Source organism: Ningiella ruwaisensis (assembly GCF_004798935.1).
GTDB lineage: Bacteria > Pseudomonadota > Gammaproteobacteria > Enterobacterales > Alteromonadaceae > Glaciecola > Glaciecola ruwaisensis.
Map to the genome: position 1 here is coordinate 230,686 of NZ_RAHT01000006.1, position 57,671 is coordinate 288,356.

Annotated in this window: 51 protein-coding genes and 1 other annotated feature (2 of these 52 only partly in view); of the genes, 31 read left to right on the forward strand and 20 right to left on the reverse strand. The window is 43.5% G+C overall.

Annotation, left to right across the window (positions count from 1 at the left end; translation table 11 throughout):
• Positions 1–1,775, forward strand: the 3' portion of a protein-coding gene (locus D6V41_RS13645) for an alpha/beta hydrolase family protein (RefSeq protein WP_136252081.1). 226 nt of this gene lie to the left of the window's left edge; 1,775 of the gene's 2,001 nt are visible here — the last part of the coding sequence; its start codon lies off the left edge, out of view; the stop codon is at positions 1,773–1,775.
• A gap of 41 nt (positions 1,776–1,816) precedes the next feature.
• Here the strand turns inward: D6V41_RS13645 and D6V41_RS13650 are convergent, their stop codons facing one another.
• The 9 genes from D6V41_RS13650 to D6V41_RS13690 all read right to left on the reverse strand — a co-directional run bounded on the left by D6V41_RS13650 (position 1,817) and on the right by D6V41_RS13690 (position 10,803).
• Positions 1,817–3,013 (reverse strand): WD40 repeat domain-containing protein, encoded by a 1,197-nt coding sequence (locus D6V41_RS13650; protein ID WP_168711042.1) that lies wholly within the window; start codon positions 3,011–3,013, stop codon positions 1,817–1,819.
• Between the two features lie 268 nt (positions 3,014–3,281).
• Positions 3,282–3,641, reverse strand: a complete 360-nt coding sequence (gene rplS, locus D6V41_RS13655) for a 50S ribosomal protein L19 (RefSeq protein WP_136252083.1) — start codon at positions 3,639–3,641, stop codon at positions 3,282–3,284.
• 20 nt (positions 3,642–3,661) lie between these two features.
• On the reverse strand, positions 3,662–4,435 hold the full coding sequence (gene trmD, locus D6V41_RS13660; protein ID WP_136252084.1) for a tRNA (guanosine(37)-N1)-methyltransferase TrmD: 774 nt from the start codon (positions 4,433–4,435) through the stop codon (positions 3,662–3,664).
• Positions 4,435–4,974, reverse strand: a complete 540-nt coding sequence (gene rimM, locus D6V41_RS13665; RefSeq protein WP_136252085.1) for a ribosome maturation factor RimM — start codon at positions 4,972–4,974, stop codon at positions 4,435–4,437. Before rimM ends, trmD begins: the two co-directional genes overlap by 1 nt.
• Before the next feature lie 33 nt (positions 4,975–5,007).
• Positions 5,008–5,256: a 30S ribosomal protein S16 gene (rpsP, locus tag D6V41_RS13670; RefSeq protein WP_136252086.1), complete on the reverse strand. Its 249-nt coding sequence runs from the start codon at positions 5,254–5,256 to the stop codon at positions 5,008–5,010.
• A gap of 105 nt (positions 5,257–5,361) precedes the next feature.
• Positions 5,362–7,569, reverse strand: a complete 2,208-nt coding sequence (locus tag D6V41_RS13675) for a sulfatase (protein WP_136252087.1) — start codon at positions 7,567–7,569, stop codon at positions 5,362–5,364.
• A gap of 130 nt (positions 7,570–7,699) precedes the next feature.
• Positions 7,700–9,094 (reverse strand): MFS transporter, encoded by a 1,395-nt coding sequence (locus D6V41_RS13680; RefSeq protein ID WP_277750978.1) that lies wholly within the window; start codon positions 9,092–9,094, stop codon positions 7,700–7,702.
• The gene (locus D6V41_RS13685; RefSeq protein ID WP_136252088.1) at positions 9,088–9,762 is read right to left on the reverse strand and encodes an SDR family oxidoreductase; all 675 of its coding nucleotides are present in this window, start codon (positions 9,760–9,762) and stop codon (positions 9,088–9,090) included. Before D6V41_RS13685 ends, D6V41_RS13680 begins: the two co-directional genes overlap by 7 nt.
• 48 nt (positions 9,763–9,810) lie before the next feature.
• A complete protein-coding gene (locus D6V41_RS13690) occupies positions 9,811–10,803 on the reverse strand; it encodes a YncE family protein (protein ID WP_168711043.1) in 993 nt (330 codons plus the stop codon).
• A gap of 223 nt (positions 10,804–11,026) precedes the next feature.
• Here D6V41_RS13690 and D6V41_RS13695 point away from each other — a divergent pair, with 223 nt between their 5' ends.
• On the forward strand, positions 11,027–11,251 hold the full coding sequence (locus tag D6V41_RS13695) for a PGPGW domain-containing protein (RefSeq protein WP_136252090.1): 225 nt from the start codon (positions 11,027–11,029) through the stop codon (positions 11,249–11,251).
• A 33-nt stretch (positions 11,252–11,284) separates the two neighbouring features.
• Here the strand turns inward: D6V41_RS13695 and ffh are convergent, their stop codons facing one another.
• Positions 11,285–12,658 carry a signal recognition particle protein gene (gene ffh, locus D6V41_RS13700; RefSeq protein WP_136252091.1) on the reverse strand — a complete coding sequence of 458 codons (1,374 nt, stop codon included), beginning with the start codon at positions 12,656–12,658 and terminating at the stop codon, positions 11,285–11,287.
• A 141-nt stretch (positions 12,659–12,799) separates the two neighbouring features.
• On the opposite strand from ffh, the gene D6V41_RS13705 reads away from it, so the two are divergent.
• Together D6V41_RS13705 and D6V41_RS13710 are read left to right on the forward strand one after the other, a co-directional pair.
• Complete coding sequence (locus tag D6V41_RS13705) at positions 12,800–13,600, forward strand: cytochrome C assembly family protein (RefSeq protein ID WP_136252092.1); 801 nt, start codon at positions 12,800–12,802, stop codon at positions 13,598–13,600.
• 31 nt (positions 13,601–13,631) lie between these two features.
• On the forward strand, positions 13,632–14,939 hold the full coding sequence (locus tag D6V41_RS13710; protein WP_136252093.1) for an HlyC/CorC family transporter: 1,308 nt from the start codon (positions 13,632–13,634) through the stop codon (positions 14,937–14,939).
• Here D6V41_RS13710 and D6V41_RS18195 read toward each other — a convergent pair.
• Together D6V41_RS18195 and sixA are read right to left on the reverse strand one after the other, a co-directional pair.
• Positions 14,927–15,103, reverse strand: coding sequence for a hypothetical protein (locus tag D6V41_RS18195; protein WP_168711044.1), 177 nt, complete (start codon positions 15,101–15,103; stop codon positions 14,927–14,929). The two genes, D6V41_RS13710 and D6V41_RS18195, sit on opposite strands and share 13 nt — an antisense overlap.
• Positions 15,104–15,118: 15 nt before the next feature.
• A complete protein-coding gene (gene sixA, locus D6V41_RS13715; protein WP_136252094.1) occupies positions 15,119–15,631 on the reverse strand; it encodes a phosphohistidine phosphatase SixA in 513 nt (170 codons plus the stop codon).
• Between the two features lie 147 nt (positions 15,632–15,778).
• Here sixA and D6V41_RS13720 point away from each other — a divergent pair, with 147 nt between their 5' ends.
• Positions 15,779–18,595 (forward strand): insulinase family protein, encoded by a 2,817-nt coding sequence (locus D6V41_RS13720; protein WP_136252095.1) that lies wholly within the window; start codon positions 15,779–15,781, stop codon positions 18,593–18,595.
• A gap of 12 nt (positions 18,596–18,607) precedes the next feature.
• Here D6V41_RS13720 and D6V41_RS13725 read toward each other — a convergent pair whose 3' ends face one another.
• From D6V41_RS13725 to fadI, 3 genes are all read right to left on the reverse strand, one after another.
• Positions 18,608–18,811, reverse strand: coding sequence for a hypothetical protein (locus D6V41_RS13725; RefSeq protein ID WP_136252096.1), 204 nt, complete (start codon positions 18,809–18,811; stop codon positions 18,608–18,610).
• Positions 18,812–18,968: 157 nt separating this feature from the next.
• A complete protein-coding gene (gene fadJ / locus D6V41_RS13730) occupies positions 18,969–21,077 on the reverse strand; it encodes a fatty acid oxidation complex subunit alpha FadJ (RefSeq protein WP_136252097.1) in 2,109 nt (702 codons plus the stop codon).
• Complete coding sequence (gene fadI, locus D6V41_RS13735; protein ID WP_136252098.1) at positions 21,077–22,387, reverse strand: acetyl-CoA C-acyltransferase FadI; 1,311 nt, start codon at positions 22,385–22,387, stop codon at positions 21,077–21,079. The genes fadJ and fadI overlap by 1 nt, the downstream gene beginning before the upstream one ends.
• 621 nt (positions 22,388–23,008) lie before the next feature.
• Between fadI and D6V41_RS13740 the strand changes: the two genes are divergently transcribed.
• The 7 genes from D6V41_RS13740 to D6V41_RS13770 are packed head-to-tail and all read left to right on the forward strand — an operon-like array spanning position 23,009 to position 32,408.
• Complete coding sequence (locus D6V41_RS13740; RefSeq protein ID WP_136252099.1) at positions 23,009–23,977, forward strand: AAA family ATPase; 969 nt, start codon at positions 23,009–23,011, stop codon at positions 23,975–23,977.
• A 2-nt stretch (positions 23,978–23,979) separates the two neighbouring features.
• Positions 23,980–24,999 carry a DUF58 domain-containing protein gene (locus D6V41_RS13745; protein ID WP_136252100.1) on the forward strand — a complete coding sequence of 340 codons (1,020 nt, stop codon included), beginning with the start codon at positions 23,980–23,982 and terminating at the stop codon, positions 24,997–24,999.
• Positions 24,996–25,484, forward strand: a complete 489-nt coding sequence (locus D6V41_RS13750; RefSeq protein ID WP_136252101.1) for a DUF4381 domain-containing protein — start codon at positions 24,996–24,998, stop codon at positions 25,482–25,484. Before D6V41_RS13745 ends, D6V41_RS13750 begins: the two co-directional genes overlap by 4 nt.
• Positions 25,477–26,532 carry a vWA domain-containing protein gene (locus tag D6V41_RS13755; RefSeq protein WP_136252102.1) on the forward strand — a complete coding sequence of 352 codons (1,056 nt, stop codon included), beginning with the start codon at positions 25,477–25,479 and terminating at the stop codon, positions 26,530–26,532. Before D6V41_RS13750 ends, D6V41_RS13755 begins: the two co-directional genes overlap by 8 nt.
• Entirely contained in the window at positions 26,525–28,564 is a 2,040-nt protein-coding gene (locus D6V41_RS13760) for a VWA domain-containing protein (RefSeq protein WP_136252103.1), read from the forward strand. The genes D6V41_RS13755 and D6V41_RS13760 overlap by 8 nt, the downstream gene beginning before the upstream one ends.
• A gap of 42 nt (positions 28,565–28,606) precedes the next feature.
• Complete coding sequence (locus D6V41_RS13765) at positions 28,607–30,478, forward strand: BatD family protein (protein ID WP_136252104.1); 1,872 nt, start codon at positions 28,607–28,609, stop codon at positions 30,476–30,478.
• Positions 30,479–30,509: 31 nt separating this feature from the next.
• Positions 30,510–32,408, forward strand: a complete 1,899-nt coding sequence (locus D6V41_RS13770; protein ID WP_136252105.1) for a DUF885 domain-containing protein — start codon at positions 30,510–30,512, stop codon at positions 32,406–32,408.
• 107 nt (positions 32,409–32,515) lie between these two features.
• On the opposite strand, the gene D6V41_RS13775 is transcribed toward D6V41_RS13770, so the two are convergent.
• The gene (locus tag D6V41_RS13775; RefSeq protein WP_136252106.1) at positions 32,516–35,542 is read right to left on the reverse strand and encodes a right-handed parallel beta-helix repeat-containing protein; all 3,027 of its coding nucleotides are present in this window, start codon (positions 35,540–35,542) and stop codon (positions 32,516–32,518) included.
• 475 nt (positions 35,543–36,017) lie between these two features.
• Here D6V41_RS13775 and D6V41_RS13780 point away from each other — a divergent pair, with 475 nt between their 5' ends.
• The 9 genes from D6V41_RS13780 (at position 36,018) to D6V41_RS13820 (ending at position 46,138) form a co-directional block, all read left to right on the forward strand.
• Positions 36,018–36,572, forward strand: coding sequence for a sigma-70 family RNA polymerase sigma factor (locus D6V41_RS13780; RefSeq protein WP_136252107.1), 555 nt, complete (start codon positions 36,018–36,020; stop codon positions 36,570–36,572).
• Positions 36,565–37,266, forward strand: coding sequence for a DUF3379 family protein (locus D6V41_RS13785; RefSeq protein ID WP_136252108.1), 702 nt, complete (start codon positions 36,565–36,567; stop codon positions 37,264–37,266). The genes D6V41_RS13780 and D6V41_RS13785 overlap by 8 nt, the downstream gene beginning before the upstream one ends.
• Positions 37,267–37,486: 220 nt before the next feature.
• Positions 37,487–39,013, forward strand: coding sequence for a sodium/proline symporter PutP (gene putP / locus D6V41_RS13790; RefSeq protein WP_136252109.1), 1,527 nt, complete (start codon positions 37,487–37,489; stop codon positions 39,011–39,013).
• Positions 39,014–39,021: 8 nt separating this feature from the next.
• On the forward strand, positions 39,022–40,242 hold the full coding sequence (locus D6V41_RS13795; RefSeq protein WP_136252110.1) for an EAL and HDOD domain-containing protein: 1,221 nt from the start codon (positions 39,022–39,024) through the stop codon (positions 40,240–40,242).
• Positions 40,243–40,660: 418 nt separating this feature from the next.
• On the forward strand, positions 40,661–41,593 hold the full coding sequence (gene cysD / locus D6V41_RS13800; RefSeq protein WP_136252111.1) for a sulfate adenylyltransferase subunit CysD: 933 nt from the start codon (positions 40,661–40,663) through the stop codon (positions 41,591–41,593).
• On the forward strand, positions 41,593–42,192 hold the full coding sequence (cysC, locus tag D6V41_RS13805; protein ID WP_136252112.1) for an adenylyl-sulfate kinase: 600 nt from the start codon (positions 41,593–41,595) through the stop codon (positions 42,190–42,192). The genes cysD and cysC overlap by 1 nt, the downstream gene beginning before the upstream one ends.
• The gene (gene cysQ, locus D6V41_RS13810) at positions 42,189–42,986 is read left to right on the forward strand and encodes a 3'(2'),5'-bisphosphate nucleotidase CysQ (protein ID WP_136252113.1); all 798 of its coding nucleotides are present in this window, start codon (positions 42,189–42,191) and stop codon (positions 42,984–42,986) included. The genes cysC and cysQ overlap by 4 nt, the downstream gene beginning before the upstream one ends.
• Position 42,987: 1 nt before the next feature.
• Complete coding sequence (gene cysN / locus D6V41_RS13815; protein ID WP_136252114.1) at positions 42,988–44,394, forward strand: sulfate adenylyltransferase subunit CysN; 1,407 nt, start codon at positions 42,988–42,990, stop codon at positions 44,392–44,394.
• Between the two features lie 19 nt (positions 44,395–44,413).
• The gene (locus D6V41_RS13820) at positions 44,414–46,138 is read left to right on the forward strand and encodes an SLC13 family permease (protein WP_136252115.1); all 1,725 of its coding nucleotides are present in this window, start codon (positions 44,414–44,416) and stop codon (positions 46,136–46,138) included.
• Between the two features lie 11 nt (positions 46,139–46,149).
• On the opposite strand, the gene D6V41_RS13825 is transcribed toward D6V41_RS13820, so the two are convergent.
• Both D6V41_RS13825 and D6V41_RS13830 read right to left on the reverse strand, forming a co-directional pair.
• Positions 46,150–46,617, reverse strand: a complete 468-nt coding sequence (locus tag D6V41_RS13825) for a hypothetical protein (RefSeq protein ID WP_136252116.1) — start codon at positions 46,615–46,617, stop codon at positions 46,150–46,152.
• Between the two features lie 5 nt (positions 46,618–46,622).
• The gene (locus D6V41_RS13830) at positions 46,623–46,853 is read right to left on the reverse strand and encodes a hypothetical protein (RefSeq protein ID WP_136252117.1); all 231 of its coding nucleotides are present in this window, start codon (positions 46,851–46,853) and stop codon (positions 46,623–46,625) included.
• 407 nt (positions 46,854–47,260) lie between these two features.
• Positions 47,261–47,380 (forward strand) — a sequence feature (His leader region).
• 55 nt (positions 47,381–47,435) lie between these two features.
• Here D6V41_RS13830 and hisG point away from each other — a divergent pair.
• The 10 genes from hisG (at position 47,436) to D6V41_RS13880 (ending at position 56,484) form a co-directional block, all read left to right on the forward strand.
• Positions 47,436–48,335 (forward strand): ATP phosphoribosyltransferase, encoded by a 900-nt coding sequence (gene hisG / locus D6V41_RS13835; RefSeq protein WP_136252118.1) that lies wholly within the window; start codon positions 47,436–47,438, stop codon positions 48,333–48,335.
• Positions 48,336–48,354: 19 nt separating this feature from the next.
• Positions 48,355–49,680, forward strand: a complete 1,326-nt coding sequence (hisD, locus tag D6V41_RS13840) for a histidinol dehydrogenase (protein WP_421907811.1) — start codon at positions 48,355–48,357, stop codon at positions 49,678–49,680.
• The gene (hisC, locus tag D6V41_RS13845) at positions 49,673–50,818 is read left to right on the forward strand and encodes a histidinol-phosphate transaminase (RefSeq protein WP_136252120.1); all 1,146 of its coding nucleotides are present in this window, start codon (positions 49,673–49,675) and stop codon (positions 50,816–50,818) included. Before hisD ends, hisC begins: the two co-directional genes overlap by 8 nt.
• The gene (hisB, locus tag D6V41_RS13850; protein ID WP_136252121.1) at positions 50,815–51,885 is read left to right on the forward strand and encodes a bifunctional histidinol-phosphatase/imidazoleglycerol-phosphate dehydratase HisB; all 1,071 of its coding nucleotides are present in this window, start codon (positions 50,815–50,817) and stop codon (positions 51,883–51,885) included. Before hisC ends, hisB begins: the two co-directional genes overlap by 4 nt.
• Positions 51,886–51,904: 19 nt before the next feature.
• The gene (gene hisH / locus D6V41_RS13855) at positions 51,905–52,513 is read left to right on the forward strand and encodes an imidazole glycerol phosphate synthase subunit HisH (RefSeq protein ID WP_136252122.1); all 609 of its coding nucleotides are present in this window, start codon (positions 51,905–51,907) and stop codon (positions 52,511–52,513) included.
• Between the two features lie 45 nt (positions 52,514–52,558).
• A complete protein-coding gene (hisA, locus tag D6V41_RS13860; protein WP_136252123.1) occupies positions 52,559–53,296 on the forward strand; it encodes a 1-(5-phosphoribosyl)-5-[(5-phosphoribosylamino)methylideneamino]imidazole-4-carboxamide isomerase in 738 nt (245 codons plus the stop codon).
• Complete coding sequence (hisF, locus tag D6V41_RS13865; protein ID WP_136252124.1) at positions 53,278–54,051, forward strand: imidazole glycerol phosphate synthase subunit HisF; 774 nt, start codon at positions 53,278–53,280, stop codon at positions 54,049–54,051. The genes hisA and hisF overlap by 19 nt, the downstream gene beginning before the upstream one ends.
• A 59-nt stretch (positions 54,052–54,110) precedes the next feature.
• The gene (hisIE, locus tag D6V41_RS13870) at positions 54,111–54,731 is read left to right on the forward strand and encodes a bifunctional phosphoribosyl-AMP cyclohydrolase/phosphoribosyl-ATP diphosphatase HisIE (RefSeq protein WP_136252125.1); all 621 of its coding nucleotides are present in this window, start codon (positions 54,111–54,113) and stop codon (positions 54,729–54,731) included.
• A 191-nt stretch (positions 54,732–54,922) separates the two neighbouring features.
• A complete protein-coding gene (locus D6V41_RS13875) occupies positions 54,923–55,384 on the forward strand; it encodes an Hsp20 family protein (protein ID WP_136252179.1) in 462 nt (153 codons plus the stop codon).
• A 275-nt stretch (positions 55,385–55,659) separates the two neighbouring features.
• Complete coding sequence (locus tag D6V41_RS13880) at positions 55,660–56,484, forward strand: substrate-binding periplasmic protein (protein ID WP_136252126.1); 825 nt, start codon at positions 55,660–55,662, stop codon at positions 56,482–56,484.
• A 9-nt stretch (positions 56,485–56,493) separates the two neighbouring features.
• On the opposite strand, the gene D6V41_RS13885 is transcribed toward D6V41_RS13880, so the two are convergent.
• Together D6V41_RS13885 and D6V41_RS13890 are read right to left on the reverse strand one after the other, a co-directional pair.
• The gene (locus D6V41_RS13885) at positions 56,494–57,366 is read right to left on the reverse strand and encodes an MBL fold metallo-hydrolase (protein ID WP_136252127.1); all 873 of its coding nucleotides are present in this window, start codon (positions 57,364–57,366) and stop codon (positions 56,494–56,496) included.
• 17 nt (positions 57,367–57,383) lie between these two features.
• A protein-coding gene (locus D6V41_RS13890; RefSeq protein WP_136252128.1) for an ATP-binding cassette domain-containing protein crosses the window boundary here: on the reverse strand, positions 57,384–57,671 show its 3' portion. 1,341 nt of this gene lie beyond the right edge of the window; only the last 288 of its 1,629 coding nucleotides appear in the window; its start codon lies off the right edge, out of view; the stop codon is at positions 57,384–57,386.

Sequence of the window (57,671 nt, forward strand, 5' to 3'; positions counted from 1 at the left end):
TGAAGTTAGTAGGTGGCGTTAGACCGTTTGAAAATGACGAGATATTTTCTGCCGAATGGATAAATAATGAACGAATTGTTTATCAATACTCGGAAAAGCGCTTTCAATTCGACCAACCCATTCCTACCGGTGAGCTTTTTGCGATTGATTTTGACGGCGATAGAAACACCATGCTCTTTGGTTATCGAGCTCAGGAAAAAACAACGGGCTCTCGCATTAAAAAGCGCGAAAGTACGCTCGCATCCGCAAAAATTATTAGCACCTTACCCCATGATGATCGCCATATTTTAATTGCAGAATATCCTTTTACGACCGACGGGAATCGTCTAATTAACGATAAGCAAAGGCCACCGAGCATCTCGATATTAAACGTATACAACGGTAAGAAAAAAGACGGTGAACATATTCCTTTTGCAGGTGCAACTCCCTTTGCCGACGACGACGGTAATGTACGATTTGTTCGATACAACACAGAAGAATTTAAAACAAAAGCAGTTTTTCGTAACGATAATGATTCACCCTGGCAGGATTTAAGTGAATTAACTGACAGCGACTTTATTCCAATTTCGCTCAGCAGCGACGGAAGCACCGTGTTTTTGTCTGGAAACCTTGGTAACGATGAAATTAACACCATTTATAAGCTAGACCTGAAAACCCAGTCAATCACTCCTCTTTTTGATGACCTGAAAAGTGATATAGAGTTTTACAACTGGGACCCTGCTCTTGACATTCCGGTTGTTGGTATCTCCATGCCAGACAAGATGCAATATCATTACGCAGATATTGAAAGTGAGACCGTTCGCTTGCATAAAATGCTGGCCAAAGCGTTTGAAGGTAAAGTTGCTTCAATCACCAGTCAAAGCGAAGACGGCAAACTCTTACTTTTGCACGTGCGAAGCGATATTAATCCCGGTGAATATTATCTGTTTGATACAACGAGCATGCAAGCTTCGTTTTTATGGGCCAATCGCTCGTGGCTTGACCCACGCATGATGGCTAATAAAACGCCCTTTTCTTTTATCAACGACGAAGGTATGACAATACATGGATATGTCACTTTACCCAAAGCGACTAAAGAAGGCGAACAGCCTCCTTTTGTGACATTGATACATGGCGGCCCCCATTTTGTCAGAGATTACTGGGACTTTGACTCAGAAGTGCAGCTTCTGGCCAATCGAGGATATGCAGTCGTACAGGTGAATTTCAGAGGCAGCGATGGCTACGGTGACACATTCCACCGCGCGGGCTACAAGAACTGGGGACAAGGGATGATAAGCGACATTCTACAGGGAACCCGAGCTACCATTGAAAGCTTTGATTTAAATGCAGATAAGGCCTGCGTATATGGCGGCAGTTATGGTGGTTATGCCGCAATGATGGCGGCTGCCAAAGCACCTGATATGTTTAAATGCGCAATTGGATATGTTGGCATTTATGACCTTAATTATGCGTATGAATATAGTGATACCATGCGCGCACTAGGCGGCGAGGCTTACCTGCAGCGCACCATCGGTACCGATAAAGCGGAACTGGACGCTAACTCGCCAATCAATCATGTGGATAAAATTAAAGCGGACGTACTTTTAATTCACGGTGAAAAAGACTCACGAGTGCCCGTCATTAATGCGGAATCTATGTTAGAAAAATTTAAGGCACCTGGCAAAGATGTTGAATACATCAACTTTAAAAATTCCGGCCATGGCGTATATGATGAAGAAGGACGAAAAGAGCTATATGAAGCGCTGGTCGACTTTTTAGCGACGCACTTGAACTGAAGCATGACCATAAGGTCGAGCTGCTGTGCTCGACCTTACTGTCAAAACCTGGCTTCCCACAGCCTGATAGTTCCATCGTCATGACCACTAACAAAACGATTTTGAAAAGGATGCCTGTCAAGATATTCTGTTCGCCACGCGCGCACTTCACTTTCTTTTTGCACCTTTATTCTTTCCATGCTTTCTATATTTTCCGGCTTTAAATTTGGCGCTTCTGGCAGCAATTTAAAAACGCTTATTGGTACCTCAAAAGCCTTATTTTCTTGATTATTCGCTAAAAACCACCAAGACGGCCATGTTCCCCCGGCTAATAAAAGTCTTGAGTCATGCGAAAACACCACCGTTTCAATTCGCTCAGCATTTAAGGGCTTGTTTGTATCTGATGTCGGTGTAGATTCAGATTCAAGGTGAGCAATCAGTATGCCTGTCTCAAAATCCCAAACACGCACACCCTGCATGCCTCCTGCTCCGGCTGCGACATACCTTTGATTCGGCGATATCCTTACCGATTTGACGCTGTACCCTTCAAAACCTGTAAACTTGCGAATAGGAACAGTGTAGGCACTACTTGAAATTTGTCTTGTATCGTATAGATGTACATCTCCATCTCGCTCAGCGGTTACCAAAAAACGGCTATCGCTCGTCCAGTCCACCTGATTAAGATCCGCAAGCGCGTCTGGCTGATTTTTGACATCTATAAGCTTCAAAATTTGCCAATAGTTGGGATCTGAGTTTGAACTATCCCAAACAAGTAAACGACCTGCCTCATCTCCTGTAGCCAGCATCTTAAAATTTGGAGCGAAACGCAGGCCTTCAATAGACTTGGTGTAGCTTGGTAAGGATACGCGTCTGATTAAAGAAGCTGATTGAGTATCGTAAATGCGAAGCTCTCCAGCTCCGTTTTCAGCTTCTCCACCTGTAACAACATACTCGGCGTTTTTATAAAAACTCACACATTCTGTTTCACCTGAAAGTGGCTTTTGCCATATCAAATCATGCGTTTGCGCATTCCAGAGCATAAGCATGGCTTGTGCATTTTTTGATTTTGATACCGAAGCGAAATATCGTCCGTCGGGGGAAAACTCAACAGCTTCGGTAGCCACGCTATTATCCGAAAAATAAGTATCAACAGCTCCTTGAGGATCACCCATTAAAACGGCATCTAAACGAAGGTGGCCAGGCGATGTAAGTGCTTTTGACGCAGCAATACTGCAAGCACCAAGTAAAAAGCTGCTCATCAAAACAGTAAGTGATAAAACATTTAATATGTTCGGCTTGTTAAGATTAGGCGCGTGTTGAGATCTTTTTAGGCTATGTGCCTGTTGCAAAGTCATACTATAGTCAGTCTATTTGTAAAACGTGAAACTTAGCCTGCCATAAACATCGTAAAAAGGAAGTGGAGAGCGATTACAAAAGGGCTTATCGGCTTTTTGAAAATCCTCTTTTATAAAAAAAACCCGCCTGACGACGGGTTTTTTAATTGTTAACAGTAACGGCAAATTAAAATTAGTTAAGTTTTTCTTTGATACGTGCAGATTTACCTGAACGCTCACGAAGATAGTACAATTTAGCTCTGCGAACTGCACCGCGACGTTTCACTTCAATGGAATCAATCGCAGGGCTATGAGTTTGGAACACACGCTCTACACCTTCACCGCTTGAAATCTTTCGAACTGTAAACGCAGAATGTAAACCACGATTACGTTTAGCAATAACAACACCTTCATATGCCTGAAGACGCTCTTTATCACCTTCTTTTACTTTTACTTTTACGACTACTGTGTCACCTGGGCCGAACTCAGGTAAATCAGTTTTGAGCTGTGCTTGCTCAATTTTCTTGATGATATCTTGATTGACTTTAGCCATCGAATCCTCACTTCCTAGTATTAACTGTCATCTGCCGCATCAGCTTGCTTTTGCTTATTTAAAAGCGTTTGAAGCATTGCTGTTTGCTCCTCAGTCAGAGCTAGGTTATTTAACAAATCAGGGCGTCGCTCCAAGGTTCTTTGTAAAGACGCTTTGAGCCGCCACTGCCTAATTTTCTCATGATCACCACTTAACAAGACCGAAGGCACCGTCAAATCGTTAAAGGTTTCAGGTCGCGTATAGTGTGGACAGTCCAACAAGCCATTTGAAAAGGAATCCTCTTCTGCTGACTGATTATGCCCAAGCACATCGGGAAGGAGGCGGCTTACCGCATCCATCAATACCATGGATGGGAGCTCTCCCCCGCTTAATACGTAATCACCGATTGACCATTCTTCATCAACCAGCGTTTGTATTACACGCTCATCTATTCCTTCGTATCGGCCAGCTATCAGAACAATATCTGAATAACGGCCAATGGATTTAACCCCATCGAAGTTAAGTGTTTGTCCCTGTGGGGACAAGTAAATCACTTTAGCTTTATCTGCCAATAGCGATTTTGCTTTGGCAATTGCGTCTGCTAGAGGCTGAACCATCATCAGCATCCCGGGCCCGCCACCGTATGGTCTATCGTCGACAGTACGGTGTTTATCGTGTGTAAAGTCCCTTGGATTGACCAAATGCACTTCAACTAAACCTCGTTTCACTGCCCTGCCAAAAACGCCCTGCTCTAAAAAAGGCGTATACAAATCAGGAAACAGGCTTACCACACAAAAACGTTGGATAGCTTCCATCAGAAAGCTGGATCCCAGTCTACCTTAATCGTCTTTGCCTGCTTATCTACCTCTATAACAACTTGGTTATACAAAAAAGGGAGTAAGCGTTCTTTTTGACCAAATGCATCATTCGGATTAGCTTTTACCATCATCACGTCATTCGATCCGGTTTCGAATAATTCCTTCACCTTCCCTAAATCATAGCCTTTTGTGGTGACAACCTGCATACCGATTAAATCTTTCCAGTAAAAGTCATCTTCCAGTTCAGGCAATTGTGATGCCGATATGCTGATATCAAAATTCTTTATCAGCTCAGCTTCATCCCTTGATTCCACGCCAACTAACTTAGCCACAAGTGCTTTGTTATGATGACGCCATTGTTCAACTTGAACCGTTTTTTGTTTCTCACTAGCGCTCTTTTCAGCAACAAGCTGCCAAGGTGCATAGTTAAAAATGTTTTCTGCATTTTGAGTAAAACTGTTAATTTTGACCCAACCTTTTACGCCATGCGGCGCGCCGATTTTGCCAACAATTAATGTGTCAGACGCAACACTCATCTTCACTCCATGCATTTAACAAAAGCAATCAGCTTAAGCTGCTGCTTTTGCATCTTTTACCAAGCGTGCAACACGATCTGAAAGACCTGCACCATGGCTTACCCAATACTCAACACGCTCAAGGTCTAATCGAAGTTTTTCAGATTGACCCTGTGCAGTTGGATTGAAAAAGCCGATGTTCTCAATGAACTTGCCATTGCGAGCACGACGGCTGTCAGCAACAACCACTTGATAAAATGGGCGCTTTTTCGCACCACCACGCTGTAAACGAATAGTAACCATATATGCCTCAAACTCGTTGTAGCGTTACCGTTAACAATACCTTTTCACCACCTATGGTAAAAAGGTGCGCGAATTATACGCAGATAACGCTGTATTGCAAGTTTATTAGTGTTTTGGATGCCGTGCTGTACTTAACTGTCGACTGATCAGCATGCATATCAGAATAAACAAAAGATAAGGATGGAAACTTCCACCACTTTTATTTGCCTCAGCTCTCAATTCATCTGCTTCTGATTGATTAAGCACTCTTATATTTAAGCTAGCTTGGGTCGAATCTTTGCCATCATTCGCGTTAGCGCTCACCACAATACTGGATTTATCAAAATCGGCAGGAATTTGTATATGAAATGTTTTGGTATTAAGCGGACTGACATCAATGCTGAGCGCGTCTTCACTAACTACTTCAATGAACAATCGCTCTTTATTTGGGTCTTTGGCATTTACATACAGTTCATAAGACTCCCCTTTAACTGCGTACTCAGCGCTTTGAATAAATTCTATGGTAGGCGGAGCTTGGACAGGCTGCACCTCCACGGCAATTTGTTTGTTGATTATTTCGTTTCCAACAAACGCCTGAAAAGCAAAACCTACAAACTCAGAAACATAAACTGTAGGTGCAGTAAAACTAAAACCATCGCTACTTGGCTGCATCTGTACTTCCGGCCCCATAAACTGCGCATAGCTTATTTGATGAAAAGTACTTTCATCATTGATTTCATAAGAAATTCTTACCGTTTGGCCAGGCTCAGCCAGATTAGCGTCACTAGAAAGTGTTAATTTTGACAACAACTGAGGCGCATCCTTGAACAAAGAGAAGTTATCAGCAGGCATGCCAATCGAATCATATGAAAAACGACTGCTGTCAAAATTCGGATTTACCAACGGTGTTATCGCGTTTGAATCCAGCAAATGCGATTCAATTAAGCGGTCAAGTTGCTCAACCTTATCTGGCCGAGACTCACTTAAATTCACGCGCTCATACGGATCATTTTCAAGGTCAAACAAGTAATATAGATGGCCTTGCTCTTTACCGTAGTGAAAACTTCGAATCAATTTCCAATCATTACTGATAACTGAAACAGAAGAAGGCACCCAGTCTGGGACCTCAGGGTCATAGGGATAATAAATATAGATCGTTTGGTCCTCTATTTGCTGACCAGTGCTTAAGGTATTGCTGAAATCCTTTCCATCTATTTGATGCGAAGAAGGCCATTCTAAAGACAATCCGTTTAAAATAGTGGGAAAAAAATCAACGGACTGAATGGGAGCGTCGGTTTGTGTATTAGACTGTGTTAAACCAGGCCAGATTACAAAAGTAGGCACTTTGACGCCACCCTCAAATATACTGGCTTTACCCGCTCTCAACGGAAAGTTACTGGTAGGGCGATTTAAATCGGTAATACTATAATGATTTCCCCCATTATCTGAGGTGAACACAATGACCGTATTGGAGGCCAATCCAGCTTCAATTAAACCTGCATATAAAATTCCGATAGCATCATCAAACTGCTTTACCATCGCTGCGTAAGTGGCACTCTGCTGACTATGCAATGTTTCCCGTTTGTTTTCAAAGTACTGAATAACCTCAGGATCTGCATCAAAAGGCCCGTGCACTGAAAACGCCCAAAAATTTAAAAAGAAAGGGCCATCATCCTTAACTTGATTTATCCAGTCTACCGCTTCGTGTGCCAATCGGATATCAATGTGCTCACCGTCTTTCTGTGGCACAAGATTTGGGGCATAGCGCCAGGGTGCAAGGTAGCCGCCAATCGGCCCTGCTCCCGCAAAATTAGGGATATCTATGTCAAAACCATGCTCAAGTGGACTATAGGGACTGCTACCTAAGTGCCATTTGCCAAAGTGTGCCGTTTGGTAATCGTTCTCTTTCAATATGGAAGAAAGAGTAGGAATACTCGTGTCAAGACGACTAACGCTCCTTACCGTTGTTGATTTTCTGTCAGGTGCAGAACGACTTGCTGCACTTGGCGTGAGGACAACATCGTCCAAATGGTGAGTTGGTATGGTTGAGCCATGTCTTGCCGGAGTTTGACCGGTTAAAATGGATGCACGAGTGGGTGAACAAAGCGGACTATTACTGTAAGCATTTCTGAAGACAAGCCCCTGCGATGCGAGTCTTTCAATGTTAGGTGTCTCTAAAAAGCTGTTTTCCTGGTATAGGTCAGTATCGTTCCAACCTAAATCATCCGCCAGAATAAAAACAATATTTAAAGGCGCTTGGTTTCCATTTTCATCAGCAAAAGCAGACAGAGTACAGAGTAAAGCAGGGAGAAACAGTATAAATCTCAATAACATAAAACAGCGTCCGTAAGTCTCAGAAACTATACTTGGTAAATTTTAATGACGATATCATATTCTCGCGATATAACAGAACGAATTTTACATCACGCACTTCAGGGAATGTTGAACTTTGCTGTATAATTTTTTAACGGTTCAATCCTCTAAGTGACGAAAGCAAACAAGCGAGCACAACAAAACTTAGGGACATTTTAAGCGCGAGAGAAATGGTTGTCATTAACGCTTCTGATTGCTCATCTGAGATGGCAGCATCACCAATGAAGTAATGGATCATCAAATTAACCAGGCTCATGCCAAACAAATTACCCACTGTACGCGATAAATTCATCGAAGCAGAGGCCACACCTACTTCGTTTTGAGATACAGCCCCCATAATTGCATTGTTATTTGGGGTAGAAAAAAGCCCAAACCCTGTTCCAATGAATAAGAGCGCAATGCCTACATGTATAGCGCTGGTGTCGGGATTAATTTGATTCATTATAATAAATCCAAAGCCCACAATCGCGCATCCGCTTGTTGCTACCACACGAGGCTGAAATCGATCTGACAAACGTCCTGCAATGGGTGCCATTATTGCCATTGCAAGCGCTTGTAAAAGTAAAATTTTGCCCGCGTAGGCCGGGGTAAATCCCTTGATATATTGCAAATAAAGACTAAGTAAAAACACAATCGCGAAATTACTGCCATACATAAAAAAAGAGGTGGCCAAAGACATGCTAAACACGCGACTTTCCCTGAACATTTGCACGCGAATAAGCGGCTGCTTGCTTTTGCTTTGATGCAGAACGAATACACCTAAACTGGTGAAAGAAAGCAAGGTTAGTGCAAGGCCCAATAACGATGGTAACAAACTGAATCCATAAACCAAAAGCACCGAAAATGCCGCAAAAAGCACAGTACCCTTATAATCGTACTTTACGCGCTTTTCATTTTTCCACTCTCCTTTAAGAGCTACTCCAATAAAAATAAGCAAACAAAGCACGAGCGGTACCTGAAAATAAAACACTGCACGCCAGTCCAACAATTCAGTCAAATAACCTCCAACTGCTGGCGCAAGCGTTAAACCAATGTAAACACAAGCTGCAACCAGTCCAAGAGCTGAGCCACGTTTATGAGCAGGCACAATTGAGGTCACAATAGCGATGCCGGTACCAAATATCATTGCTCCGGCTGCGCCTTGGACAAAGCGCCAGAACAATATCCAGTCGATATGAGTAGCTAGCGCACACATCAACGCAGCGAGGGCATTCAAGATTAAACCTGCAATATAAAGGCGTTTTCTGCCAAAATTGTCAGCCAATTTGCCTACCGGCAACATGAAAGCAACATTACTAAGTAAATAAATGGTTGGAAGCCAACCAACTTTTGCGGCATCGGCTTGCAGGTCATTGGCAAGTGAAGGAATAGCGACGTTTACTGCCGCCATTCCCAAAGGTGCGATAAGATAGCCAGCACAAACGGCGATAAGAGCCGCAACGCTAAGAGATAGCCTTTCTTGAGTATTATCCTGTTCTTTTACCAAGGCAGACTTTCGCCATTTGAGTGCACGAATACACCCGACGTTTCCAGGCTCAGTTCATCCATACGCTTAATTAGCCCGGCTGCAGCTTCGTCAGCTTCGATATTGCCGCTATTATTTGTCATTTCGGTACGCACATATCCAGGATGCAGCAAAGCAACTGCAATTCCCTTTTCCTTCAAATCAATGCTCAAGCATTTACCCACCATATTAACGGCGGTTTTAGACACGCGATAGGCGTAATTATTTGAGCTGGAATTATCGTCAATAGAGCCAACTCGACTACTGACAATTCCTACTTTACTCCCCTTACCTAATTTGGTTAATGCGCCCAGTATTATGCGAAGCGGACCAAGACTATTTACATCAAAGTGTTGCTTCATATTGTCAAAATCCAAGTCTGGAAAACTGTCACCCTTTAGAATACCCGCGTTGTGAATTAGAATGTCGATATGCTCTACAGGTAGTTGAGTTGCAAGATTGTGAACTATAGCATCGTCGCTCGCATCGACTCCTTCAATAATTTCACAGTCTAAAGCTCGCAGAGCGTCTGACGCTTTTCGACATAGTGCGACAACTCTTGCCCCACTTGACACGTACTGCTTCACAAATTCAAGGCCTATTCCCCGGTTTGCGCCTACAATAACAACATTTCGTGCGGACTCAGACATAAGTGCTCCTTTTGTTAATTAAGTTCTGTATTGAGTTGATAGAAAAATTTACTTTGGAACAAACACAATTCCATCCGGATTATTACCCGTGGGATATTCTTCAATAATTTTTTGCTGTTTTAGGTCTATCGCGATCACTTTATTTTTGAGATTGAGGGACAAATAGACGATATCTTGCTCGGGATGCAGCTCAATTCCCTGAGGGCCTGCTCCTTCGCCTAAATACAGTTTACCGATTTCCTGCTTGCTGTTCGCATCAATAAACCGGACATCGTGATTACGAAAATCGGGAATAATAGCGATGCTTTCGTCATGATTAAACAGGATGCGATAGGGAAATTTAAAGCCATCGAAACTTGCTAGCACTTCATTGCTCGAAGCATCTAATGCGAGCACTTTGCCCTGTTCATTCGCTCCATACCAAAGTTCCTTGCCGGTTTTCCGATAGGCAATCGCTTCGGGCATACCCTCAGTGGCTATATCTTTGATTTTTTTGCGAGCCTGAACATCTAATTTTGAAATACTGTTGCTGCGGATATTACTTACATAGGCAAAATCCTTCGATTCATTCAATGCAAGCATGTGAGAGGTATTTTGCTCGGTTCCAATGCGATCAATGATTTCACCGCGCTGAATGTCTACGATCCCGACTTGTTGCGATTTTCCGGATGTAAAAATCACTTGTTGGTCAGATAAAAAACGTATGCCGTGAGGACCGGGTAGGCTGTCGAGCTTTATTCTTTTTGCAAGTTTCACGGCATGCAAATCAAAAACGCTCAAGCTATCCCCACCTACAAAATCTGTACTGACCGCATAACGACCATCTGGTGAAAGGGCTAATTCGTGAGGTCCCTGCCCGGTTGGCAATGTAGCAATAACTTGTTTCGTTTCCATATCAATCAGGCTAACTGAATTATCGGACTTATTAACCACTGCAAGCTGCTTTGCACTTGCTCCAGTCGATAGACAGAGTATTAACAGCAACATTGCTACTAAAATATGCCGTACATTTCTTGTCCTGCTAAGTCCAAGTCGTTTCATTCGCTTTCCCATTACCAAATTAATAAAGTATTTAAAGCTAAAATGTCGTGAAGCAACAAACTATTTGTTTCCTAGACTAACATTTAGCAATTTTCACTACATCAAATCTAAGCGTTAAATTAATACTATTTAAAATCAATAAGTTAAAACTTGCACGAACATTGCATTTCGTTGATGTAAGTAAACATTGATAAAAATTGCCTAGTATAAAAAGGAAGAACGCGTGATTAAACTATTCAGAACTATCATTGGCGGCATTTTAGTTGCATTAGGGACTCTGCTGCTTATATTGCCTGGGCCGTCCATCGTATTGCTCGTACCGGGCTTGATGATCCTCAGTATTGACTATCCATTTGCAAAGCGCTGGTTGAAAAAATGTCAGAGACTCTCAAGGCGCTCAGCCTCCTGGTTAGACAGTAAGTGTAGCCGACGCCTCTATCTGAGATAGCCACAATAGCACAGAACTATCGCGGCGCGCCTCCTAGCGAGGCCCAAAGCCTCCCATTCCGCCCGGTGGCATCATGCCACCCATCCCGCGCATCATCTTCTTCATGTTCCCGCCGCCCATTTTCTTCATCATTTTCTGCATTTGCGTAAACTGCTTCAGCAAACGATTTACATCCTGAATTTGTGTGCCTGAGCCCGCAGCAATGCGTTTTTTACGAGAGCCCTTAATCACATCTGGACGCTGACGCTCGCCGGGCGTCATTGAATTAATAATCGCTTCCATTTGAGTAAACTGCTTATCGTTTGCCTGCTCTTTTATTTTTGCAGACATTCCGCCCATGCCGGGCATTTTGTCAATTAGCGACATCATGCCGCCCATGTTACGCATTTGTTCAAGCTGCTCTTTAAAGTCCTGCAGATCAAAGCCCTTTCCTTTTTGTACTTTACGCGCCAGTTGCTCTGCTTTTTTACGATCAACTTTACGTTCAACGTCTTCAATAAGGCTTAACACATCGCCCATACCTAAAATACGAGAAGCGATACGCTGGGGATGAAAAGGCTCTAGTGCATCAAGCTTTTCACCCATACCTAAAAATTTAATGGGTTTACCCGTGATATGCTTCACCGATAGTGCAGCACCGCCGCGAGCGTCACCATCTGCCTTGGTTAACACTACACCGGTTAAGGGCAATGCCTCGTTGAATGCTTTAGCAGTATTGGCAGCGTCCTGACCGGTCATGGCATCGACCACAAACAAAGTCTCCACCGGTTTCACAGCTGCATGAAGGGCTTTTATCTCCTCCATCATTTTTTCATCGATGGCCAAACGCCCTGCCGTATCAACTAATAGCACGTCAATAAATTGCATTTTGGCATGCGATATCGCGGCATTAACAATATCTACCGGCTTTTGCATGATGTTTGAAGGATAGAATTCAACGTCCACCTCAGACGCGAGGGTTTCAAGCTGTTTAATCGCAGCGGGTCGATAAATATCGGCACTAACGACAAGGACTTTTTTCTTTTCACGCTCTTTGAGATACTTGGCTAACTTACCCACACTGGTCGTCTTACCCGCACCCTGTAGACCCGCCATCATTACCACAGCAGGAGGAGTAGCGGCCAGATTCAGTCCCTGATTAATATCTCCCATGGCCTGTTCGAGTTCGCTCTGCACAATTTTGATAAACATCTGCCCAGGCTTCAGACTTTTAGAAACTTCCGTGCCAAGCGCTCGCGTTTTCACATTGGCAATAAAATCTTTTACGACTGGCAGTGCAACATCCGCCTCTAAAAGCGCCATGCGAACTTCTCGCAAGGTGTCTTTGATGTTATCTTCTGTAAGACGGCCTTTACCGCTGATGTTTTTGAGCGTTTGACCTAATTTGTCGGTTAAATTCTGAAACATAAATTCACAAATAGTATTCGTCTAAATTTTAATAGAGTATACAATAAAGCGTGGCGCAATCTAAATCTTTGCGATAACTTTATTGTTTTCAGATAATATGACACAAGATCAATCATCAGGCTTAAAATCTAAGGTTGTAGAATGGAACTAGCCACCTTGGCTTCCACAATTGGTATTTTGCTTTATGCGTTTGCTGGCATTTTATTTGGCAAAGCGTTTTATGCCAGAGATCCACAAAGCACTAAATATGCATCTGTTTCACTGACGCTGGCAATACTTGTACATCTGTTTGTCCTGATCAGCGATAGCAATCTGCATCAAAATGAGCAGCTTAGCCTCACTTTTGTGGCCGCGCTACTGGCCTGGCTTATTACAATCACCATGTTTGTTGCCAACCGCTTTATTCGCAATTTGGTTTTTTTACCTATCGTGTGTTTTTTCTCTGCATTATTCGTTTTGTTACATCAGCTTTTTCCAGCGCATACTGGCATTAATATGCAAATGAGTTTCGGATTGGTAAGCCATATCTTGCTATCCTTGCTAGCCTTTGGTGTATTGGGAATTAGTACGCTTTACGCCTGCCAACTCAGTGTTATCAATTATCAGCTTAAGCACAAAAGCAAAATGATGCTCCACGCCGGTTTACCGCCTCTTCTATCTGTGGAAAGTATTCTTTATAAACTTATGACGCTGGGGACAGTCCTTTTATTCATTGCCTTGCTAACCGGTTTTATTTTTGTGCCAAATATGTTTGCCGATGGATATGCGCACAAAACCATATTGAGTTCACTGGCCTTATTAATTTTTATTAAAGCGCTTGTGTTACATAAAATTAAAGGTCTGAAAGCCCGCACTGCGGTGGTTTTTAATCTCATCGGCATTGTCTTGCTGGGCTTGGGCTATTTTGGTAGCCGCGTTGTGAGAGAATGGATCCTTAGCTAATCATGCCTTATCCCCCTAAAGGAACAATAACTTGGAACAATTAGATACAAGCACGCTACTCATTGCGCTTGGCGTACTCATTTTGATGTCGGCTTATTTTTCAAGCTCTGAAACAGGATTGATGACAATCAATCGTTATCGATTAAAACATTTGGCCAATGAAGGGCAAGGTAGCGCCCTAAGAGTCCAAAAACTGCTTGAACGACCAGACAAGCTGATTGGTTTAATCCTTATCGGTAACAACCTTGTGAACATAGCAGCAACGGTGCTTGCAGAAGAAATATGCAGCAGATTGTTTGGCCCCATTTATGGTCCCATCGTTACCGTTGTTGGTCTGACGCTCATTATTTTGGTGTTTGCAGAAGTGACGCCAAAAACCTTCGCGGCGATTTATCCTGAAAAAATTGCCTTTCCAAGCTCATACATTCTTTTGCCACTGTCAGTGGTACTTGGTTTTGCCGTTAAGCTGGTCAACAGCATTACAAATGGCGTTTTGTGGCTTTTACGCATCAATCCGGCGGGCGGAGATGGTGATTCGTTAAGCCGTGAAGAGCTTCGGACGGTGGTTTATGAAGCCGGCTCGATGATTCCGCAAAAACACCAAGACATGTTGGTGAGCATTTTAGACTTGGAAAACGTCACTGCCGAAGACATCATGGTGCCTCGCTCTGAAATTTTTGCGATTGATATTAATGATGACTGGAAGCAAATTCAGAAAAAGCTCACGCATTCCCAGCACACCCGTGTTTTATTATACAGAGATAGCATCGATGATGCAGTTGGCTTTGTGCATGTAAGAGATGCATTAAGACTCCTGTCTAAAGACCAGTTTACCAAAGCTACGATGCTCAGAGCGGTCCGCGAAATTTACTACACGCCTGACTCTACTCCCTTGCACACCCTGATGTATAAATTTCAGGCGGAACGTGAGCGTATTGGCCTGGTAGTTGACGAATATGGAGACATTCAAGGTTTGGTGACCTTAGAAGATATTCTTGAAGAAATCATCGGTGATTTTACGACCAGCATGTTACCCGACTACCATAAAGAAGCTATCGCCCAACCTGACGGCAGCTTTTTAGTAGACGGAAGTGTGAATATTCGAGAACTCAACAAAGAGCTGGAATGGAATTTTCCCATTGATGGCCCAAAAACCTTAAATGGATTAATCATTGAATATTTAGAAGAGATACCTGAGAGTAATATCAGTTTGCGACTGGCAGGTTATCCCATTGAAATAGTGGATATAAGTGGCAACATGATAAAGACGGTAAGGATTATTCCAGAGTTTTACAAAGATCCTAATCAAAAGGTTGAAGAAGTTGATCAGCCGCGCTGAGTGCGTCTGGCGATTGCTTTCGCTTTCATTTCAGCTATTTTTGCATCGAGATCATCCAGCTTGCTCACAATAGCTTTTAACTCATCGTCATCCGCAATATCAGACGACAGCGCATGTTGTTTAAGCGCCAGTCTGAGAGATGTAGGCAAAGACATCTTTTGCATAGCTTCTGAATAACCTCATTTCATACCTTGATGCATGCTTCTTAAAAACGCCATTTGCGTCCCAATGTGCGTGTCTGCATCATAATCTATGATCAGTATATCGGCAGTATCAAAAATTTTTCCATTAAAACCTGTGCACAGTTTGTCCGACAGCAAACTCACTAAAGGCATATGACTCACTAACATTAACTGTTCAGGTGCGCCTTTGCCTTGCGCATCGCCAAGCGCAAATCCATCGATCAAATCTTGAACACTCCGTTCATCTGCCACCGGCGTGATCGCATTTGTATCGGTTCTATTCTTGAAGTTAACATGTGCTGCTACTTCATCGAAGGTTTGTTGCGTGCGCAAATAAGGACTCACCAGCACATGGTCGATACTTGCTGGCATCTGTTTTTCAATAAAAAATTGAGCCAGGCGCTTTCCCGCATTTGAAGCTTGCTTTGCACCAAATCGGGTTAATGCTCTGGATTTATCGTCTGCCTGATAAGGAACCGCTTCACCATGGCGCATAATGATTAATATCATATTGAAACTACTAAAGAAAATTGAATTAATGGCGTTAAAAGCATATCGACTATGAAATATTTCGTATCAACTTTAACTTTAACGACCGTTTGCACACTTACTTAACTTAGCGTTATGCTTTAAATCTGCAAACATCTAGAGATAACAGTGTATTTACCTAAAAATGCCAAGCAAAACCTAGTTGTTGAAACGCTTCCTAACCAGCTCAAACTGGCGGTCATCAGAAGTGACGCCATTGCTATGCCAATTATATCTGTGTCAGTGGCCATCGGCCATTATCATGAAACGTCTCAGTGTTACGGATTTTCGCATCTTTTGGAGCACATGATTTTTCACAGAAGCAAAAACTTTGATAGTTCAGACACGCTTGAGAAACTCGTCAATCAATGCGGTGGCTATATCAATGGATGGACTCACAGCAAACACATGAACTTTCATTTAACCTGCGACCATACGGGCTTCACCCAAGCAGTTAAAATTCTTTGCGACAAAATAAGTCATCCTGTTTTTGAACCAAAAGACATTGAAAGCGAAATTAACGCGATTGATGAAGAATTCAGACTTAAACAGCAGGATCCGGTCCGTTGTTTATTTTCCGTAAAACGTGCTGTCAGTAATCCAGCGCATCCTTTTCATCGATTTCCTGTTGGTAATAAAGCGAGTTTTTCTGCTCAAACGACCGAGCAATTGTCTGAAGCACTTAAACGACATCACGAAAGGTATTTTCACAGTGGCAATATTGCGGTTTGCATAAAGCTTCCCGAACAAGATGTGCAAAATCCCATGCTTGATGACATTCGCGATATTTTAAGCAAGGGGATCAAAGCAGGACGCGCCAATCACCGATTACTTTTGCCGCCGATGTATCAAAGCGAAATGCAATCAACGCTTATTAGCGTTAAAGCAAAGCATATGCATCGACAGTTGATCATTGCCTTTTTGGTTAAAAAGCGTGGTTTAGAGCTGGATACTAAAGCCTTTAAAATGCTGCGACATATCTTTGAAAGTCAGAATAAAAATGGATTATTCGATGAGCTGATAGCAAAACAGTGGATACGCAGCATCTCTTTGACTGGAGGAGTAGAACAGACTGACGCAGAAGAAGTGCAACTGCACTTATCTCTGGCAGATGAGGGGGCAAATCACGTTGATGAAATAATCTCAATCGTAAAAGGCTTCCTTGACTTTTTATCCGCTCGACAATTAGCGAGCTGGCGATTTAGCGAATTGGAAAAACAGCAAGGTCTGATGGAGCAATTCGCTGACAGGCGTGACCCTATTGAGACCTGCATTGAATGTGCAACACAGCTTCATTTGCTAGCTGAAGAAAAGCCTGATGGGCAAATTAAGCCAAGCTCAGCGACGACTCACTCAGATTCCTTTAGCCGGACGAAACTCAATCTGGGGCGAATATCAGATACTCCGATCAGTATTCAGTCTGTCAAGCAAAGAACGAATGAAATCATAAAAGACATGCGCAATGGCTTACATCATGTTTATTTAATTGATGAAAATGTTCAAGGCGATCGAATGAGTACATTTTATCAGGTCGAATATCGCGTTTCGAAGCTTCAGAACTTGCCAGTCAAAACAAATATTCAGTTTATGCTTTCGCCACAAAATACCTATCTTCCGTCGCAACTTTTGCTTGTCACACCTGAAATTCCCTCTGATAAGCTTGAGCTTATAGAGCAGCATGGTGTGAAACTGAAGTTCGCTCAAATTATTGCCAATAACGAGCCATGCGGCGATTGCTTTGTTTCCATTAATAGCCCTGCAATGTGCGACACCATTGCCCATACTATGAGTAAAAAAGTTTGGGTTGAAGGACTATCTCACTATTTAAAACGCCGTTTCTACCAAGCTGAGGAAGCCGGAATTAGTTTTCGTGTCTATGGACACCAGCACGGTCTTTGCGTTCATACAACAGGGTTTAGCGATAAGCAGCTACTACTAAGCATCGAAATTATCAATTGTTTGATCAATTTCCATTTGAAAGAAGAGGAATACGAAGCGGTTAAATCGGCAATTATAAAGCGTTTGACCAATTCACTTGTGCAAAAGCCTATCAACCAGATGTTTGCAAATTTAAACACCTTAATCCAAGGCGATACCTATTCTATTCATCAGCAAGTCAACGCCGTCAAGTCACTCAGTTTCGCAGAGCTTAATCAGCATCAAAGTCATTTCTTTGACCGCATTGCCGTTGAAGCTTTATTAGTCGGCAATTGGCGAAAATACGCTGCACAACGCTTTCACCAGCAGCTTCAATCCCGTCTGACATCAAGAGGTGTTTGGGAAAAACCACGAATCGTTGCCAATGAAATCAAACAAGCGGTATTGCCGGAGCTTCCTCCACTGTGTCAGCAGCATGCAAATGACATCGCGATTGTGCAATATCAGCAAGTAAAAAATGTAAGCGATAACTTAAGCTATTTACCTGAACATGCCACGGGCATTTGCCTGTTACTGGAGCACATTCTCAGCCCACATATTTTTTCGCGAATACGCAAAAAGAAGCAATTAGCCTATTTGGTAGGTGTTGGCTATAAACCGATTAATTCGCAGCCAGGCATCGCCATCTACTTACAGTCTTCGAAAACAGATGCCGGTGCAGCCTATCAGGCTATTTGCGAAGTGATTCAGGATCGCATTCAAAATTGGGATGAAACAGTCTCTGACATTCACAAAGCCAGAGAGAAAGTCATGGAACAATGCCAGCCGATGAATCGTGATGTTGCAAGCATTGCAAGACGATTATGGGAAAATTTTGATAAGCAGGATGCGTTTTATTATTACAAACGACTGCAAAATGCAGTTAGGGATATCAAGAATGAAGAGCTGAAACTTTGGTTAGAACGCTTAAGCATGCCAAGTGAAGGTCAGGCCATATTAACTAACGATAAAAACGCGCTTTCCCAGCATGCCTTTAATGGATTTTATAAAAACTTGAAAATAAGCTAATGTTTCAAGCAATCAAGCACTAAAATAAAGATTCTGAAAGCCGGATGCACGGCGAATTGCCATTCGTTTGGAGATTTGAAACATCGGTAAAATCAAGGGACCAAAAAACAGCGCTGCCAGCGTCCACTTTCGTTTGGACATCGCGTATACAACTGATTCTGTATGCATATAAACCAGAGATACAATAAAACTCGCGATTAATACTATTATTATCATCTCGTTTCATTACCTTAATTTAAACGCGTTAGAATGTAGCCAGTTTAAATCAAAGCAGCATAAAAAGCATGAATAACGGCTATCTCAAGCAAAAAACCCAGCTTAAGCCGGGTTTTTAACACTTTACTTACATTCTATTAGCATAAATATGCCAAATTTAATAAAACCTTTGATTTTCTTTTTGCATGTTCACGAGAATCTTCGCAGGCTCATATTTTTCGCTGTAGGTTTTCGCGTAATGCTCAAGGCGAGACACCAAGTGATCCATGCCTAATTCGTCCATATATCTGAACGGCCCACCAAGAAACGGCGGGAAACCAATGCCAAATATCGCGCCAATGTCTCCATCTCGCGGACTTCGTATAACGCCCTCTTCCAGACAGCGAGCAGCTTCATTTAACATCAGCAGTACACAGCGTTCAACCACTGTCGTATCTGTATATTTACTGACCGGCGATACGCCTAACAACTCATAAACTGACTCATCAAGGTCTTTACCCTTGTTTTTACCCGCGTAGTCATAAAAACCGGACTGATTTTTCTTACCTTTTCTGTCATTTTCAAGGAGTTTATCGAAGGCTTCTGGTGCCGCAAATCGCTCACCAAACTGAGCCATTAAAATGGGAATAATTTTTGTTCCCACATCGATGCCTACTTCATCTAAGAGCTTGAAAGGCCCTACTGGAAAGCCAAAATTCACCAACGCTTTGTCTATGGCATCAATCGGCTGACCTTCCATTGCCAAAAAGCCGGCCTCGCTCATATAGGGCGCTAAGATGCGGTTCACATAAAAGCCCGCGCCGTCTTTTACCACGATGGGGGTTTTGCCCTGACGCTTTGCAAATTCCACTGTTGTAGAAATGACTTGCTCTGATGTTTTTTCGTGCGGAATAACTTCAGCAAGCGGCATTTTATCGACTGGTGAGAAATAATGAAGACCGACCACATTTTCAGGCCGCTTTGCCTTTGCGGCTATATCGGCAATCGGAATAGACGAGGTATTTGACGCAAATATGGTGCTTTTTGAGCAGTGTTTTTCAATGTCAGCAACCATGTTCTGTTTAAGCTCAAGATCTTCAAACACTGCTTCTATCACGATATCGTTGTGCTTGTAGCCACTGTAATCCAAACAACCTGTAATATTCGCAAGTTGTTGCTGCATTTCAGATTTACGAATAAAGCGCTTCTTTACTTTCTTATTCAGAATGTCATAGCTGTATTTGAGCGCACCGGCAATGCCATTTTCGTTAATGTCTTTGATACGAACCGGCACGCCAGCTTTAGTCGCGGTAACAAATGAAATTCCACCGCCCATAAGCCCTCCGCCTAACACACCAGCGCTTTGAATTTTCTTCGGTTTTACGCCTTCAACGCCGTTTTCTTTTTTCATTTCGGTTGTGGCAAAGAAAATTTCTCTTAGCTGCTTAGACTCTTTAGACATCACCAATTTACCAAACAGACGAGCTTCGGTAGCATAACCTTTGGCACTGTTGTCTAAACCGGCCTCAATACAGTCAATAATGTACATTGGTGCCGGATAATTACCCTTTGTTTTGGACTGCGTGGCTTCACGCGCCTTTTTAAACATGAATTTACGGCCAAGCCCCGTATCTTCAATCACTTTGTTCGTTATGGACTTGTTTGATTCGCGCTTTTTAGCCGGTGTCCCTGCCAGTTCAATGGCAACTTTCATCAGGATTGACTCAGGCACCATATCATCTACTATGCCGTATTTTTTAGCTTGTTTGGCACGCGCAGGTGAGCCAGTAAGCATCATTTTCATTGCCTGCTGCACCCCAATCAGCTTTGGTAAACGCTGCGTTCCGCCACTGCCTGGCAATAATCCAAGCTGCACTTCAGGCAAACCGAGCTGCGTCTTGGCACTGTCGCTGCACACGCGGTAGTGACAAGCAAGCGCAAGCTCTAAACCACCGCCTAACGCTGGGCCATGAATAGCCGCCACAAAGGTTTTTGAAGATGCTTCTATACGATTAAAAATTTGCTGTCCCCCTACGGAGAGCTTTTCAGCGTCTTCAGCCGAGTTGCAGGCAGCGAGCATTGATACATCAGCACCGGCTACAAAAGAATCTTTTTTGCCGCTGGCGATTACAACGCCTTTGATTGCATTATCAGCTTGAATGTCATCCAGTATCGCTGAAATTTCATCGCCAAAATCAGCTTTGAGCGTATTCATACTTTCGCCCGGCACATCCATGGTAAGAATGGCAATACCGTCATCGCGTTTTTCTAATTTAAATGCACTCATTATTCTGTCTCCACAATCATTGCTGCGCCTAAACCACCTGCTGCACATGCCGTTACCAGGCCTGTCCCTCCGCCCTTACGCTTCAAGTCGTTGAGCATTTGCGTGATCATGCGCGTACCAGTAGCCGCAAATGGATGGCCATAAGCGATGGAACTGCCCATTTGGTTAAATTTATCCATGTCAATTTCGCCCGTTGCTTTGTCGCGCCCGAGCTTTTCTTTCGCAAATTTATCGCTGGCGAACATTTTAATATTGGCAAGCGTTTGCGCGGCAAAAGCTTCGTGCATTTCTATAAGCGTTATATCGTTGAGCGACATTCCAGCTCTATCCAGGGCAATGGGTGTTGCGTAAGATGGTCCCATGAGCATATCTTCCCATACATCAATGGCGGCAAACGCATAACTTTTGATAAATCCGAGGGGCTTGTAGCCCAATGCTTTTGCTTTGCTTTCTGTCATCATTAATACAGCGGACGCGCCATCAGTCAGTGGAGTAGCATTTGCAGCCGTTACCGAGCCATGTTTTTTATCAAAGACCGGCTTCAGCTTGGCATAGCCCTCTAAACTGCTGTCAAAACGCACGTTATTGTCTCGCGAAAAAGCGCCCTTATAAGGTTCTGCATAGGCGGTCATAACTTCAGCATCTAAATGTCCTTCTTCCCAATGCTTTGCTGCACGTGAGTGAGAGCGGTGCGCCAGTGCGTCTTGATCTTCCCGGGAAATATTATGGGTTTTTGCCATCTGCTCGGCAGTCTGTCCCATGGAAAGTCCAGTAGAATATTCTGCCACGGCGGGCGGTACGGGAATTAAATCTTTTACACCAAGGCGTTTAAAAATATTGAATTTTTGCCCCATGGTTTTGGCTTTTTGTAAATCAACCAAGGCTCTGGCCAAATTTTTTGATACGCCAATGGGAGAAACCGATGTTGAATCCGCCCCGCCAGCGATGCCAACTTCTATGTTCCCCACTAACATCGACTCAAGAATATTGACTGTTGACTGAAAAGACGTCGCACATGCTCTGGAAACGCTGTAAGCATCAGTATGAACGCCCATTCCGGTGCCTAAAACAACTTCTCTGGCAATATTGGGCGCTTCCGGCATTTGTACCACTTGTCCATATACAACTTGTTCAATAAGCGCAGGATCCAGGTCGTGGCGAATCATCAATTCATTCACGACCATTTTTGCAAGATCAACGGCCGGTACGCCATGAAAATAAGTCGCCATTTTAGCAAACGGCGTTCTCAAGCCTGCCACTATGGCAATCCGATCACCGGATTGAGTCTTTAAATTTTGAAGTTTGGACATTGCTTTTCCTTAACTGTTTACCAAATCGCTCGTGCATGTACTCGCAAGCTGGTCTCGAAAAAATGCGAATCATTTTAGCTTACTTAACTGTAGACTGTTTATAAAAACCGAGAACTAAATATAATCTGGTCTGACCACCTATTGTGTCAAAGTCTTGATCTAAACGCAAATTCTCTTAAACATGACCTAAAAAGATGACCTAAAAAGAGTGTACCCCGCAATTTGGGTTTATAAATAGAATGAGTAGCGCTATAGCTTAAAATAAAGTGTCGAAAAACATGGATGTTTTTCGCCAAGCGCCTCACGGATGAGCTCGCAGCGTCTTTATTTTAAGCTATAGCGCTACTCGTGATAAACAATCAACCCAGATTGCGGGGTACACTCTTTTTAGGTCATCTTTTTAGGTCATGGTGAATAAACAGCGAACCCTTTTTCATTTGAACGGTCTTTTCTTGCAACAATTATGTATTGAAATTAGGGAAAACGTCGCCATTTTCGATGAAGTCCCCGATAATTTCAGGCGATATTCAAAGCGCTGTCAGTGATGCCAAAGATGACAATATCGCCTGAACCCGTTTTACATGGCACCATAATTAAAGACTTACACAAATAGGTTAATAAATGGCAGTAAATCAAATAAATCAGCTTCTTTCGCATCTGAATTCGCAGGTAATTGGACAGGAGGAATTGACGCAAAGTATTGTTGTCGCGCTACTGGCAGATGGGCACATTTTAGTCGAGGGGCCACCTGGTCTTGCTAAAACCCGTGCCGTTAATGCCTTATCAGATGGGATAGAGGCAAATTTTCATCGTGTGCAATTTACCCCAGACTTGTTGCCAGCCGATTTGACGGGCACAGATATTTATCGACCAGAAACCGGAGAGTTTGTTTTCCAACAAGGCCCATTGTTTCACAATTTAGTGCTTGCCGATGAAATCAATCGAGCACCCGCAAAAGTCCAGTCTGCGTTGTTAGAGGCAATGGCTGAGCGCCAAATCACAGTGGGCAGCAAAACTTATCAACTGCCCGATTTATTTTTGGTTATGGCAACTCAGAACCCGCTGGAACAGGAGGGTACCTACCCGCTTCCTGAAGCGCAATTAGATCGCTTTTTGATGCATGTTGAAATTGATTACCCTAATGCAGACACTGAGCTTAAAATTCTCAAACTCAATCGCGGTGAGTCTCTTGATGAGTTAAATCATGCCTTGCCAAAAGATGTTAGTAAGCTTTCTCAAGTCGATATTCAGTCAGCCCGTCGCAGTGTGTTAGAGCTGCATGTCTCCGAAGCAATCGAAACGTATATCGTGCAGTTGATCATGGCCACCCGCAAACCCCAAGCGTATTCAGATGAATTAAATGAATGGATTGAAATTGGAGCTTCTCCACGTGCTACGATTGCGCTAGAGCGCTGTGCCAGAGCACATGCGTGGATACATGAGCGCGATTTTGTCACGCCTGAGGATGTGCAGGCGGTTTTACCCAATGTGTTGAGACACCGTTTGATATTGTCTTACCAGGCCCAGGCCCAAGGTATTACTGCTAACACAAGCATCTCAAAAATTTTGCAACTCGTTCCCGTCCCATAGTTATGACCGAACTGGAAACGCAATTATCAACGCTGAAAAGCAACGGTATTGATCTAGACATGCCGGAGCTGTTGCGTTTTAAATCCCTTGCAAAAATGCTTTCTCTTGCTCCCAGCTCGCGAGCAGCCAGTCAAATGGCAGGCGCTGAGCGTTCTTTATTCAAAGGCAGAGGCATGGAGTTTGATGAAGCGCGCCATTATCAGGCGGGTGACGATATTCGCAGCATCGATTGGAGAGTAACGGCCAGAACCGGAAGAACGCATACCAAAGTATTCAGAGAAGAGCGTGAACGACCTGTATTTGTATTGGTTGATTTGACATCGACCATGCAATTTGGCACAAAATTATTATTTAAATCGGTGCAGGCGGCTCATATTGCAGCGCTTGTCTCGTGGGCAGCGGTTGCCCGTGGCGATAAACTCGGTGGAATTGTATTTAACGATGCAAGCGATTTTGAGTGTAAGCCTCGTGCCCAGACGAAAAACGCCCTGCATTTTCTGCATAGTATAATTGAATCGCAAAATGAAGCCTTACGTATGCTTTCACAGGCACTCAATCAAAATACAAGCGATACAACCAATAAGCAATCACAAAACAGGGCCTCGCAAGCAAGCCTTAAGGCATTGCAACGACTGCACTTTATTGCCAAACCAGGTTCGCTTGTGCATATTGCATCAGATTGTGCGCATTTTGACGATGCACACTTTGCCTTGCTTGGCGATATGGCTCGACACTGCGAGCTGAAAATCAGTCTGGTTCGAGATCCCTTTGAGCAAACATTGCCAATTTTAAGCGATACGCAAAGCTTGAGCGTCACTGACGGTTTTTCAAGAAGTGAAATATTAATTGGTGATGCGCATACCAGTCAGGATTATCAGGAGAAACAACGCAAGCAGAATGCAAGCTTTAAACGCGCATGTGCAAAAGTCCGGACTCAAGCCCGCCTTGTCAGCAGTGGTTTGCCCCTTGATTTACAGTTAAATGCCCAGTCGCGAGGTTTTCAAATAGGGAGTTTATTATGAATCCCCTGGATAACTTAGCTGATATCAACATACCGCAAGACGTATCAGCCTGGCCACCCGCCATCGGATGGTATGTGCTAGTGGCATGTATTCTGGCAATTATAGTCGCAAGTGTTTTGTATATTCGTCACCGCAAAAAGCGCTTGCGCGCACGAGAAGATGCCATATCGCTTTTATTAAACATGCAAATTCACTCTGTTAACGAGCATGAAAAAGCGGACTTGCTCAATCGGATGCACCAAGTGCTTAAACAGACACTTCATGACTATTTGCCTCGTAGCAGGGTTTTACAACTACATTCTGCCCAGTGGCGTAATTTACTCATGCAACTCGGTAATAATTCATATACCGAACAATTAATCAAACTCAATCAAATGCAATACGACCAGCGAAAGATTGAACTTGAACCGAGCGAAACAAGGGATGCAATGATTGCCTGGATGAAAGCGAGTTTACCTCCAAAACGGGAGCCTGAACATGTTTGAATTTGTATGGCCTTATGTATTTATTATCTTACCCCTGCCTTTTATTGTCAGAGCTTTTTTGCCTGCCAAGCGAGTTGCAAAATCAGCCGCTTTGCGCGTACCAAGCATCGCCAGTTTTCAGCAAAACACGAGTCAGACACAGGCAAAAGGCAGAGGTTTTGTGCTAGTGAGCTATCTGATCTGGGCCTTGTTGGTTAGCGCAGCCGCCCGTCCCCAATGGCTTGGCGAAGCGATTGCCATACCAAGTGAAGGTCGAGACCTAATGATAGCCGTTGATTTGTCGGGCAGTATGAAGCAAGCGGACATGCAGATTCAAGGGCGTGAAGTCAATCGCTTAACCATGATTAAATATGTACTGGCTGATTTTATCGAGCGGCGAGTAGGCGACAGACTGGGTTTGATTTTGTTTGCAGATACCGCCTATTTGCAAGCTCCCCTCACCTTTGACAGAGACACCGTTCAGACCTTGCTTGATGAAGCAGTGATTGGTTTGGTTGGTGAGCGCACTGCCATAGGTGATGCAATAGGATTGGCGGTTAAGCGATTTAGCGAAAAACAGGAATCAAACCGCGTGCTGGTACTATTAACTGATGGGCAAAATACCGCTGGAAACATTAGTCCCGATCAAGCCCTGGAGCTGGCTAAAGCAAACAAAGTGACGGTTTATACCATTGGCGTTGGGGCAGATGAGCAAATCATAAGCAGTTTTTTTGGTACGCAGAGAAGCATTAACCCTTCGCAAGATCTCGATGAGCGTATGTTAAGTAATATTGCAAGAGAAACCGGCGGTCAATATTTTAGAGCGCGAGACACGCAAGACCTGGTCAATATTTATCAATTACTTGATCAACTTGAGCCTGTAGAAGGCAATATTCAGAAAATGCGCCCACAAAGCGCGCTATTTTATTATCCACTGGCCGCGGCTTGTTTACTGGTATTGCTATCGTTGATTGCCGCGACTGTACGCCCTTTTATCTCTGTAAAGATGGCAAAAAACGACGGTTCTCGAGATGCGTTAAAGGCAAAAGAGGATAAACCTTATGCCTGATTTTCCGACCTTTGCCAACTTTGCAGAATTCCATTTTTTACGACCGCATTTTTTATGGCTTTTGGCGGTATTTGCAATTTTAGTCTTTGTTTGGATGCGCTTTAAACTGAAAAATAGCGAATGGCAACAGATCCTGCCTCATCACTTACATCAAAGACTTGTGGTTTCGAAAGGAAACAAACAAAGCCGGGCTCCCTTTATCTGGCTTTTTGTAGCGCTTTGTATTGCCAGTATCGCTCTGGCGGGTCCCAGTTGGGAAAAATTGCCGCAGCCGGTGTATCAAAGCGAATCGGGCAAGGTCGTAGTGATGGACATGTCCTTATCCATGCGAGCAACAGATGTTTCGCCCAATCGTCTTAGCCGAGCCCGGTTTAAAGCAATCGACTTAATTAAGGAAATTAATGATGGCGAGGTTGGCTTGGTTGCTTATGCATCTGATGCATTTACTATTAGTCCACTTACCGATGATATTTCCAATCTGGAAAACCTTATTCCAAGCTTGAGCCCTGAAATTATGCCCAATTCGGGCAGCAACCCGCTTGCAGGCTTAAAGCATGCCACTGAACTTTTGCAAGGTGCAGGTTATCAAAGTGGTCACGTATATTGGATAACAGACGGCATTGAAAGTGATCAAATTAAGGCGATTCGAGATTTTGTTAACACTAGTGCTTACGCTTTTTCTGCGCTTTTAATTGGCAGCGAAGATGGCGCTCCTATAAAACTTAAGGATGGCAGTTTGCTTAAGGACAATCGAGGTAGCATTGTTATACCTCGAACCAATCCCCGTTATTTAGAGCAGGCACTCAATGCCTCTAACGCGCGAGTGAGCAAGATGAGTATCGATAGCACTGACGTAGATTCCATGATTTTAGCGAGCAATCGACTTGACAGCGCAAGAGAGCAAAACAGCGACCAACAAACCGGCGATACCTACAAAGATGCGGGCATATACCTGACATTACTCCTTTTGCCGATTGCTGCGCTTTTGTTTAGAAGAGGGCTTTTATTTGTTGCCCTGTTAAGCGTTATGCTTCCAATGAGCATCCCTCAACCTGTGTTTGCGCAAAGCGATTCGCAACGTATTGAGAGCGCTGAGAGTGATGATGCAAGTTTAAGTACCGGCCCCAAAACAAAAGGCGTAGCCTCAGCTTTAACGCAAGGCTTGCGCTCTTTATTCTTAAACGATGACCAGCGCGGCAAAGAAGCCTTTGACCAGCAGGATTACAAAGACGCGCAAAACCTGTTCGATGATATCAACTGGCGGGCAGCGGCGGCTTATAAGTCTGGAGATTATGAAAAAGCCTTGGAGCTCTATAGTCAGGCAGATGGTATCGATAGCATCTATAATCGAGGTAACGCATTGGCCAAGCTCCAGCAACTGCAAAAAGCCCTTGAAGCTTATAACAAAGTGCTTAGCCTCGACCCTGAGCATGAAGCCGCGCTAAAAAATAAAAGTATTGTTGAAGAATTGCTAGAACAACAGCAGCAAGAACAGAACAATCAACAAAGCCAGAGCGAAAATCAAAGCCAGCAAGACAAGCAATCGCAGAATGATTCAGGTGAGGGCGATCAGGAACAAAGTTCTGATACGTCAAATCAAGAAAATCAGCAACGCTCTGAACGAAACTCTGATCAAAATAATGAGTCTGATCAAAATCAGGATCAGCAGTCAAACGACAATCAAAACGGGCAACAAAACAATCAACAGCAAGCCCCCTCGCCCGAACAACTTGAGCAAGAAAACAATAAGGATTCCGGTGAATTGGAAGGGGAAAATGCTGAACAAAATCAGGCTTCCGCTCAGGGGCAAATGACAGAAGAAAACTCAGAACCTGCTGGCGAACAACAAGCGATCCAAGCGATCAATCCCGATGAGCTCTCTCCAGAAGAGCGAGAACAAATACAACGAATGCAGACGCTTTTAAACAAAGTGCCCGATGATCCCGCTTATCTTTTGCAGCGCAAAATGCTTTTGGAAGCTCAGCGAAGGAAACAATATTCAGCACCACAAAATCAGGAGCAGGAGTGGTGATGGTAAATGTGATAGAAGGTGATAGTGAAGGAAAAGAAAATAATGCAGTTACATAAGCTTAAATTGTTTTTATATCGATGTTTGCGTAAAGCATTGTGGGCTTTTTCCACCCTTTTGTTTTGGACACTTTTTAGTAAAGTTGCTTTGGCAGAGGTGACGCAACTTAATGCCACCATCGACAAAAATCCGGTTCTGCTTGATGAATCTGTTATGTTACAAATAACGGCGGTAGGTGGTGCAGAGCGAGATGCTATAGACTTTTCAATCTTAACTAAGGATTTTCGCGTTAGCCAACCTTCTGTCAGTCAATCAACACAAATCATCAATTTTGATCGTACTACTACCACGTCGTGGACGCTGCAACTTTTCCCGAGAGAAACCGGAACGTTTACGATCCCTTCATTTAGTATTGATGGTAAAAGCAGTGAGCCCATCAGACTAGAGGTACTTCCGGTATCAGATGCGGCCAGAACTCAACCCCGTGAGTTTTTTGTCACAACACAAGTTAACGATAGCGAAGTATTTTTACAACAACAACTACAGTACACGGTCAAAATTCACCTGGCGGCTGATATTCAACGCGGCAGTCTTTCCGAGCCAGTCCTTGACGGCGCAGTTATTGAGCAATTAGGGGATGACAAGGAATATCAGGAAGTGATAAATGGTGTACGCTACCGCGTGATCGAGCGAAACTTTGCCGTACTCCCACAAGCAAGCGGCGAATTCACCATAGACGGCCCTGTTTTCCAGGCAGAGGTACTTACCAATACGCGTCAAAGCTTTGCATTTTTTAACCGGACCAAAACAATATCGCGCGTTGCCCCACCGCAGTCCATTACCGTTTTGCCTATTCCACAAGACTACCGCTATACCTGGCTTCCCAGTGAGCAAGTGCAGTTGAGTGAACAATGGCAGCTTGGAAATAACAGCAGCACAGACTTAAGTGAAAACGAGTTTGTTGTGGGTGAGCCTGTGACACGAACTGTCACACTGACTGCCATGGGCCTTATGGAAGAGCAACTGCCTGAAATAGACGCGCAGTATCATCCGAGTTTTAAAACCTATCCCGAGCAGGGAAGCAAGGCAACAGTTGAACGGGATAATCGCCTGATCGCTCAATTAGTGCAAAGTACGGCGGTGATCCCTAGCGAGGCAGGAGATTTTGTACTGCCCGAGATCCGTGTGCCCTGGTTTGATGTAAGGACAGGTGATACACGTTTTGCCATCCTTCCGGCTCGTTCCGTAAAAGTCATCGAAGCAAGTGGCAATGCAAACACGCAGGTAGCGCCTGCAAGTAACATCAACACTGACAGTAGCGATGAGGCATTTGAATCTGACGAGCAACTAGCACAGGATGATGATACAAGCGGAGTCGCTGAAACCGCAGCGCAAAATCGCTTTCCTACTCTCTTTTTTGGTTTTGATATCCTTCACGCAATCTTGCTATTTTTACTGGTCATTGCGATAGTAATTGTGTTCATACTTCAAAAACAAGTCGCACGCGCACGCGCCTTTATCTCTAAAAATGGCGCTACAAATGGCGCTGTAAATGGCGCTGCGAGCCATTCTGCCGGTGCTTCCGTTCAGGCCATGGATGAGGCGCAAGCGTGGCAACAGCTAAATCAAGCCCTCCAGTCGCAAAATTTGGGAAAGGTGCAGCATCATCTGCGCATTTGGCTAGGCTATGTTTGCGGAAAACCGGTAACATCAATTACGGCTACATTAAAATCGCTTGACGCAAAAGAAGCGTTAGCAGCACTTAACAATGGTTTATCTCAACAATATTCCAGTGCACCTGGCACATCCGCTTCCGGCTTTGATACTCAGGTATTAAAACAAGCCCTTGAAGCGCTTCGCGTAAATTCCCACAATGGACGGCAAGCGCAAACTCGTACTAGTATGTATCCTCTATAAAACAATTTAAAAAAATAAAGGAAGAAATCGAATGAAGAAGTCCTTGTTCAAACATTCCCAGCTTTGTCTTGCGATGGGTCTTGCTATAGGCATGACAATAGGCCTGAGTGCCTGTAGCCCAAAACCCGAAACACAATCCGAAGCAAGCCCGCAAGGGGCTCAGCAAGAACAAAAAGCCGTTGAAGAACAAAGACAAGCACCGAAAAACGAATCCATGCGATTGGCCCAGTTTTTTGCAGATTCATTTGAAGAGGATCTAAAACGCTCTCCAATGGGTCAAAGTTATCTCGGAATAAAATGGGATTATGGAAAATGGGATGACGTTTCACCAGAAGCCGAAACCCAATTGCGTGAGCTCATGCTCAAGCGTCTCGAGCTTGCGCAGGCGTTTAAACGCGACGAACTTAATGAACAGGAAAAGCTAAGCCTGCAAATTTACGAAGCTGATCTACAACGACGATTGGCAAACGATGAATTTAGGCTACACACTTACATCATGCATCAATTCAGAGCATGGCACACTACCGTTCCAAGCTTTTTGATCAATATTCATCGTATATCTTCGATTGAGGATGCTGAGGCATACATCTCCAGACTAGAGGGGGTGCAGCCTTTGTTTGAGCAAGTTTTTGAGCAGCTTAAGCTACGTGAAAACGCGGGAATTTTTCCGCCCCAATGGTCTTATGATCAAATGATTCAGGCTTCTAATAATGTGATTCAGGGTAATCCATTTGAAGAAAGCAACAAAGATTCGACCTTACTGGCAGATTTTAAGGAAAAGCTCGATGCCCTTGGTTTAAGCAATGCTGAAAAAGGCGGCTTAATTGCCAGAGCAGAACAAGCGTTGCTTGAAAGTGTCAAACCTGCTTATGAAGAAATGATGACCGTTCTTTTAAATCAACGCATGAAAAGTCCTGACGGAGATGGCGTATGGCGCCTGCCAAACGGTGATAGTTGGTATCAGAATCGATTAAATTGGTTCACAACAACAGATTTAAATGCCCAAGAAGTACATGAACTGGGACTTAAGCATGTCCAGCGTATTCATAATGAAATGCGTAACATTATGGAGCAGGTTAATTTTGAAGGTGATTTGCAAGCCTTCTTTAAGTTCATGCGCGAAGACGATCAGTTTTATTATGCTAATGACGAAGAAGGTCGCAATCGTTATTTGACGGAAGCAAAAGCCTACATTGATATGATGGAAGCGAAAATTCCAGAGTATTTTGGACTCATTCCGCAAGCCGACATGATCGTTAAACGCGTTGAAGCCTTCAGAGAACAATCTGCCGGTAAAGCCTTTTACCAGTCTCCGGCAAAAGACGGCTCTCGGCCTGGAATCTACTATGCTAACTTATATGACATGCGAAGCATGCCAACTTACCAGATGGAAGCCCTGGCTTATCATGAAGGCATTCCCGGACATCACATGCAGCGCGCTATCACGCAAGAACTGGAAGGCATTCCGGAATTCCAGAAATACGTTTCCTTTACTGCCTACACCGAAGGTTGGGGACTTTATACCGAGGAACTTGCCAAAGATATGGGCTTCTACAAAGACCCTTACTCCGACTTCGGCCGTCTAGCCATGGAGTTATGGCGAGCATGTCGTTTAGTGGTAGATACAGGTATTCATGAGATGAAGTGGTCACGAGATGAAGCCATTGCCTATTTAATTGAAAATACGCCTAATCCAGAATATGACGCGGTAAAAGCAATTGAACGCTACATCGCGATGCCCGGACAAGCAACGGCCTATATGGTGGGTAAATTAAAAATTATGGAACTGCGAGAAAGGGCCATGCAACGCTTAGGTGATAAATTCAGCTATGCTGATTTTCACGATCAGCTACTAATGCACGGACCTATCCCACTTAATATCTTAGAAGAAAGGATTGATGCATGGCTTGCTGAGCAAGCTGCTAGCTAGGTGTTTCATTAGTTTAAAAATAAACGCGCAATAAAAAAGGCTCAATTTTTGCTGATACAAATTATCAACTTTAATTGAGCCTTTTAGCGTTTACCGACATTTATCGGCTATTGTTCATAAGGGCCAATGTCTGCTGCACCACCAATCGGTCTGGCAATACCGTTGATATCCTCAAAAGACTTCAGGCCATCTATTGCGCCGTCAATCGCCGGTGATGAAGGCATCACATTAAAATTAAAGTTCTGCGCATCAACAAATTGCGGTGAGTCGTAAATAATGTCAGTCGCCAGACTCAGATTATCTTCATCAGCAAATGCACCATCTTTAACTATGATATTGTTTCGAACATCCAGGTTAGAAGACAAGTATTCAAAAAATGCATTCTCCCCTTCGGCTACATGAAAGATATTGTTGTACATGCGCAGATTACTCACATTACCAATGTGCACCTCACTGTCGATTTGAGGGTGAGTCGCATTGGCGAAGCTTACGTTATGCACCACGTCAATGTTGTCTGACGCATAGAGATTAATTCCGCGGCCACCATTATTGTAGGTGATATTATTTTCAATCAAGGTGCGACCGGAATAAATTCCTACCAAACCATCGCTTGTATAGCCTTGGTCGATAGCAAGTGCATCAATAATGATACCGTTGCCGTCGGTGACGCGCTCTTGAAGCTCAGGCGAACTGCTTGCGTAGAAATTAAAGTAGTTATAATTTCCGTAAGATATATTGCCTGTGATCACTGTGCGGTAAGTTTCAGTGTTGTCATCATAGTTGTGATTCTCCCATACCGAAATACCACTTGGCGCCCATACGTTGTAATACGCATTGTTGTGCACAAGGTTATTTTTAATCAAAATGTAGTCGGCGCGCTTCATTGCGATCCCACCTGCTGACATTTCAAATATATGATTATTTTCAATGATAATATGATGAGGATAAGTGTATTCACCATCAACTTGACGTGACTCTGTTCCAATACCTACACCCACTAACCCTTCTGCATACCAGTTATCTTGACGAATGGCTTCAGCTTCTTCGGGGGTGATGGAGCCAGCTAATCCACTTATCTTCAAACCTTTTACGCGAACGTAAGATGCACCGTTTAATACAACGCCATTTGGTCCTCTTACAATAAAGTGCGCTGTACCGGGCTCATAGGCTTCAATGCTGATCCAGTTATCTGCTGTTCCTGACTGCGATAGGCTAATACTCGTGCCATAGCCTGGCGTCGGATATTCACCCGGCATAACAATCAGTTTGTCTCCTGCTTGCAGCTTATCAGCGCCAACCTGAGGTGTTTTCACAGCCGTTTCAATACTCAAACCATCGTTGCTATCGTCACCCTCTGGTGACACATAATAATCTGTGCCTGATGTACGCACATATTCAATGTCGTAGGCGACTTCACTCGGTGGGGGCGCTACACCGCCAGTATCTCCTATGCGCTCAACCACACTGCGATTAATCCCAAACCCTTTCTCAAACCAGCCGGTACCGGAAGCATCTGTCTTACCACGCTCGCCTTGCTCTTCACCGTTGACACTGCGAACCACTACATTATCAAAATAGAAGGCGTTTTCAGTATGAGAATCGGCGCTTGCGTTGATACCAATAAAGAAGTGAACTTCAGATACATTGCAGTCTTCAACAGCAACACAGTCGTCAGCCAGATTGAAATCACTCTTGTTAAGCGTAATTGTTGTCCACTCTCCAGGCGAATAGGTATTGTAGTGAGGCGCTACATCGACAGAGTTTGCGTTGCGTAAATAGACCCAAAAGCTTTGTGCTACATCCGACTTGACATCAAAGCTTACGGTTTCAAAATCATCGAAGCTAAATGTATTTTCCAATATCAGTGCAGCTACTGCATGCCAGCGATTGATAGGCGTTATTGCCAACTCAGCTTTAAAGGCATAGCCAATTTGCACAGGGTTATCTGCAAGCTCGCGAGTGATACTCGTTGAAGTTTGACCGTAGCCCACACTCAACCAGCCTGTTCCCGCTTCGTCTACTTTACCTCTGTTCACATTGGTATCGTTACTTCCATCGTTTATTACCAGATTGTCAAAGTAAAAACTATTGCTTGAATGCGCGTCAAAATAGGGATCGATTCCTACAAAAAACTGCACGCTGGCAATATCAACGCCGGAAGGGTTATTAAAATCGCTTGCGGTCAAGGTAACGGTTCCCCAGGAATCACCTGCATAAGTATTGTAATACGCAGCAATATCCTGATTACTCGAGTCCCTCAGATATACCCAGTAGCTTTGTGGTAAGTCCGCTTTAACTTCAAAAGTAAGGGTGTTGAAGTCTTCTGCCGCAACGGGCTCTTCAAGTTGCAGACCACTAACACTATTCCAACGTTTTCCGGCTGCCAGTGCCACGTCTGTTTTAATTACGTAGTCGATTTGCGGCTGAGAATTAATTATATAGTCTTCCACCGCAGGTACCGTTTCGGTGCGCGCTGGAAAGTTGATCCCGCCGTATTGCAAAAACTGCTCTGCACCGCGTCTTCTGTTCCACATACTAGTGGGTTCGTAAATTCGATGATTATCTGGAGCCAGTGACGCCAGTAAACTATCAACCAAATTCAATCGCAAGCGACCTAGCTGGGTTTGTGGGTCGGACGTAGTCTGGAACATAACATGAGATTGGCCACTGAATACCGGTGCGATTTCATTCCAAAAGGCCATCGTCCGCTCATGATCTTTTGATGGACCGTAAGAAATCAGCACATAGGCATTTGATTCATCCGCCCAGGTAGAGGTTTTATCCAATACATATTGAATATCATCCAAGTGACGCTGATACCAATGAGAGCTTTCGTTGATGTCCTGCCAGTACCCCATCCAAACTGACACCCGCAATACATTGGCGCCATTCTCTGAAATCAGGTTTTTGATATAGCCTTCATAACCCTCTTCATTCGCTTTCATGTGCTCAATGTCGTAAATATCGACAAAAAAATCGACACCCACAAAAGCTTCGTTTGTATCTGTATAAACTTCCTGCGCACTCTGATCCCATATTACAGGACCACGATTTGACGCTTGCGCAGATAAAGCTAAACAGGCAAACAACGCGACAAAGAGGTAGAGTTTGACCGATTGATATAAAGTGTTCATAGTTTTATCCGTAAAATGCGACGTTCATTTATGGCATTTGGCGACTTAGATTGTGAGTTCACCAATTCTTCATTTATATTGAATACATGTTTGTTCTGCTTATTTATTGAAGTGACAAAACATTAACGACATTATTCGTAAAATAAATGTTAAAAAAGTGTATATTTTGCATACATTAAGCGCTATAAATTTATCGGATACATATATAATTATTTCGGCGCGAATGTTTTTTGAGCGATATTTGCATTCAGCTTTTTTATTGCTTGAACTAATAAAATTTTATAAATATCAAAGAGTAATGTTTACGGAAAAAGCCCAAACGCTTACTCTTTACGTTATTTTTTGGTGAGATTACTTTATTTACCACTGGCATCTCTGTCCTTTCCACTTGTTTATGCAGGTATCTGGGCATATACCTTTGGCTTATATTCAATCGAGGGGGCATGCATGTTCAATATAAAAGCGATTTTTTATTATGTTTGGGAATAAAATCGATGTGTCGCCGGTCTCTACCGATATGATGACAAAACAAAAACGATACGAAGCCTTGGTAAAAGCATTGCATGCTGATGTTTTTCGCTATGCTGTTTGGCTGATAAAAGACAGGGCCATTGCCGAAGATGTGGTTCAAGAGACCTTCCTTCGCGCCTGGAAATCTTTAGATTCGCTGCAGGATGAATCAGCAGCAAAGTCGTGGCTGATAACGATCTTAAGGAGAGAAAATGCCAGGCGATTTGAGCGAAAGCAATTTGATTTGGTAGATATTGATGATGTGAGTGTTTCCGACCCGGGTGCAAGTAGCGACGGACACGCAGAAAATCGCCAATTGCGAAAAGCCATTGCTTCTTTAAGTGATGAGTACAGAGAGCCAATCGTTATGCAGGTGTTAATGGGTTTTAATGGCGACGAAATCGCAAAGCAATTAAATTTAAACAAAAATACGGTGATGACTCGGCTGTTTAGAGCGCGCAGTCAAATTAAAGAGATAATGACCGGTGATCAGGCAGTTGGAGTACAGAAAAATGGATGATATTACCTTTAGACGCACCATTTACGCTGACCCATTTACTCAAGACCCTGAGATAATTGAGGCAGCGAAAAATGACCCGAAAAAACAAGCTTTTTGGGAAGAGGTTCGTGCTATGGAAACAGCTATTCACAGTGCAATGGACATACCTGTTCCTGACGATCTGGCTGATAAACTCATCCTTCGTCAAACGATGAAAACCCATCAGCAAAATAAACGAAAAAGCCCGTGGTATATCGCGCTGGCGGCTTCTTTACTGCTTACGAGTGCACTTACGGTAGGCATACTGACAAGCAGTTCAGGGAGCTTAATTGGTGATGTATATGCGCATATAGAACACATGGACTATGAATCAAACAAGGGAGCGAAAGTTGACCTTTTGAGTATCAACAACAAGCTTGCCAGTTATAATGGCCAACTGCAGGATGGCATGGGTGAGATATTGTCTGCAAATTATTGTTATCTGAATTCGATTAAAAGTTTGCATTTGATTGTTAAAGGTGAAAATGGCTTGGCTTCGTTGTTTGTCCTGCCCTCTCAAGTAGCAAAAGATGTCGATGAACAATTCGCAAATGATAAGTATACTGGAAAGGCCTTTCTGCTGGAGTCAGCGAAAATTATCATTGTGGGTGAAGATGGTCAGCAGGTTGATGATTTGGCGCAGCGGGCGAAACAACTGCTTAATTTTTCGGTTTAATACGCCAGCATTATTTATCGTCCCGCCTCTTTTAAAACAGGTGGCAAAACTTATCAGTTGCGCCGCCTTTTTTACATTTCGATAACAAGTGACTTTTTTATAATAAATTCAAACAAATAAATACGCTTACGACGGTGAAGCAATGCAAGTAAATCGGCCTGCTCTCTTCCGATTTACTCTCAAGGTGTTACCATATAAAAAAAGCAATCAAGAGGTACACATGGAATTTGGGACATATATATCCTTGGCAATCTATTTTATCGCTATGTTAGGCATAGGCGTATACGCCTATCGAACTAATGAGGAGAGCGCATCGGGGTATCTATTGGGCGGACGAAAGTTATCCGCTCCGGTTACCGCCCTGTCAGCGGGTGCTTCCGACATGAGCGGTTGGATGCTAATGGGTGTTCCCGGTGCCATGTATGTTTCAGGCGCTTCTTCTTTGTGGATAGTGTTCGGATTGTGTTTAGGAGCTTGGTTTAATTACTTGCTTGTTGCGCCGAGGCTTCGTGTGTTTACTGAAGTGGCTAATGACGCCATTACCTTGCCTGATTTCTTCGAGAACCGCTTTTTGGACAATACGCACATTTTGCGTATAGTCGCCTCGGTAGTCATCATTATTTTCTTCACGGTTTATACATCTTCAGGCGTGGTTGCAGGAGGCAAATTATTTGAATCGTCTTTTGGTGTAGATTATAGCTGGGGCGTATTTATTACCGCAGGCGTGGTGGTTGCCTACACGCTGGTAGGCGGGTTTATGGCGGTTTCGTTAACTGACTTCATTCAGGGCTGCATAATGTTTATTGCCCTGATTCTAGTGCCAACGGTCGTGATGTTTGAACTTGGTGGCATCAATTCAACCTTAACGGCACTTTCCGATATTGACCCTGCGCTATTACAGTTGTTTGAAGATGCTGCCACCGGCCAGACATTAGGCTTTATAGCGGTAGTCTCTTTGATGTCCTGGGGCTTGGGTTATTTCGGCCAGCCTCACATTATTGTGAGATTTATGGCGATTGGATCGCTCAAACAGATCCCAACTGCACGCCGAATTGGTATGACATGGATGATAATAGCTCTATTTGGTGCAGCGATGACGGGTCTGTTTGGATTGGCTTACATGAGTGAGACAACGGCTTCTATCGACGACAGTGAAACTATTTTTATCGTTTTATCGCAAATTCTGTTTCACCCTCTCATAGGGGGCTTTTTGCTGGCAGCAATTTTAGCTGCAATCATGAGTACTATTTCGTCTCAACTTTTGGTTACTTCAAGTTCTTTAACACGAGATATTTACGTCAGCTTTTTACACAAAGATGCGTCCGAAAAGATGCAGGTATTGGTGGGACGCATCTCGGTATTAGTTGTGGCAATTGTTGCCATTATTCTGGCTTTTGGTGAAAATAAAACGATTTTATCATTAGTCAGTCACGCTTGGGCAGGATTTGGCGCAGCATTTGGTCCATTAGTACTATTTACACTATTCTGGCGCAATATGACGCAAAAAGCCGCTATCGGGGGAATTGTTGCCGGGGCAATTACTGTGCTTATCTGGATTTATGCCCCTCTAAGTGAAGAGCCCGACAGCATTTTCCAAACGCTTTATGCTATTATTCCTGGATTTATCATATCCTCACTTGTGATTTTTATCACCGGGTCTTTATTTCCGCCAAAATCTAAAGAAATCGCAGATTTGTACGATGAATATAAATTGCAATTAAAAAATAAAAATTTCGGAAACGAGTAACTCGATAAATGGCCTTTTTTGCGGCGCGTCAGCCTATACTGAATTCGAAGAAAGAGCTCTTCGGATATGAATTATTGTTTCGCACGAGTATGGAAAATGCATTTCCCGACGTAGACGAAGAAAAGGCCACATCCAAGATGATTGAGGGGCTCTATTTAGATTTGGGCCTTGATCGCATCGCTGCCGATAAACTTGCTTTTATCAATTTTACCAAGTCTTCAATTATGGCAGGACACCCCACACTCCTTCCAAAAGAAACCGTAGTGGTTGAAGTATTGGAAACAGTAAAACCCACTAGAGCCATATATACCCGACTCAAACAGATGCACACCAAAGGCTATACACTAGCGCTTGATGATTTTGTGCATCATCCCGATTGGGAACCCTTTTATCCGCTTTGCAAAATTATCAAAGTGGATTGCCTGAATATCAGCGAAACCGAGCTTGCGCAAACCGTAAATGTTATAAAAAGACATCCTCACATTCAGTTGCTTGCTGAAAAAGTGGAAAGTGTTGAAGAGTTCGAACGATATAAAGCATTAGGCTTTACGCTTTTTCAGGGCTACTTTTTTAGCAAACCTGAGGTGATTCAAAGCGTTTCACTTTCATCATCTCAAAGCATGCTCAGTTCATTGCTAAGTGAAGTGTCAAAATTAGAGCCAAACATAAATAACATTGTAAAACTTTTTGAGCTGGACCCCGGACTGTCGTTCAAACTACTGCGCTATGCTCAATCTCCATATTTTCAGCGTCGCAATAAGATTGAAAATATCAAGCAAGCAATCATCATGTTAGGCAAGAGTGAATTAGAGCGTTTTATTACGCTGCTTTTTGCCGCAACCTTTGGAGAGGATAAGCCTGATGAACTCATTCGCCTATCACTTCAAAGAGCTAAATTCTGCGAATTTTTTGCCGAAAAAACAGCGCATAAAGACAGATTATCTTCCGCATTTCTAGTGGGCATGCTCTCGCTTTTAGATGCCATGCTAGACGCCAATCTGGCATCACTTATCAGCAAGTTGCCCTTATCAGCTGATATAAAAATTGCCTTGGTGCGCCAACAAGGCTGGTTAGCAGACTGTGTACAGTTGTGTAAGGATTTTGAGCAAGCAAATTGGGAAGCGATGGTGCAGGGTTGCGCCAAATATGGTGTCGATCATGATGTGATGCTTGAAGCTTACAACGACTCCATTTTATGGTCTGAGCAAAGGCTGGTGTTAATTCAGTAAGCGTCTTTTCGCTTACTTAACAGCTTTATAACAAAACTGAAAATAGAGCGCGTTTATCTTTGTATATTAATTGTGCTGAAGGCCATTTAGTTGCTAGACAATCAAAAATTTGCGCAGTTTGGTGGTTCCAAATAAGCGGATTTTTGGGCAGTATAGCAATTAAATGGCCTCAGCCCTGCGGGTTGGGCCTAAAATTGGCGATAACTGCGTTATTCCTAATTCGTTTGGAACCACCAAACTTCATCAGCAATGCCTTGTTCTCGCCAATTTTAGACGCCAACACAATTAATGAACAAAGATAAACACGCTCTGGTTATGAAATAGTAATTAATCATAGCCAATTGTCATAAATTCGTTTTGTTAAATGTGTTAGAGTTCTATCTATATAGTTTTCTGATATATAAAGGACCCGCTATTCATGAGCGCATCAGAGCACAATAGCCAGAGCACCAAAACAATCTCCCACCTCAAACAACTTGAAGCGGAAAGCATACAGATATTTCGGGAAGTAGCAGCGGAATTTGACAACCCCGTTATGCTTTATTCTGTCGGTAAAGATTCCTCCGTTTTGCTTCATTTGGCGCGAAAGGCCTTCGCTCCTGGCACCATTCCTTTTCCCCTATTGCATGTGGACACCACGTGGAAATTCCGTGAAATGATTGAATTTAGAGACCGGATGGCACAAAAGCATAATCTCAATTTGCTGGTGCATATCAATCAGGAAGGAGTGGATCAGGGTATCAATCCATTTTCTGTGGGAAGCGCGAAACACACCGACATCATGAAAACCGCTGCCCTTAAACAGGCATTGAACAAATATAAATTTGATGCGGCTTTTGGTGGTGCGCGCCGAGATGAAGAAAAATCACGAGCAAAAGAACGCGTATATTCATTTAGAGATGAAAACCATCGCTGGGACCCAAAAAATCAGCGCCCCGAACTTTGGAATATTTACAACTCGCAAATCAACAAAGGCGAGAGCATTCGTGTGTTTCCAATGTCTAATTGGACAGAACTGGATATTTGGCAATATATTTATATGGAAAATATTGAGATACCTTCACTATATTTAGCAAAACCTAGACCTGTGGTAGAGCGAGACGGTGTGCTAATCATGGTTGACGATGAACGTATGCCCCTGCACGAGGGTGAGAAACCTCAAATGAAGTCTGTCAGATTCAGAACACTGGGTTGTTACCCGCTGACCGGAGCAGTTGAATCAACCGCAAGCACCTTACCAGAGGTCATACAGGAAATGCTGTTAACGAAAACATCTGAACGACAAGGCCGAGTGATTGATCACGACTCCTCAGGTTCGATGGAAAAGAAAAAAATGGAAGGGTATTTTTAATGACAGATACAAATGTAGTATGGCATCAGTACACTATCGATAAACAAGAGCGTGCAAAATCACTTGGTCAAAAACCAGCCGTCATTTGGCTGACCGGACTCTCTGGCTCGGGTAAATCTACTTTGGCAAATCTGTTAGAGAAAAAGCTCCATCAACATTCTCATCATACTTACTTACTGGATGGCGACAATGTGAGGCACGGCTTGTGTGGCGATCTGGGCTTTGATGACAAAGCACGGGTAGAAAATATTCGCCGCATAAGTGAAGTATCCAAGCTTTTTGTCGATGCCGGATTAATTGTGCTCACCGCGTTTATTTCCCCGTTTAGGGATGATCGCCGATTTTGTCGTTCATTACTTAAAGAGGGTGAGTTTATTGAGGTGTTTGTCGATACACCATTGGAAGTTTGCGAACAGCGCGATCCAAAAGGCTTGTACAAAAAGGCGCGCGCAGGCGATATCAAACATTTTACCGGGATAGATTCCGAATATCAGGTGCCAGAATCGCCAGAAGTGCACTTTGAATACAGGGATGAATCCCCTGAAGACAGCGCTGAAAGACTTTACCTTGCTCTTAAACAAAAAGGGTATGTGTCATGAGCCGCTTCGAAATAACACAAACCTTGGTTGATGCAGTTACAAAAATCGCGGTCGAAGCAGGTGAGCGAATTCTCACTATTTATGACAAGGATTTTAAGATCTATGAGAAAAACGATGCATCTCCTTTAACAGAGGCAGACTTGGCGGCTCATCTTCATATTGTTGAGAGTTTAAGCAATCTTGCTGACCTTCCCATTTTGTCCGAGGAGTCATCCAATATTTCATGGGAAACGCGCAAATCCTGGTCTCGCTACTGGCTTGTAGACCCACTGGACGGCACCAAAGAGTTTATCAAGAAAAATGGAGAATTTACGGTCAATATTGCATTGATTGAATATGGCGAGCCCACGCTAGGTGTGGTACACGCCCCCGTTCTAGATACGACTTATGTCGGTTGGGTAGGTGAAAAAGCTTACAAGCTTGTCAACGGCAATGAGAAAGCCATTCACATTAAGCCTCATCAAGAGGGAGAAACCTGGCAGGTCGTTGGAAGTCGCTCACATCAAAGCCCTGAAATAAACAAAGTACTGGATGCGCTTGGCGGCGAGAGTGAACTCGTCGCAATGGGAAGCTCGCTTAAACTTTGCTGTGTTGCTGATGGCACTGCCCATGTATATCCTAGAGTTGGCCCAACGAGTGAATGGGACACAGCCGCGGCGCATGCAGTCGTGTCGGCAGCAGGCGGAAAGGTGGTAGTGCTTGATTTAGACAAGCCCTTTGACGATGATGCCCATCCCTTGCGTTACAATCAAAAAGAATCCTTATTAAATCCCTTTTTCATGGTAAAAAGTTGATATGAACAATCAGAACGAATTATTAAAAACCGATATACTAGAATATTTGGAGCAACACGAGAAAAAGGACCTGCTGAGGTTTTTAACATGCGGAAGTGTGGATGACGGCAAAAGCACCTTGATTGGCCGATTGCTGCACGATTCTAAAATGATTTACGAAGATCAGCTTGCTGCCATTACCAACGACAGTAAAAAAGTAGGCACCACCGGCGACAAGGTGGATTTGGCACTTTTAGTTGATGGCTTGCAGTCGGAACGTGAGCAAGGCATTACCATTGATGTGGCCTATCGTTATTTTAGTACGGATAAACGTAAATTTATCATCGCCGATACGCCAGGACACGAACAGTACACTCGCAACATGGTAACCGGCGCCTCAACCTGCGATTTGGCTATTATACTGATTGATGCCCGTGCGGGTGTAAAAACGCAAACTAAACGACACAGCTTTTTAGCTTCGCTCCTTGGCATAAAACACGTGGTAGTGGCGATCAATAAAATGGACTTGATGGATTACCGTCAAGACGTTTATGAGAAAATTCGTGAAGACTATTTGGTGTTTTCAAAGCAATTAAACATCCCTGACATACGCTTTGTCCCAATATCTGCCCTTGAGGGAGATAACGTTGTCAATCGCAGCGAGCATACCCCATGGTTTGACGGCGACTTGCTGATGGAAACGCTTGAGACGATTCAGATCACGCCACAGCGATACGATGATTTCAGATTCCCGGTACAGTATGTAAACCGTCCAAACCTAAACTTCAGAGGCTTTGCCGGTACGATTGTTTCAGGTGCAGTTGATGTGGGCGATCCCATCACTGTTTTACCGTCTGGCAAGCAATCAAAAATAAAAACAATTACCACTTTTGATGGTGATTTACCGCGAGGAGAAGCGCCTAATGCGGTCACCATTACCCTTGAAGATGAGATTGATATTTCTCGCGGGGATATGATCGTAAAAACCGGCAGCAAACCACTTAATACGAATGAATATCGCACGCACATGGTATGGATGTCTGAAGACGCTCTGATTCCCAACAAACAATATAGCTTTAAATTTGCGACTAAATTAGTCAGTGGAAGCGTAGCGAACATCGAGCATAAAATTGATGTGAATACATTAGAAGAAAGCGATGCTCTTCACTTGAACCTTAATGAAATCGGTATTGTTGATATTCGACTCACGCAAACTGTAGCATGCGATCCATATACAGAAAATCGCGCAACTGGTGCTTTTATCGTTATTGACAGACTAACTAACGGTACGGTAGGTGCAGGTATGGTCATTTCAGCGCATGCATCAAAAACACCCAAAGGCGCCTATTCAGAGTTTGAATTGGAGTTTAACGCCTTAGTCAGAAAGCATTTTCCGCATTGGGGAGCGATTGATATCAGCCAAGGTTGATTGACGAAGTAAAAACAATATGGAAATGCCTCAACTGCTGGTTCTTTTGATTTTTGTCGCGACGATGGGTGCGCTTATCTTTACCAATCGTCGCCCTTCAGCTATTTTTGGCGGATGCATGCTTGCGCTTTTATTGACGCAACAATTGCGCTTTGAACAAGTGCTGGCAAACGCCACTAATACCGGTTTGGTTACCCTGGTTCTTTTATTGATTGTGAGTCAGTCAGTAGACAAAACAGCATTCATAAAGCGCTTGGGACGGGCAATTATTGCAAACACCTACACGAAAAGCTTCATTCGTATGTTTGCTGTTACCTTTGCATCCTCGGCATTGCTGAATAATACTGCGGTAGTGGCAAGCCTTATCGGACCGATAAAACAAAATACGCAGCATCCACCATCCAGATTGCTCATTCCCCTGTCCTATGCTGCTATTTTGGGTGGCACGGTGACATTAATTGGCACATCGACAAACCTGATTGTGGACAGTTTCTTGATTGAGCACGGGCATCCCGGCTTTGCGTTTTTCGACTTTACCCTGTTTGGACTAAGCGCCGGCATAGTTTGCGGCATTCTTATGTACTTTCTCCATCCGCTTTTACCCAAAATGAAAGCAAGTGAATCAAACTATACTAGCTACCTGCTGGAAGCAGATGTAGAATCCGGCTCGGAACTGATTGGTAAAACGGTTGAACAAAACCATTTACGCAATCTCCCTGAGCTCTTTCTGATTGAAGTGGTGCGAAAAAACAAAATTATCTCGCCAGTTTCTCCGCAATTTATTATTCAGGAAAGCGATAAGCTTATTTTTACCGGGAATATCAAAAAAATCGAGAACATTGAACACATTAAAGGGCTCACTATGTTTGCCGAAGCAGATGGGCTCTTACAAGAAAATCTCACTGAAGTGATTGTTTCAAATCGCTCTACCTTGATAAATAAAACGCTTAAAGAAGTTGGCTTTAGAGCCCTGTTCGATGCTGCTGTTGTTGCAGTAAGACGAGATGGCGAGGCGATTTCAGGCAAGATGGGTGAATTGAAACTTAAAGCGGGAGACTTTTTACTTCTTGCAACCGGTAATGACTTTCAAAAACGCGATAATATCGCGAAAAACTTTTTTGTAGTCTCCGAGCAAAAATTAAATCGAAAACTGCTTTCCTGGCAGGAATGGCTGACCTTACTGGGTTTTGTTGGCACAGTCACCCTCGCTGCATTAAACCTGGTGCCTTTGGCCGTAGGATTGTTATTTTTTGCTGCGGTTCTTTGCGCCGTAAAAGTGTCTTCTTTAAACGAAATCAAGCGTAACTTACCACTTAATTTAATCATTGTAATTGTAGGCGCTTTATCGCTCGCTTCCGCTTTGGAAGACTCCGGGATAATCACAGCAATGACGGGATTTTTTAAGCCGCTGTTGCTTGATACAAACCCAATCTATGCCTTGATTTGTGTATACCTTCTTACAATGCTATTGACTGAGTTTGTTACCAATAACGCGGCGGCTGCGCTGATGTTTCCTTTCGCTTACGGTATTGTGAACGCCATGGGGCTACCCATTATGCCTTTCGCTCTTGCTGTTGCGTTTGCCGCAAGCGCAAGCTTTATTTCACCCTATGGTTATCAAACCAATCTATTAGTGTTTAGTGCCTCTGATTACAAGTTTTCTGATTTTGTCAAAATAGGTACGCCAATATCCGTTGTATATGGCACGGTAGTGTTGAGCTTACTTTCGCTTGTGTATTTTTAGGCACTAACAACTCATTTTTTGTCTTGATGTTTTTCGATGATCAAATCTGCATAACTTCGCAATTTGTCTTTTTGACGCAAATGCGCAAAAGGATCTGACTTTTCAGCGGTGTTTTTATCGGTCAGATCCCCAGCTTTTACTCTACTCTCTCTCTCGTTTTCATTTGTTTGCTTCTTAAATGAGAGAATACGGGCAAGTGCTGAATTTTTGTCCGACTTATCAGCTTGGCTTTGCTTTCGTTTGTTATACCAATTGTTCAGCAAAAAAAATGCAAAAATTGCGATAATCCAAACCAGCCATTTGAGGATAAATGACCAACCTACAGATGCATTGTCAGATTGAGCGGCATAGGCTAAATAGTCCTGATGCACCTGCCCTACAATCAATACAAACACAATTAAGGCAATTAGGCTTACTAGTAAAAATTTATACTTACGCCAGAGTAGCCCAGATAATATAATATTGATGATTTTATTCATTTACCCTACCCGAAAATATTAAAGCCAAGCACTGCAAGTACTGCAAGCAAGCCTTTTTCTTTAATGGCTGAATAAATTTTCCCCTCTTCTTCCTGCACAATAACTTCCAGTTCATCTGGCTCAAAGTCTTCTGGCTTTTTTTGCATCAATACAATTCGCGTTTTGGCGCGCTCAATGGCCTTATCGCGTATGGTTTGCTTTATCTTATTGTTAAGTGTTGTAAATGGATTATTCAAATGAGTCCTTAATAAACAGTATTTCGCTGAGCGTGAATGCTAATTAACCTCAACTGGTAAGTATATAAGCGCATTTCTTAAAAGGCTATGCTAACGAATGGTTTATGGAAATTGTTTGACGCGATCGTAGTAACCGTAGAGGGCTGGCAGTTTAAAGCGTCGAAATCATGGATGATTTCGTCGAGCGCCCATGGATGGGTTCACTGCGTCTTGAAACTGCCAGCCCTCTACGGTACTACCATTGCTTCGCCTGCGTATTGACCATTCGTTAGCCTTATCTCCAAGCCTCAAATTATAAAAAAACACTAAATTTCATATGTTATGCCATCGGACTATTGATATGTTTCAAGGGTTTATATAGTATCCACGTATCGACGCAAGAGACAGATTATGAAAAGCACAAATTTCCGTCACCATCATCACAACACATAACCTTTCAGGTATGTGCTTGGAAGGTCGTGTTCCTTCCAAGATGGCGAATTCAGAAATTTGAAGCCCTCGGAAGGAAACTTTCGGGGGTTTTTCCTTTTTATTCGAGTTATAAATTTTACATAATCACAAGCTAACCGCTAAGGATGAAACATGAGCGATAGTAGTAGACTGAGAATAGCCGTTCAAAAGTCAGGACGTTTAAGCGATGACAGCATTGCCGTACTTAAAGCCATAGGGATCAAGTTGCAGATCCGTGACCGCTTGCTTATTGCTCATTCTACCAACCAGCCAATCGACTTGCTCAGAGTCAGGGATGATGACATTCCTGGCCTGGTAATGGATGGTGTGGTGGATTTAGGCTTTATTGGCGAAAATGAGCTTGAAGAAAAAATGCTTGAGCGTAAGGCTGCTAATAAAAAGCACAATTTTAAAACCCTGCGTCGGCTCGATTATGGCGGCTGTCGTTTATCTATCGCCGTACCAAACGAAATGAAATATAAAAATGTCACGTCACTTGAAGGGAAAAAAGTCGCAACGACTTACCCATTTTTGCTCGAACGCTTTTTTGCAGAAAAACAGGTAAATGCTCAGGCTGTTATGCTAACAGGCTCTGTTGAGGTTGCGCCGCGAGCAGGCGTGGCAGATGCCATTTGCGATTTGGTGTCAACAGGAGCAACCCTTGAAGCGAACGGCTTGCGAGAAAAGGATGTGGTTTTTAAATCAAAAGCCGTACTTATTCAAAAAGAAGAAGCATTAACTGAAGAAAAGCAAGCGCTTGTTTCACGATTATTGCCAAGGATAGACGGTGTGATGCAGGCCAAAGAAAGCAAATACATCATGCTGCATGCCCCTAAAGCGTATTTGGAACAGGTAAAAAGCTTATTGCCGGGTGCAGAGAATCCAACGGTCTTGCCGCTTTCCGGTCACGATGATCGCGTTGCCGTTCATGTCGTTAGCTCCGAAACCCTCTTTTGGGAAACCATGGAAAAGTTAAAAGCCTTGGGCTGTAGCTCAATTTTAGTCATGCCGATTGAAAAAATGATGGGGTAATAACATGAGTATCGGTGAAATCATTCAGTGGTCCTCTTTAACAGCAGCGCAAAAAACGCAAGCACTTACACGACCGGCACTTAGTGACTCTTCGCTACTGCAAGATACGGTAAAGCGTATTATTCAACGTGTACTTGACGAAAAAGACGAGGCAATATTAGCGTATAGCAAAGAATTTGATGGGGCAGACCTGTCAAGCCTCAGGCTGCCAGTTGAAGATATTGTGTCGGCACAAACACAGGTGTCGGCAGAGGTGCGAGCGGCAATCGATTTAGCATATTCCAATATACGAAGCTTTCATGAAGCGCAGTTTCCGCAAGACATAAAACTTGAAACACAAAAAGGGGTTTTATGTGAACAAAAACATGCCCCGCTTGAAAAAGTTGGGCTTTATATTCCCGGCGGCAGTGCCCCTCTTCCCTCTACCGTATTAATGCTCGGGGTGTGTGCGCAAGTGGCAGGATGTAAACTCCCCATTTTATGCACACCGCCTTCACGACAAGCCAAGGTCGCACCCGAAATATTATATGCCGCCAGCAAGTGTGGTATTGAACATGTTTATTTATGCGGAGGTGCACAAGCAATCGCTGGAATGGCATTTGGTACGCAGAGTATTCCTAAAGTAGATAAAATCTTTGGCCCGGGAAATAGCTTTGTGACTGAAGCAAAACAGCAAGTCAGTCAGCGAGTGGATGGTGCAGCCATTGATATGCCGGCGGGCCCATCTGAGGTCTTAGTGTTAGCAGACGCGAATGCAAACCCTGCATTTGTGGCGTCAGATTTACTCTCTCAAGCGGAGCATGGTAGTGACTCCCAAGCTGTGCTTGTAAGCAATGATAAGGCGCTCATAAAGGCGACGCAGCAGCAAGTCTTACATCAACTTGCCACCCTTCCAAGAAAAGATATCGCCAGCCAGTCTATCGCCAATAGTCGTATCATTTTAACTGATTCCATGCAAGAAGCCGTTGAAGTGAGCAACGCCTATGCTGCCGAACATTTAATTGTGCAAGTCGATAACGCGCGAGATTTACTTCCTCGTCTTGCCAACGCGGGAAGTATTTTCTTGGGCGCATACTCGCCTGAATCAGCAGGTGATTATGCCAGCGGTACCAATCATGTGCTGCCTACCTATGGCTATGCGCGCAATTATTCCAGTCTTGGTTTATTGGATTTTATGCGTCGCTATACGGTACAAGAGTTAAGTGAAGAAGGCATTAAAGGAATTGGGCCTGCTATTATGGCATTGGCACAAGCTGAGGGCTTAGATGCTCACAAGCAAGCTGTCGCATTAAGACTTAAAGCCTTAGGCGTCCTTAAAGACAATGTGGAGTCAATAAATGAGTAGTTGGCTGGATGCGTTATGCAATCAACATGTACGCGACTTACAACCTTATGAGTCTGCAAGACGCTTATTTTCATCTGACGGTGCCGGAACGGGCGAGAATTCGCAAATTTGGCTTAACGCCAATGAAGCGCCAGAAGCGGAAAAAATAGAGATTGATAGCAGCCTTTTTAACCGATATCCAGACTGTCAGCCACCCGAGCTTATTAAAGCGTATGTCGACTACTGCGGCCTTGCCGCTTTAAATGCAGCGGCCGAAGACGCAAATCATGCGCGTGTGATTGCAACTCGCGGCGCGGATGAAGGCATCGAGCTTATAATCCGCGGCTTTTGTGAAGCAGCAAAATCGAGCGTATTGATCTGCCCGCCCACTTATGGAATGTATGCAATTAGTGCGCAAACCTTTAATGTGGGCGTTCACAAAGCACCTCTGAAAGCCGATTTTAGTCTTGATATTGAAGCAATGTCTGATTATGTAGGCAAGGTTAAGGTAGTTTTCTTATGTTCACCAAATAACCCCACAGGCACTCGCATTGCTCAAAATGATATTATTCGCGTGCTCGAATTATTTAAAGATAAGGCACTCGTGGTGCTTGATGAAGCCTATATAGAGTTTGACAGTGCCCATGCGCAAATTGGCCTGCTCAAAAGCTACGAAAATCTGATCATTCTGCGTACCTTGTCTAAAGCTTTTGCGCTAGCCGGTATACGTTGTGGCTTTTTAATCAGTCGCGCTGCAATATGCGATATTTTAATGAAAGTTATCGCGCCCTATCCTGTTCCCGCTCCAGTTGCTCAAGTCGCCAGACTCGCACTAACCTCAGAAGGCCTTTCCCGCATGCAAGAACGTGTGCAGCAATTGCAGTCGGGGATTAAGTTTATTACTGAGCGACTCAAAGCCATTTGTGAGCTTGAAATCGTTGGCGATACCAAAGCTAATTTTGTGCTCTTTAGATCTGCGCATAATCCTAAACTAATGAAATATTTGGTGGCTAATGGCGTGATTATCCGCGACCAAAGTAAGCAGTTAAATCTGCAAAACTGCTTGCGCATCACGGTGGGAACGCCTACACAAAACGCACGCTTGATAGCACTAATCGAAAAATTTTTTAAACAGTTATCTGAAAGGAACGCCTCATGAGTCAGCAGGCCATTTTATTTATCGACCGAGACGGAACCTTAGTTGAAGAGCCCCCAATCGATAAGCAGTTAGACTGTCTACAAAAGCTTAAATTTGAGACAAACGTCATCCCTGCCTTGTTACATTTAATGCAAGCGGGCTTTAGGTTGGTTATGGTGTCTAATCAGGATGGACTAGGCACCGAAAGCTTTCCACAAGCAGATTTTGACGCGCCTCACAATGCGATGATGGATGTGTTTCAATCACAAGGGATTCATTTTGATGATGTGCTTATATGTCCACATTTTCCCGAAGATAACTGCGCTTGTCGTAAACCCAAATTAGGGCTGGTAAAAGACTACTTGCAAGAAGGACGCGTCGATTTTGCTCGCTCCTATGTGATTGGCGATAGAGCTACCGATGTTCAGTTGGCAGAAAATATGGGCATAAAAGGTATTCAATATCATCCTAAGCAGATGAACTGGGACGCGATAGTGACTGCTTTAACCACTTCTCCCCGTATTGCTAAAGTCACGAGAAAAACCTCAGAAACGGATATAATGGTTGAGGTCAACCTGGACAGCAAAGCAAAATCAGATATCAGTACCGGCATCGGTTTTTTTGACCACATGCTTGATCAAATTGCCACTCACGGCGGCTTTTACCTGAATCTTCAAGTACAGGGAGACTTGCATATTGATGACCATCACAGTGTTGAAGATACCGCACTGGCCCTTGGTGAAGCTCTCAAAAAGGCACTAGGTGACAAACGCGGGATTGGCCGCTTTGGCTTTGTACTGCCAATGGATGAATGTCGAGCAGAATGTGTACTGGATATTTCTAATCGTCCGCATTTGCAATTTGATGCAAACTTTACGCGTGAAAATGTGGGTGAAATGGCCACTGAAATGGTACCGCACTTTTTCTACTCTATTGCGCAGGCAATGGGCCTGTCCTTGCATCTATCAACGACAGAGGGTAATGCCCATCATCAGGTTGAAAGCTTATTTAAAGTGTTTGGTCGAGCCTTAAGACAAGCCATTGCAAAACAAGGTGATGCAATGCCTAGCTCTAAAGGAACCTTGTAGCAATTATGAAGCAAGCATCATGAAAAAAATTACCATCATCAATACAGGTTGCGCAAACATCTCCTCTGTTCGTTTTGCCTTTGAGCGCCTTGGCGTTAAGGTCAATGTCAGTGACAATGTTGATGAAATTCGCGGCGCTGACAGACTCATTTTACCCGGCGTGGGCGCAGCGCCTGCTGCCATGAAGAGCATCGAAGCCAAGCAATTGAAGATGTGTATTCAATCACTCTGTCAGCCGGTTTTAGGGGTGTGCCTTGGCATGCAGCTCATGGTTAAAGAATCTCAGGAAAATGATTTGGGTAATGCTGCTACTACCCCTTGTCTTAACTTGATGGACGGTCAAGTCAAGCGCATGCAGGTAGGCGATTTACGCCTGCCTCACATGGGTTGGAACGAAGTCACTAGCGTGTATGACAATCCCTTATTCAAAGGCATAGATGATAAAACACACTTTTACTTTGTGCATAGCTTTGCGCTTGAACAGTACGCAAACACTCTGGCTACCTGTGATTACGGCATGCGCTTTTCAGCTGCCATTCATAAAGACAACTTTTACGGTGTACAGTTTCACCCAGAGCGCAGCAGCGATGCGGGCGCACAACTTCTAAGCAATTTTCTGAATATTTAGAAGCGATGCAATACTCTTATTTAAAAATAACAGGCAATTTAAACGATGATTATCCCTGCAATTGACTTAATTGACGGTAAGGTAGTGCGCTTGTATCAGGGCGACTATCAGCAAACGACCGAATATCAGTATGACCCGATTGACGTTGTAAAGCGTTATGCCAAAGCTGGCGCAGATGTGCTGCACATTGTTGATTTAACTGGTGCAAAGGATACACAAAATCGTCAACTTTCATTAATAAAATCAATGGTCGCGACGAAATTGATGCGCTTTCAAAGCGGTGGCGGCATTCGTAGCAGGCAGGATGTGCTTGATCTCTTGGGAGCAGGCATAGAGCGGGTTGTGGTTGGTTCAAAAGCGGTGACCGATAAAGAGGAAGTGGCAAGGTGGTTTGAAGAATTTGGTGCTGAGCATATTGTACTTGCACTGGATATCAATATTGACGAGCGTGGCAACAAATTTGTTGCTACTCACGGATGGCAAAAAGATTCGGGGGTGAGTATCGAGTCGCTTATTCAGTTTTATCAAACCGTAGGTTTAAAGCATGTGTTGTGTACAGATATCAGCCGTGACGGTACGCTCAAAGGCGCTAACGAATCCTTATATGGTGCCTTAGTGAATGAATATCCGGATATTGACTGGCAAGCGTCTGGAGGTATTGGAAGTTTAGAGGATATCAACAACTTAAAGCCAACGCGTGTTCAGGGGGTGATATTGGGTCGCGCATTGTTAGAAGGTAGATTTACGCTTGAGGAGGCGATCGCGTGCTGGCAAGACGAATAATTCCCTGTTTAGATGTGCGTGACGGTCAGGTCGTTAAAGGCGTACAGTTTCGCAATCACGAAATTATTGGCGATATTGTTCCACTGGCGCAAAAGTATGCGCAAGCGGGTGCGGATGAACTGGTGTTTTATGATATTACCGCATCCAGCGACAAGCGCGTTGTGGACAAAAGCTGGGTGAGTAAAATTGCGCAGGTCATCGATATTCCCTTTTGCGTAGCAGGCGGCATCAAAACCATTGACGATGCAGGCAATATTCTCGAAATGGGCGCTGATAAAATTTCTATCAACTCCCCTGCACTTGCCAATCCTCAATTAATTACCGATTTATATAATACATTTGGCCAGCAATGTGTCGTTATAGGGGTTGATAGTTTCTATAACAAAGATACACAGCAGTATGAGGTGTATCAGTTTACCGGTGATGAAAGGCGCACTCAAAAAACCCAGTGGCAAACAGCGGACTGGGTGAAAGAAGTGCAAATGCGCGGTGCAGGCGAAATTGTACTAAACTGTATGAATCAAGATGGCGTGCGTCAAGGCTACGATATTGAGCAACTCTCGCTTATTCGCAAAGCCGCTCAAGTACCGCTTATTGCGTCAGGTGGTGCGGGTGAAATGCAGCACTTTGCCGACGTTTTTAAGCTCGCCGATGTTGATGGTGCGCTGGCAGCCTCAGTATTTCACAAAGGCATTATTGAGATTCAGGCTCTAAAACGCTTTTTGCGAGATCACAGCGTTGCTATGCGAGCCTAAGGCTTTAAACGCGGTGGGCATATGAGGCAAACGAACATTTAACATAAAAGAATTAACCAATGAAAATTACTAAGCAAAATATGGATACCCTGGCTTGGGAGAAGGGAGACGGATTACTTCCATGTATCGTCCAAGATGCACGCTCTGGTGTGGTATTGATGCAAGGCTTTATGGATGAGGCAGCCTTGACAAAAACCTTGGACACCCGATTCGTCACCTTTTTCAGCCGTTCAAAACAGCGATTATGGACAAAGGGAGAAAGCTCAGGCCATACCCTTGAGTTGGTCGATATTAGTGCCGACTGTGATGTTGACAGCATTCTGGCACTGGCCACTGCCAATGGGCCAACATGTCACAAAGGAACGACTTCCTGTTACAACGACGCGGCTTATAGCGACTTTAGCTTTATTGCAGAACTGGAAAATGTACTTTCTGGGCGCAAAGGAGGTAACCCGGAAGAGAGCTACACCGCCTTTTTGTACGATAAAGGCATAAAACGTATTGCGCAAAAAGTGGGTGAAGAAGGCGTTGAGGCCGCACTTGCAGCGGCCGTAAAAGACAAAGAGGAGTTAAAGAACGAATCAGCCGATTTGCTATATCACTTAATTGTGCTTCTGCAAGCCAGCGATTTATCTTTAAAGGATGTTATCCACGTTTTAAAAGCGCGGCATAGTGAATAATAAAATTTATTATTTTTCAGTCATTTATAATATATTCTTAATTTTTTTAAAAAATGCCTATTGAATATCTGTCAAGCGTTCCTATTTATTAATTGTCGGCGCCGAAAGGGTCGACAAACGACATCGCCGAATAGTCGGGATGTGTAAATTAATTAGTTTTAAACATATTGCTTAATAGGAAGGATATGACTATGCGTACTATCGATTTATCTCCACTATACCGTTCATTTATTGGTTCAGACCACTTGGCATCATTAATTGATGCTGCTACTCGTCATGAAAAACAAACGACTTATCCCCCGTACAACATTGAGTTGACAGGTGAAGATAAGTATCGCATTACCATGGCGATAGCCGGTTTTTCAAAAGACGACGTCACTATTGAGGTGCAAGAAAACACCCTAAAAGTGACCGGCGCGAAAGCCAATGAGTCTGACGAAAAATCTTCTAACAATGAAGACGAAAGAAAATTTCTGCATAAGGGTATTTCTGAGCGAAATTTCGAACGAAAATTTCAGCTCGGCGATAATGTAAAAGTGCTTGCGGCCGATTTAGAGCATGGCTTGTTGCATATTGATTTAGAGCGCAAAATTCCAGAAGCGCAAAAGCCACGCCGGATTGAAATAGGCAGTAAGCTAATCGAAAACAATTAATTTTCGATAATTTCTAAACGTCTCCCTTATGTCAAGGCGCTCAATTGAGCGCCTTTTCGATGTTTCCCGCTCCTGTAAAAGCGTTTTCAGCGCTTTTTAGCGCTCTCGCTCATCCCGAATTGAGATTAACTACAACCTTATGAATACGATTGCAGTGGTCTGATGACTGTTTATTTATTGTTCAAATATAGGTAACATGCGCGCTCTTTTTTCAACCAGCTTAAACGTTTAAGTTAAGGCAATTCCATGTTTAAACCTTTAATAAGAGAGCGTGCATGAAGTCATTTTTGTTTGTTGTGAACGGTATTATCGTCTTTCAGATATTCAGTGGTAATAGCGTGCAGGCACGCACCAACGCGCATGTCACTGCAAATCATTCGCTTTCTATGTTTATATGGTCAAATGAATTAGCACCTATCATCTCCACAAATGAGCCTTATTCCAAAGTTTCTGAAATTGAAAACTATCAGGGAATTGTTGTAGACGTGCTTAAGGATTTCATGAGAAACGAATCTCTCTCCCTCGAAATTCACTTAAGCAGTCGAAACAGAGGAGAACGCGATCTATACAACAATGCATTTGATTTCAGCATCCTGGCACCTGATTGGGTGCGCTCACCTGAAAACCTTATATTCTCTCAGCCTATATATACCCATCGCGAATATTTATATGCGCTAAAGCCATTTGAATCTGACAAACTTGAAGAAAGTATCAAAAACAAACGAATTTGCACTCGCTTTGGCTATAAATTCTATAGCGTTCAGCACTTTTTTGATCAACAAATTGCTAAACGCATAGATAGCCGAGAAGAAGCCGGAGCATTTGACATGCTTTTGCGTGATCGCTGTGATTTTGTGCTGACTAACGAATTTGTTGCAGACGCAATTATTGAAAAAAATCAGCTTTCACAAATTGTATATCGCTCTGATTTTGCCGTTGATGAAGTGGATTTTACCTTTGCATTTCATCCTAGCAAGCAAGCATATCGTGATACGCTTGACACGCACATACGGCGTTTGCACGACAGTGGAGAGCTTTCTGCATTTATTGTTAAGCACCGGAACCGTATTGCCACTGATGGACTGGTGCTAAGTGACTAGTAGCACGCTTTAAGCGGCATAAGTGCTAAGTGGGATCTTCAGGTAGTGCTTTCCATTGCTTTCCGCCGTCGGCAGCTTGCCTGCTCTTATATTTACTTGAAGGGCTGGCATTAACAACATTGGGGTCGCCAGAGTCGCATCCTGGCTTTGTCGCAAGCGAACAAATTCATCTTCACGAATGCCGATGTGTGCATCAATATTGTTGCGCTTTTCTTCTAGCACACTTGTTTCCCAGGCAAAATAGTTCCGTTTTGGAGACTGGTAGTCGTGCCCAACGAAAATACGCGTTTTATCTGGCAAAGACAGAATTCGCTGAATGGATTGATACATGGCTCTTGCACTTCCATTAGGAAAGTCTGCTCTGGCAGTACCAATATCTGGTAACAAAATCGCATCTCCGACAAAAACAGCATCTTCAACCCGGTAGCTAACGCAGGCTGGCGTATGACCCGGCGTGTGTATCACTTCAATTTGTAAATGGCCTAAATTAAGTATCTCCCCGTCTTCACATAAATAATCAAACTGACTGCCATCACATGCCAAGTCGCCGTTCAAATTGAAAATTTCGCTGAAAGTCGTTTGTACTTTTGTTATATGCTCACCAATGCCAATCAGACCGCCGCGTTTTGCCTTCAAATAATGTGCACCAGATAAATGATCTGCATGTGCATGGGTCTCAAAAATCCACTCCAAATTCAGGTTATTGTCATCCAAAAAATGCACAATAGTATCTACGAAATGACATTCTACTTTGCCCTCCCCCAGCTCATAGTCCAAGACGGGGTCGATTACTGCGGCTTGTTTGCTCGCGATATCAGCTACAACATAGCTTATGGTGTTGGTCGGCTCATGAATAAATGGATGGATGCAGAGCTTGCTCATGGATTTTTCCTGGTTCACTATTTTGATGAATACTGCTCACTATTTTTAGATAAATGATGCGATGCTTCTTCTAAATCTATCCGTCGGGCCTGAATTAAGTTTTCAGGCACAATGTGGGTCGCAACAATGACACCCTTGTTTTCAGATAATGTTAAAATCAAGGTCGATGCAATTTGTATATTTTCTTCATCAAGCGCTTCAAAGGGTTCATCAATAAGAATAAAATCTGCGTTGCTCAGCAAAGCCCTCGCGAGCCCCAGACGTTTTCTCTCTCCCCCCGATAAGCGCCTGCCTCGTGTACCTAG

What these genes read in the sequence shown, in the direction of transcription:
- D6V41_RS13650 (WP_168711042.1), bottom strand. Translation starts at nt 3,013, where the DNA reads ATGAGCAGCTTTTTACTTGGTGCTTGCAGTATTGCTGCGTCAAAAGCA.
- rplS (WP_136252083.1), bottom strand. Translation starts at nt 3,641, where the DNA reads ATGGCTAAAGTCAATCAAGATATCATCAAGAAAATTGAGCAAGCACAG.
- trmD (WP_136252084.1), bottom strand. Translation starts at nt 4,435, where the DNA reads ATGGAAGCTATCCAACGTTTTTGTGTGGTAAGCCTGTTTCCTGATTTG.
- rimM (WP_136252085.1), bottom strand. Translation starts at nt 4,974, where the DNA reads ATGAGTGTTGCGTCTGACACATTAATTGTTGGCAAAATCGGCGCGCCG.
- rpsP (WP_136252086.1), bottom strand. Translation starts at nt 5,256, where the DNA reads ATGGTTACTATTCGTTTACAGCGTGGTGGTGCGAAAAAGCGCCCATTT.
- D6V41_RS13675 (WP_136252087.1), bottom strand. Translation starts at nt 7,569, where the DNA reads ATGTTATTGAGATTTATACTGTTTCTCCCTGCTTTACTCTGTACTCTG.
- D6V41_RS13685 (WP_136252088.1), bottom strand. Translation starts at nt 9,762, where the DNA reads ATGTCTGAGTCCGCACGAAATGTTGTTATTGTAGGCGCAAACCGGGGA.
- D6V41_RS13690 (WP_168711043.1), bottom strand. Translation starts at nt 10,803, where the DNA reads ATGAAACGACTTGGACTTAGCAGGACAAGAAATGTACGGCATATTTTA.
- ffh (WP_136252091.1), bottom strand. Translation starts at nt 12,658, where the DNA reads ATGTTTCAGAATTTAACCGACAAATTAGGTCAAACGCTCAAAAACATC.
- D6V41_RS13705 (WP_136252092.1), top strand. Translation starts at nt 12,800, where the DNA reads ATGGAACTAGCCACCTTGGCTTCCACAATTGGTATTTTGCTTTATGCG.
- D6V41_RS18195 (WP_168711044.1), bottom strand. Translation starts at nt 15,103, where the DNA reads ATGCAAAAGATGTCTTTGCCTACATCTCTCAGACTGGCGCTTAAACAA.
- sixA (WP_136252094.1), bottom strand. Translation starts at nt 15,631, where the DNA reads ATGATATTAATCATTATGCGCCATGGTGAAGCGGTTCCTTATCAGGCA.
- D6V41_RS13725 (WP_136252096.1), bottom strand. Translation starts at nt 18,811, where the DNA reads ATGATAATAATAGTATTAATCGCGAGTTTTATTGTATCTCTGGTTTAT.
- fadJ (WP_136252097.1), bottom strand. Translation starts at nt 21,077, where the DNA reads ATGAGTGCATTTAAATTAGAAAAACGCGATGACGGTATTGCCATTCTT.
- fadI (WP_136252098.1), bottom strand. Translation starts at nt 22,387, where the DNA reads ATGTCCAAACTTCAAAATTTAAAGACTCAATCCGGTGATCGGATTGCC.
- D6V41_RS13740 (WP_136252099.1), top strand. Translation starts at nt 23,009, where the DNA reads ATGGCAGTAAATCAAATAAATCAGCTTCTTTCGCATCTGAATTCGCAG.
- D6V41_RS13745 (WP_136252100.1), top strand. Translation starts at nt 23,980, where the DNA reads ATGACCGAACTGGAAACGCAATTATCAACGCTGAAAAGCAACGGTATT.
- D6V41_RS13750 (WP_136252101.1), top strand. Translation starts at nt 24,996, where the DNA reads ATGAATCCCCTGGATAACTTAGCTGATATCAACATACCGCAAGACGTA.
- D6V41_RS13755 (WP_136252102.1), top strand. Translation starts at nt 25,477, where the DNA reads ATGTTTGAATTTGTATGGCCTTATGTATTTATTATCTTACCCCTGCCT.
- D6V41_RS13760 (WP_136252103.1), top strand. Translation starts at nt 26,525, where the DNA reads ATGCCTGATTTTCCGACCTTTGCCAACTTTGCAGAATTCCATTTTTTA.
- D6V41_RS13765 (WP_136252104.1), top strand. Translation starts at nt 28,607, where the DNA reads ATGCAGTTACATAAGCTTAAATTGTTTTTATATCGATGTTTGCGTAAA.
- D6V41_RS13770 (WP_136252105.1), top strand. Translation starts at nt 30,510, where the DNA reads ATGAAGAAGTCCTTGTTCAAACATTCCCAGCTTTGTCTTGCGATGGGT.
- D6V41_RS13775 (WP_136252106.1), bottom strand. Translation starts at nt 35,542, where the DNA reads ATGAACACTTTATATCAATCGGTCAAACTCTACCTCTTTGTCGCGTTG.
- D6V41_RS13780 (WP_136252107.1), top strand. Translation starts at nt 36,018, where the DNA reads ATGTTTGGGAATAAAATCGATGTGTCGCCGGTCTCTACCGATATGATG.
- D6V41_RS13785 (WP_136252108.1), top strand. Translation starts at nt 36,565, where the DNA reads ATGGATGATATTACCTTTAGACGCACCATTTACGCTGACCCATTTACT.
- putP (WP_136252109.1), top strand. Translation starts at nt 37,487, where the DNA reads ATGGAATTTGGGACATATATATCCTTGGCAATCTATTTTATCGCTATG.
- D6V41_RS13795 (WP_136252110.1), top strand. Translation starts at nt 39,022, where the DNA reads ATGGCCTTTTTTGCGGCGCGTCAGCCTATACTGAATTCGAAGAAAGAG.
- cysD (WP_136252111.1), top strand. Translation starts at nt 40,661, where the DNA reads ATGAGCGCATCAGAGCACAATAGCCAGAGCACCAAAACAATCTCCCAC.
- cysC (WP_136252112.1), top strand. Translation starts at nt 41,593, where the DNA reads ATGACAGATACAAATGTAGTATGGCATCAGTACACTATCGATAAACAA.
- cysQ (WP_136252113.1), top strand. Translation starts at nt 42,189, where the DNA reads ATGAGCCGCTTCGAAATAACACAAACCTTGGTTGATGCAGTTACAAAA.
- cysN (WP_136252114.1), top strand. Translation starts at nt 42,988, where the DNA reads ATGAACAATCAGAACGAATTATTAAAAACCGATATACTAGAATATTTG.
- D6V41_RS13820 (WP_136252115.1), top strand. Translation starts at nt 44,414, where the DNA reads ATGGAAATGCCTCAACTGCTGGTTCTTTTGATTTTTGTCGCGACGATG.
- D6V41_RS13825 (WP_136252116.1), bottom strand. Translation starts at nt 46,617, where the DNA reads ATGAATAAAATCATCAATATTATATTATCTGGGCTACTCTGGCGTAAG.
- hisG (WP_136252118.1), top strand. Translation starts at nt 47,436, where the DNA reads ATGAGCGATAGTAGTAGACTGAGAATAGCCGTTCAAAAGTCAGGACGT.
- hisC (WP_136252120.1), top strand. Translation starts at nt 49,673, where the DNA reads ATGAGTAGTTGGCTGGATGCGTTATGCAATCAACATGTACGCGACTTA.
- hisB (WP_136252121.1), top strand. Translation starts at nt 50,815, where the DNA reads ATGAGTCAGCAGGCCATTTTATTTATCGACCGAGACGGAACCTTAGTT.
- hisH (WP_136252122.1), top strand. Translation starts at nt 51,905, where the DNA reads ATGAAAAAAATTACCATCATCAATACAGGTTGCGCAAACATCTCCTCT.
- hisA (WP_136252123.1), top strand. Translation starts at nt 52,559, where the DNA reads ATGATTATCCCTGCAATTGACTTAATTGACGGTAAGGTAGTGCGCTTG.
- hisIE (WP_136252125.1), top strand. Translation starts at nt 54,111, where the DNA reads ATGAAAATTACTAAGCAAAATATGGATACCCTGGCTTGGGAGAAGGGA.
- D6V41_RS13875 (WP_136252179.1), top strand. Translation starts at nt 54,923, where the DNA reads ATGCGTACTATCGATTTATCTCCACTATACCGTTCATTTATTGGTTCA.
- D6V41_RS13880 (WP_136252126.1), top strand. Translation starts at nt 55,660, where the DNA reads ATGAAGTCATTTTTGTTTGTTGTGAACGGTATTATCGTCTTTCAGATA.
- D6V41_RS13885 (WP_136252127.1), bottom strand. Translation starts at nt 57,366, where the DNA reads ATGAGCAAGCTCTGCATCCATCCATTTATTCATGAGCCGACCAACACC.